The sequence below is a fragment of the Variovorax sp. SG517 genome (assembly GCF_013376045.1).
In the GTDB taxonomy this organism is placed as follows: domain Bacteria; phylum Pseudomonadota; class Gammaproteobacteria; order Burkholderiales; family Burkholderiaceae_C; genus Variovorax.
Map to the genome: position 1 here is coordinate 335,664 of NZ_JABMJG010000007.1, position 55,155 is coordinate 390,818.

Annotated in this window: 55 protein-coding genes and 2 riboswitches (2 of these 57 running past the window's edge); of the genes, 31 read left to right on the plus strand and 24 right to left on the minus strand. The window is 68.0% G+C overall.

The window, feature by feature from the left end; genetic code table 11:
* Positions 1-215 carry the start of a 5-methyltetrahydropteroyltriglutamate--homocysteine S-methyltransferase gene (gene metE, locus FHT32_RS22770; RefSeq protein ID WP_176666870.1) on the minus strand. It extends 2,131 nt beyond the left edge of the window, so the window shows 215 of its 2,346 coding nt (coding positions 1-215); it begins with the start codon at positions 213-215; its stop codon lies off the left edge, out of view.
* A 110-nt stretch (positions 216-325) separates the two neighbouring features.
* Between metE and FHT32_RS22775 the strand changes: the two genes are divergently transcribed.
* The 3 genes from FHT32_RS22775 to FHT32_RS22785 all read left to right on the plus strand — a co-directional run bounded on the left by FHT32_RS22775 (position 326) and on the right by FHT32_RS22785 (position 2,067).
* Positions 326-1,252 (plus strand): LysR family transcriptional regulator, encoded by a 927-nt coding sequence (locus FHT32_RS22775; protein WP_176666871.1) that lies wholly within the window; start codon positions 326-328, stop codon positions 1,250-1,252.
* A gap of 52 nt (positions 1,253-1,304) precedes the next feature.
* Complete coding sequence (locus FHT32_RS22780; protein WP_176666872.1) at positions 1,305-1,745, plus strand: hypothetical protein; 441 nt, start codon at positions 1,305-1,307, stop codon at positions 1,743-1,745.
* A gap of 157 nt (positions 1,746-1,902) precedes the next feature.
* Positions 1,903-2,067: a hypothetical protein gene (locus FHT32_RS22785; RefSeq protein WP_176666873.1), complete on the plus strand. Its 165-nt coding sequence runs from the start codon at positions 1,903-1,905 to the stop codon at positions 2,065-2,067.
* Between the two features lie 24 nt (positions 2,068-2,091).
* Here FHT32_RS22785 and mmsB read toward each other — a convergent pair whose 3' ends face one another.
* The 4 genes from mmsB to FHT32_RS22805 all read right to left on the minus strand — a co-directional run bounded on the left by mmsB (position 2,092) and on the right by FHT32_RS22805 (position 6,954).
* A complete protein-coding gene (mmsB, locus tag FHT32_RS22790; RefSeq protein ID WP_176666874.1) occupies positions 2,092-2,988 on the minus strand; it encodes a 3-hydroxyisobutyrate dehydrogenase in 897 nt (298 codons plus the stop codon).
* Between the two features lie 39 nt (positions 2,989-3,027).
* Entirely contained in the window at positions 3,028-4,143 is a 1,116-nt protein-coding gene (locus FHT32_RS22795) for an enoyl-CoA hydratase/isomerase family protein (protein ID WP_176666875.1), read from the minus strand.
* A 29-nt stretch (positions 4,144-4,172) separates the two neighbouring features.
* A complete protein-coding gene (locus FHT32_RS22800) occupies positions 4,173-5,327 on the minus strand; it encodes an acyl-CoA dehydrogenase family protein (RefSeq protein ID WP_176666876.1) in 1,155 nt (384 codons plus the stop codon).
* A gap of 103 nt (positions 5,328-5,430) precedes the next feature.
* Positions 5,431-6,954 (minus strand): CoA-acylating methylmalonate-semialdehyde dehydrogenase, encoded by a 1,524-nt coding sequence (locus FHT32_RS22805; RefSeq protein ID WP_176666877.1) that lies wholly within the window; start codon positions 6,952-6,954, stop codon positions 5,431-5,433.
* Between the two features lie 161 nt (positions 6,955-7,115).
* Between FHT32_RS22805 and FHT32_RS22810 the strand changes: the two genes are divergently transcribed.
* Positions 7,116-8,075: a LysR family transcriptional regulator gene (locus tag FHT32_RS22810; RefSeq protein WP_176666878.1), complete on the plus strand. Its 960-nt coding sequence runs from the start codon at positions 7,116-7,118 to the stop codon at positions 8,073-8,075.
* A gap of 42 nt (positions 8,076-8,117) precedes the next feature.
* Positions 8,118-9,287, plus strand: coding sequence for a pyridoxal phosphate-dependent aminotransferase (locus tag FHT32_RS22815; RefSeq protein WP_176666879.1), 1,170 nt, complete (start codon positions 8,118-8,120; stop codon positions 9,285-9,287).
* Between the two features lie 3 nt (positions 9,288-9,290).
* Here the strand turns inward: FHT32_RS22815 and FHT32_RS22820 are convergent, their stop codons facing one another.
* The 3 genes from FHT32_RS22820 to FHT32_RS22830 all read right to left on the minus strand — a co-directional run bounded on the left by FHT32_RS22820 (position 9,291) and on the right by FHT32_RS22830 (position 11,882).
* Positions 9,291-10,364, minus strand: coding sequence for a DUF4241 domain-containing protein (locus tag FHT32_RS22820; RefSeq protein WP_176666880.1), 1,074 nt, complete (start codon positions 10,362-10,364; stop codon positions 9,291-9,293).
* 74 nt (positions 10,365-10,438) lie between these two features.
* The gene (locus tag FHT32_RS22825) at positions 10,439-11,077 is read right to left on the minus strand and encodes a 3-oxoacid CoA-transferase subunit B (RefSeq protein WP_019652014.1); all 639 of its coding nucleotides are present in this window, start codon (positions 11,075-11,077) and stop codon (positions 10,439-10,441) included.
* Between the two features lies 1 nt (position 11,078).
* Entirely contained in the window at positions 11,079-11,882 is an 804-nt protein-coding gene (locus FHT32_RS22830) for a CoA transferase subunit A (protein ID WP_176666881.1), read from the minus strand.
* A 104-nt stretch (positions 11,883-11,986) separates the two neighbouring features.
* Between FHT32_RS22830 and FHT32_RS22835 the strand changes: the two genes are divergently transcribed.
* Both FHT32_RS22835 and FHT32_RS22840 read left to right on the plus strand, forming a co-directional pair.
* Positions 11,987-12,553, plus strand: a complete 567-nt coding sequence (locus FHT32_RS22835) for a LuxR C-terminal-related transcriptional regulator (RefSeq protein WP_176666882.1) — start codon at positions 11,987-11,989, stop codon at positions 12,551-12,553.
* 170 nt (positions 12,554-12,723) lie between these two features.
* The gene (locus FHT32_RS22840) at positions 12,724-12,870 is read left to right on the plus strand and encodes a hypothetical protein (RefSeq protein ID WP_176666883.1); all 147 of its coding nucleotides are present in this window, start codon (positions 12,724-12,726) and stop codon (positions 12,868-12,870) included.
* A gap of 16 nt (positions 12,871-12,886) precedes the next feature.
* On the opposite strand, the gene FHT32_RS22845 is transcribed toward FHT32_RS22840, so the two are convergent.
* The 4 genes from FHT32_RS22845 to FHT32_RS22860 are packed head-to-tail and all read right to left on the minus strand — an operon-like array spanning position 12,887 to position 16,445.
* Positions 12,887-13,855 (minus strand): tripartite tricarboxylate transporter substrate binding protein, encoded by a 969-nt coding sequence (locus FHT32_RS22845; RefSeq protein WP_176666884.1) that lies wholly within the window; start codon positions 13,853-13,855, stop codon positions 12,887-12,889.
* Between the two features lie 51 nt (positions 13,856-13,906).
* Positions 13,907-14,287 carry a VOC family protein gene (locus FHT32_RS22850; RefSeq protein ID WP_176666885.1) on the minus strand — a complete coding sequence of 127 codons (381 nt, stop codon included), beginning with the start codon at positions 14,285-14,287 and terminating at the stop codon, positions 13,907-13,909.
* Complete coding sequence (locus FHT32_RS22855) at positions 14,284-15,273, minus strand: hydroxymethylglutaryl-CoA lyase (protein ID WP_176666886.1); 990 nt, start codon at positions 15,271-15,273, stop codon at positions 14,284-14,286. Before FHT32_RS22855 ends, FHT32_RS22850 begins: the two co-directional genes overlap by 4 nt.
* Entirely contained in the window at positions 15,270-16,445 is a 1,176-nt protein-coding gene (locus FHT32_RS22860; protein WP_176666887.1) for a CaiB/BaiF CoA-transferase family protein, read from the minus strand. Before FHT32_RS22860 ends, FHT32_RS22855 begins: the two co-directional genes overlap by 4 nt.
* 131 nt (positions 16,446-16,576) lie before the next feature.
* On the opposite strand from FHT32_RS22860, the gene FHT32_RS22865 reads away from it, so the two are divergent.
* Positions 16,577-17,497: a LysR family transcriptional regulator gene (locus tag FHT32_RS22865; RefSeq protein ID WP_176666888.1), complete on the plus strand. Its 921-nt coding sequence runs from the start codon at positions 16,577-16,579 to the stop codon at positions 17,495-17,497.
* Positions 17,498-17,509: 12 nt separating this feature from the next.
* On the opposite strand, the gene FHT32_RS22870 is transcribed toward FHT32_RS22865, so the two are convergent.
* Both FHT32_RS22870 and adh read right to left on the minus strand, forming a co-directional pair.
* Positions 17,510-17,908 (minus strand): DUF779 domain-containing protein, encoded by a 399-nt coding sequence (locus FHT32_RS22870; RefSeq protein ID WP_176666889.1) that lies wholly within the window; start codon positions 17,906-17,908, stop codon positions 17,510-17,512.
* Positions 17,908-19,428 carry an aldehyde dehydrogenase gene (gene adh / locus FHT32_RS22875; RefSeq protein WP_176666890.1) on the minus strand — a complete coding sequence of 507 codons (1,521 nt, stop codon included), beginning with the start codon at positions 19,426-19,428 and terminating at the stop codon, positions 17,908-17,910. The genes FHT32_RS22870 and adh overlap by 1 nt, the downstream gene beginning before the upstream one ends.
* 215 nt (positions 19,429-19,643) lie before the next feature.
* On the opposite strand from adh, the gene FHT32_RS22880 reads away from it, so the two are divergent.
* From FHT32_RS22880 to FHT32_RS22895, 4 genes are all read left to right on the plus strand, one after another.
* Positions 19,644-21,533, plus strand: a complete 1,890-nt coding sequence (locus tag FHT32_RS22880) for a sigma-54-dependent Fis family transcriptional regulator (RefSeq protein ID WP_176666891.1) — start codon at positions 19,644-19,646, stop codon at positions 21,531-21,533.
* Positions 21,534-21,656: 123 nt separating this feature from the next.
* Positions 21,657-22,502 (plus strand): class I SAM-dependent methyltransferase, encoded by an 846-nt coding sequence (locus FHT32_RS22885; protein WP_176666892.1) that lies wholly within the window; start codon positions 21,657-21,659, stop codon positions 22,500-22,502.
* A 242-nt stretch (positions 22,503-22,744) separates the two neighbouring features.
* Positions 22,745-24,343: a glucan biosynthesis protein gene (locus tag FHT32_RS22890; RefSeq protein WP_176666893.1), complete on the plus strand. Its 1,599-nt coding sequence runs from the start codon at positions 22,745-22,747 to the stop codon at positions 24,341-24,343.
* Between the two features lie 220 nt (positions 24,344-24,563).
* The gene (locus tag FHT32_RS22895) at positions 24,564-25,316 is read left to right on the plus strand and encodes an SDR family NAD(P)-dependent oxidoreductase (RefSeq protein ID WP_176666894.1); all 753 of its coding nucleotides are present in this window, start codon (positions 24,564-24,566) and stop codon (positions 25,314-25,316) included.
* Between the two features lie 3 nt (positions 25,317-25,319).
* Here FHT32_RS22895 and FHT32_RS22900 read toward each other — a convergent pair whose 3' ends face one another.
* The gene (locus tag FHT32_RS22900; RefSeq protein WP_176666895.1) at positions 25,320-25,688 is read right to left on the minus strand and encodes an FKBP-type peptidyl-prolyl cis-trans isomerase; all 369 of its coding nucleotides are present in this window, start codon (positions 25,686-25,688) and stop codon (positions 25,320-25,322) included.
* A gap of 178 nt (positions 25,689-25,866) precedes the next feature.
* On the opposite strand from FHT32_RS22900, the gene eat reads away from it, so the two are divergent.
* The 5 genes from eat (at position 25,867) to FHT32_RS22925 (ending at position 31,553) form a co-directional block, all read left to right on the plus strand.
* Positions 25,867-27,294, plus strand: coding sequence for an ethanolamine permease (eat, locus tag FHT32_RS22905; RefSeq protein WP_176666896.1), 1,428 nt, complete (start codon positions 25,867-25,869; stop codon positions 27,292-27,294).
* Between the two features lie 19 nt (positions 27,295-27,313).
* A complete protein-coding gene (locus tag FHT32_RS22910; RefSeq protein WP_176666897.1) occupies positions 27,314-28,717 on the plus strand; it encodes an ethanolamine ammonia-lyase subunit EutB in 1,404 nt (467 codons plus the stop codon).
* Positions 28,714-29,505: an ethanolamine ammonia-lyase subunit EutC gene (gene eutC / locus FHT32_RS22915; protein WP_176666898.1), complete on the plus strand. Its 792-nt coding sequence runs from the start codon at positions 28,714-28,716 to the stop codon at positions 29,503-29,505. The genes FHT32_RS22910 and eutC overlap by 4 nt, the downstream gene beginning before the upstream one ends.
* Before the next feature lie 115 nt (positions 29,506-29,620).
* Positions 29,621-30,889, plus strand: coding sequence for an HAD family hydrolase (locus FHT32_RS22920; protein WP_176666899.1), 1,269 nt, complete (start codon positions 29,621-29,623; stop codon positions 30,887-30,889).
* 82 nt (positions 30,890-30,971) lie between these two features.
* On the plus strand, positions 30,972-31,553 hold the full coding sequence (locus FHT32_RS22925; protein ID WP_176666900.1) for a peroxidase-related enzyme: 582 nt from the start codon (positions 30,972-30,974) through the stop codon (positions 31,551-31,553).
* Positions 31,554-31,565: 12 nt separating this feature from the next.
* Here FHT32_RS22925 and FHT32_RS22930 read toward each other — a convergent pair whose 3' ends face one another.
* The 3 genes from FHT32_RS22930 to FHT32_RS22940 are packed head-to-tail and all read right to left on the minus strand — an operon-like array spanning position 31,566 to position 34,654.
* A complete protein-coding gene (locus FHT32_RS22930) occupies positions 31,566-33,317 on the minus strand; it encodes a phosphoethanolamine transferase (RefSeq protein WP_176666901.1) in 1,752 nt (583 codons plus the stop codon).
* A gap of 46 nt (positions 33,318-33,363) precedes the next feature.
* Complete coding sequence (locus FHT32_RS22935) at positions 33,364-33,963, minus strand: phosphatase PAP2 family protein (protein WP_176666902.1); 600 nt, start codon at positions 33,961-33,963, stop codon at positions 33,364-33,366.
* Positions 33,950-34,654 carry a phosphatase PAP2 family protein gene (locus tag FHT32_RS22940; protein WP_176666903.1) on the minus strand — a complete coding sequence of 235 codons (705 nt, stop codon included), beginning with the start codon at positions 34,652-34,654 and terminating at the stop codon, positions 33,950-33,952. The genes FHT32_RS22935 and FHT32_RS22940 overlap by 14 nt, the downstream gene beginning before the upstream one ends.
* 142 nt (positions 34,655-34,796) lie before the next feature.
* Between FHT32_RS22940 and FHT32_RS22945 the strand changes: the two genes are divergently transcribed.
* Complete coding sequence (locus FHT32_RS22945; protein WP_176666904.1) at positions 34,797-35,471, plus strand: response regulator transcription factor; 675 nt, start codon at positions 34,797-34,799, stop codon at positions 35,469-35,471.
* 58 nt (positions 35,472-35,529) lie between these two features.
* Positions 35,530-36,885, plus strand: a complete 1,356-nt coding sequence (locus tag FHT32_RS22950) for a HAMP domain-containing sensor histidine kinase (protein ID WP_176666905.1) — start codon at positions 35,530-35,532, stop codon at positions 36,883-36,885.
* A 19-nt stretch (positions 36,886-36,904) separates the two neighbouring features.
* On the opposite strand, the gene FHT32_RS22955 is transcribed toward FHT32_RS22950, so the two are convergent.
* The 4 genes from FHT32_RS22955 to FHT32_RS22970 are packed head-to-tail and all read right to left on the minus strand — an operon-like array spanning position 36,905 to position 39,721.
* Positions 36,905-37,609, minus strand: coding sequence for a M949_RS01915 family surface polysaccharide biosynthesis protein (locus tag FHT32_RS22955; RefSeq protein ID WP_176666906.1), 705 nt, complete (start codon positions 37,607-37,609; stop codon positions 36,905-36,907).
* Entirely contained in the window at positions 37,606-38,031 is a 426-nt protein-coding gene (locus tag FHT32_RS22960) for a thioesterase family protein (RefSeq protein WP_176666907.1), read from the minus strand. The genes FHT32_RS22955 and FHT32_RS22960 overlap by 4 nt, the downstream gene beginning before the upstream one ends.
* Complete coding sequence (locus FHT32_RS22965; protein WP_371132241.1) at positions 38,028-38,918, minus strand: DMT family transporter; 891 nt, start codon at positions 38,916-38,918, stop codon at positions 38,028-38,030. Before FHT32_RS22965 ends, FHT32_RS22960 begins: the two co-directional genes overlap by 4 nt.
* A gap of 20 nt (positions 38,919-38,938) precedes the next feature.
* Positions 38,939-39,721 (minus strand): SDR family oxidoreductase, encoded by a 783-nt coding sequence (locus FHT32_RS22970; RefSeq protein ID WP_176666908.1) that lies wholly within the window; start codon positions 39,719-39,721, stop codon positions 38,939-38,941.
* A 143-nt stretch (positions 39,722-39,864) separates the two neighbouring features.
* On the opposite strand from FHT32_RS22970, the gene FHT32_RS22975 reads away from it, so the two are divergent.
* A complete protein-coding gene (locus tag FHT32_RS22975; RefSeq protein WP_176666909.1) occupies positions 39,865-41,562 on the plus strand; it encodes an electron transfer flavoprotein-ubiquinone oxidoreductase in 1,698 nt (565 codons plus the stop codon).
* 63 nt (positions 41,563-41,625) lie between these two features.
* On the opposite strand, the gene FHT32_RS22980 is transcribed toward FHT32_RS22975, so the two are convergent.
* Positions 41,626-42,687 (minus strand): hypothetical protein, encoded by a 1,062-nt coding sequence (locus FHT32_RS22980; protein ID WP_176666910.1) that lies wholly within the window; start codon positions 42,685-42,687, stop codon positions 41,626-41,628.
* Positions 42,688-42,827: 140 nt separating this feature from the next.
* Between FHT32_RS22980 and denD the strand changes: the two genes are divergently transcribed.
* The 4 genes from denD to FHT32_RS23000 all read left to right on the plus strand — a co-directional run bounded on the left by denD (position 42,828) and on the right by FHT32_RS23000 (position 46,793).
* On the plus strand, positions 42,828-43,847 hold the full coding sequence (denD, locus tag FHT32_RS22985) for a D-erythronate dehydrogenase (protein WP_176666911.1): 1,020 nt from the start codon (positions 42,828-42,830) through the stop codon (positions 43,845-43,847).
* Positions 43,848-43,891: 44 nt separating this feature from the next.
* On the plus strand, positions 43,892-44,875 hold the full coding sequence (locus FHT32_RS22990; RefSeq protein WP_176666912.1) for a TRAP transporter substrate-binding protein: 984 nt from the start codon (positions 43,892-43,894) through the stop codon (positions 44,873-44,875).
* A 100-nt stretch (positions 44,876-44,975) separates the two neighbouring features.
* Positions 44,976-45,488 carry a TRAP transporter small permease gene (locus FHT32_RS22995; RefSeq protein ID WP_176666913.1) on the plus strand — a complete coding sequence of 171 codons (513 nt, stop codon included), beginning with the start codon at positions 44,976-44,978 and terminating at the stop codon, positions 45,486-45,488.
* 12 nt (positions 45,489-45,500) lie between these two features.
* Positions 45,501-46,793 (plus strand): TRAP transporter large permease, encoded by a 1,293-nt coding sequence (locus FHT32_RS23000; protein WP_176666914.1) that lies wholly within the window; start codon positions 45,501-45,503, stop codon positions 46,791-46,793.
* Between the two features lie 9 nt (positions 46,794-46,802).
* Here FHT32_RS23000 and FHT32_RS23005 read toward each other — a convergent pair whose 3' ends face one another.
* Entirely contained in the window at positions 46,803-47,585 is a 783-nt protein-coding gene (locus FHT32_RS23005) for a helix-turn-helix domain-containing protein (protein ID WP_176666915.1), read from the minus strand.
* 98 nt (positions 47,586-47,683) lie between these two features.
* Between FHT32_RS23005 and FHT32_RS23010 the strand changes: the two genes are divergently transcribed.
* From FHT32_RS23010 to gcvP, 7 genes are all read left to right on the plus strand, one after another.
* Positions 47,684-48,874, plus strand: coding sequence for an MFS transporter (locus FHT32_RS23010; RefSeq protein ID WP_176666916.1), 1,191 nt, complete (start codon positions 47,684-47,686; stop codon positions 48,872-48,874).
* An 84-nt stretch (positions 48,875-48,958) separates the two neighbouring features.
* Entirely contained in the window at positions 48,959-49,438 is a 480-nt protein-coding gene (locus tag FHT32_RS23015) for a DUF4440 domain-containing protein (protein ID WP_176666917.1), read from the plus strand.
* A 100-nt stretch (positions 49,439-49,538) separates the two neighbouring features.
* A complete protein-coding gene (locus FHT32_RS23020; RefSeq protein ID WP_176666918.1) occupies positions 49,539-50,087 on the plus strand; it encodes a hypothetical protein in 549 nt (182 codons plus the stop codon).
* Positions 50,088-50,166: 79 nt separating this feature from the next.
* The gene (locus FHT32_RS23025) at positions 50,167-50,547 is read left to right on the plus strand and encodes a YkvA family protein (protein WP_176666919.1); all 381 of its coding nucleotides are present in this window, start codon (positions 50,167-50,169) and stop codon (positions 50,545-50,547) included.
* Between the two features lie 46 nt (positions 50,548-50,593).
* A riboswitch (glycine riboswitch) is annotated at positions 50,594-50,690 on the plus strand.
* Positions 50,691-50,702: 12 nt separating this feature from the next.
* Positions 50,703-50,814, plus strand: a riboswitch (glycine riboswitch).
* Between the two features lie 45 nt (positions 50,815-50,859).
* Positions 50,860-52,032 carry a glycine cleavage system aminomethyltransferase GcvT gene (gene gcvT, locus FHT32_RS23030; RefSeq protein WP_176666920.1) on the plus strand — a complete coding sequence of 391 codons (1,173 nt, stop codon included), beginning with the start codon at positions 50,860-50,862 and terminating at the stop codon, positions 52,030-52,032.
* Positions 52,033-52,085: 53 nt separating this feature from the next.
* Complete coding sequence (gcvH, locus tag FHT32_RS23035) at positions 52,086-52,457, plus strand: glycine cleavage system protein GcvH (protein WP_093201071.1); 372 nt, start codon at positions 52,086-52,088, stop codon at positions 52,455-52,457.
* A gap of 104 nt (positions 52,458-52,561) precedes the next feature.
* A protein-coding gene (gene gcvP / locus FHT32_RS23040; RefSeq protein ID WP_176666921.1) for an aminomethyl-transferring glycine dehydrogenase crosses the window boundary here: on the plus strand, positions 52,562-55,155 show its 5' portion. 319 nt of this gene lie beyond the right edge of the window; only the first 2,594 of its 2,913 coding nucleotides appear in the window; its start codon is at positions 52,562-52,564; the stop codon falls past the right edge of the window.

Here is a 55,155-nt window from a genome sequence, read left to right on the forward strand (position 1 = left end):
TTGGCCACAAGGTCGTAGTAGGCGAAGTCGCCCACCGTCACGAAGTCGAGCCCCGCATCGCGCTGGGCCTGCCACTGGCGCGCGCGCAGTTCCTCGCCGACCGCTTCGAGCGCGGCCCGGTCGATCTCGCCGCGCCAGTGCTTCTCGAGGGCGAACTTGAGTTCCCGGTGCGCGCCCATGCGCGGAAAGCCGAGGGTGTGAATACGGGTAGTCATTTGCAGGTAGTCCGGTCGCTGATCTTGGAAATCTTGTGAGCCAGCGATGGTCGGCGTTTGAGGCATATGATTCAAACGAAACCTTTTGCTCTTTCGATTGAATATTTTTCATGCAGCAATCGATACTTGAAATCCGCCACCTGCGCACGCTCGTCGCGCTGCGCGACACCGGCAGCCTCGTGCGCGCGGCGCAGCTGCTCAACCTCACCCAGTCGGCCCTGTCGCACCAGGTCAAGCTGCTCGAAGACCGCTACGGCGCCCAGCTCTTCGAGCGCAAGTCGGTGCCGCCGCAGTTCAGCACCACTGGCCTGCGGCTGCTGCAACTGGCCGACACCGCCTTGCCGTTGATCGAGGAAGCCGAGCGCGACGTGGCACGGCTCGCGCTGGGGCGCAGCGGCCAATTGCGCATCGTGGTCGAGTGCCACACCTGCTTCGACTGGCTCATGCCGGCCATGGACGCCTTCCGCCAGCGCTGGCCCGAGATCGAGCTCGACATCGTCTCGGGCTTCCACCCCGACCCTATCGCGCTGGTGATGCAGAACCGCGCCGAAGTGGCCATCGTGTCCGAGCAGGACCCCGGCGAAACCGTGGACTACCACGCCCTCTTCCGCTTCGAGATCATGGCGCTGCTCGCCAACGACCATCCGCTGACAGCCAGGCCGAACCTCACGGCGCGCCACTTCGCCGACCAGACGCTCATCACCTATCCGGTGCCCGACGACATGCTCGACATCGTTCGCCAGGTGCTGGCCCCCGCCGGCGTCGAGCCCGCCCACAGGCGCACCACCGAGCTCACCGTCGCGATGCTGCAGCTGGTGGCCAGCGGGCGCGGCGTGGCGACGCTGCCGCTGTGGGCGGTGCAGAACTACCTCGACCGGGGCTATGTCACGGCGCGCCGCGTGGGCAGCAAGGGGCTGACCGGGCGGCTCTACATGGCGTGCGCGCAGGGCACCTCGGCACAGCCCTGGCTCGCCGACTTCGTGCGCGTCACGCGCGAGAGCTGCTTCAAGAGCCTGCCGGGGATCGAGCTGTTGTAGCGGCGCGCGGCAGAATCCCCCGAACACCAACCAGAGGAAAGAGGAAGACCCGATGGCTCTGAAGAAGAAAGGCCGCTACTGGTACGGCGACGGCCCCGAAGACACGCGGGCCGAGATGCAGCGCTACAGCAAGGCCAACGTCTATGCGGCAACGCGCTTCGCCGCATCGGCATGCGGCTGCGGCCACCGCGCGTTCAGGCTCGAAAGCGACGAGGAAGAAGGCGCGGCACGGCGCACCTGCACCGCCTGCGGCAGCGTGCATCTGATGGGCGACAGCGCCGAGTACGCGGACGAGGCAGAGTTCGAGGGCCACGAATGCGTCTGCGGCGAGGAGTCCTTCGAGCTGCTGTCGGGCGTGGCGCTCTACGCCGACAGCAACGACGTGCGCTGGTATTACCTCGGCTGCCGCTGCACCAGCTGCAGCCTGGTCGGCGTCTTCGCCGACTGGAAATGCGAAGGTGGCGACGCGGACGCCTTTCTCGCCGCCGTCTGATCGCGCCGCATCGCCCGACCGGTAGCAGCTACCTTCCGCCAATCCTCTTCAGCGTGGGAGCCAACATGGTGGCGGCCACCACCGTGCGGTCGATGTCGCGGATGGATGCCAATGCAAAGCCGGCCCCGGCCGGCAGACTGCGCTGTACAGTGGGGAAATGACACAACCGCAACCCGACGTAACCGCCAGCGCGCCCGCCGCGGCGGCCTCGCAGGCCGAACTCACCGAAACGCAGGCATTCACCCGCGCCTGGGTTCTGTTCGCCGTGCTACTCGTGGTCGTGCTCGGCCTGCTGTGGCTGCTGCAATCGCGCTACAGCTGAACCGGGTCGATCGACGCAGCGGGCTCAGGAAGCCTTCTGCACCAGCTTCAGCACGCTAGAGAAATCGAGCGCACCATGGCCCGCAAGACTGTGGGCCGCGTACAGGCTGCGCGCCAGCCCGCCCAGCGGCGTGGCGGCACGCACGGCGGTGGCGTTCTCCTGGGCCAGCCCCAGGTCCTTGAGCATCAAGTCGGTGCCGAAGCCGCCGGCGTAGTTCTTCGAGGCGGGTGCGGTCTCCATCACGCCGGGCATCGGGTTGTACTTCTCGAGGGCCCAGTTGCCGCCCGAGCTGCGGCGCATGATCTCCGACAGCACCTTCGGATCGAGCCCGTTGGCCACGCCCAGTGCCAGCGCCTCGGAGGTGCCGATCATCAGGATGCCCAGCAGCATGTTGTTGCAGATCTTCGCGGTCTGCCCCGCGCCGGCCGCGCCGGCATGGAAGATGTTGGCGCCCATCTTCTCGAGCACCGGGCGTGCGCGCTCCAGGTCCTGCGTCTCGCCGCCGACCATGAAGGTCAGCGTGCCCGCGATGGCGCCGCCCGTGCCGCCGGACACCGGCGCATCGATCATCGCGATGCCCTTCGCAGCCGCCGCCTCGGCCACCTTGCGCGAGGTCGCGGCCGCGATGGTGCTGCTGTCGATCACCAGCGAGCCTGCGCGAATGCTCTCCAGCAGCCCGGGCTTGCCCGCGCCGCCCAGGAACAGGCCTTCGACGTGCGCACTGGCCGGAAGCATGCTGATGACGACCTCGGCATCGGCCACTGCCTCGACTGCCGACCTGGCGATGGGCAGGCCATCGGCGCCGAACTTGGCGCAGGCTTCCTTCGAGAGGTCGAAGGCGGCGAGCGTGTGGCCGGCCTTGAGCAGGTTCATGGCCATCGGGCCACCCATGTTGCCGAGGCCGATGAATGCGATCTTCATTTGTCTTGTCTCCGTTGTTCTGTGCAGGAAAGGTGAAGCTCAGGCCAGCGACGCCAGCTCTGCGGGCATCTCGCCGCGCGGACGCAGGTGGTCTTCGATGAAGGCTGGCGTGATCTCTTCGAGCGTGGCCGGGTTCCAGCGCGGGTTGCGGTCCTTGTCGACCAGAACAGCACGGATGCCTTCGGCGAAGTCCTTGTGCGCGCAGAAACCGAGCGAGGCCCAGTATTCGAGGCGGAACACCTCGGCCAGCGACATGCGCAGAACGCGTTGCCACAGCTCGAAGCTCAGCGCGGCCGAGCTGGGCGCGCCCTTGGCGAAGGTCTTGGCCGCGGTCTGCAGCCATGCGTCGTCGCTTTGCAGCTCGCGCAGGCGCTTCGAGATGTCGAGCAGGTCGTCGCCCGCCATCAGCGCATTGATGGTGTCGTAGTGCTCGCGCACCTTCGATGCCGGCTTCTCGGCGCCCTCGCCCGCCTTGGCGAGGATGCGCGACAGCGTGGCGCGGTCGGCCTTGTCGTCGCCGGCCCATCGGGTGGCGGCGATGGCTTCGAGCACTTCACCCTTGCGCTCCTGCGGCACCAGCACGTCGGCAAGGCCGCAGAAGATGGTGTCGGCCGCGTTGATGTTCGCGGCAGTGAGTGCGAGGAACAGCCCGGTGCGGCCCGGCGTGCGGCGCAGGAACCAGCTGCCGCCCACGTCGGGGTACAGGCCAATATTGATCTCGGGCATGGCGATGCGGCTTTGCAGCGTCATCACGCGATGCGAAGCACCCGCCAGCAGGCCCACGCCGCCGCCCATCACGATGCCGTGGCCCCAGCACAGGAAGGGCTTGGGGAAGGTGTGGATCAGGTAATCGAGTTCGTACTCCTCGCGGAAGAAGTCCTCGGCGTAGGTGTTGCGTTCGGGGCCGCAGTCGAGCAGCGTCTGGTAGAGCTGGCGCAGGTCGCCGCCGGCGCAGAAGGCCTTCTCGCCCGCGGCCTGCAGCAGCACGCCAACGATGCCGGCGTCGCTCGCCCACTCGCGCAGCTTGGGCGTGAGCAGCCGCACCATGTCCACGGACAGCGCATTGAGCGAAGCCGGCGCGTTGAGCGTGGCAACGGCGAAGCGCTGGCCGCCGGCGGTCTTGATTTCGTCGAAGAGAACTACGTTGTCTGTCATTGTCTTGAGGGGTTCCGGATGCGGGGACTTCAGCGGATGTCGCTGTCCCCTTCCAGCAATTTTCGCGCAACGATCACGCGCATGATCTCGTTCGTGCCTTCGAGGATCTGGTGCACACGCGTATCGCGCACCAGGCGCTCCAGCGGAAATTCGCCGAGGTAGCCATAGCCGCCGTGCAGCTGCAGCGCATCGTTGCAGACATTGAAGCCCGCATCGGTCGCGAAGCGCTTGGCCATTGCGCAATAGGTGCTGGCGTCGGCATGGCCGGCATCGAGTTTCGATGCCGCGAGCCGCACCATCTGCCGCGCCGCGACCAGCTCTGTCGCCATGTCGGCCAGCTTGAACTGCAGCGCCTGGAAGCTCGCGAGCGGCTTGCCGAACTGCTGGCGCTCGTGCAGGTAGCGGCGCGCGGCGTCGAGCGCGCCCTGCGCCGCGCCCACTGAGCAGGTCGCGATGTTGATGCGCCCGCCGTCCAGCCCCTTCATGGCGATGCGGAATCCCTCGCCCTCCTTGCCCAGCAGGTTCTGCGCGGGAATGCGCACGTTGTCGAAGTTGATGGTGCGCGTGGGCTGGCTGTTCCAGCCCATCTTGTGCTCCTTCTTGCCGTAGCTGATGCCCGGCGCGTCGGCCGGCACCGCGAAGGCCGAAATGCCGCTCGCACCGGCGCCGCCCGTGCGCGCCATCAGCACCAGCACGTCGGTCGAGCCCGCGCCGGAGATGAAGGCCTTGCCGCCGTTGATGACGTACTCGGCACCCTGCAGTTCGGCGCGCGTCTTGAGCGAACCTGCGTCCGATCCGGCGCCCGGCTCGGTCAGGCAGTAAGAGGCCAGCTTGCGCCCGCCCGTCAGGTCCTCGCCCCACTGCTGCGCCACTTCGTCGGTCGCCCAGGTGCCCAGCATCCACGTCGCCATGTTGTGGATGGTGATGAAGGCCGTGGTCGAAGGGTCGACCGCCGCCATCTCCTCGAACACCAGCGCGGCGTCGAGGCGCGGAAGGCCGAGGCCGCCGATGCGCTCGGGCGCATAGAGGCCGCAGAAGCCCAGCTCGCCAGCCTTGGCGATCGCTTCCCTGGGGAAGATGGCTTGCGCGTCCCACTGCGCCGCATGCGGTGCGAATTCAGCCTGAGCGAAATCGCGCGCCGTCTCGGCGAAGGCGCGCTGCTCCTCGGAAAGTTCAAAGTCCAATTGGTGCCCCACAGCAGATCATTTCTCGAGTCCTCTTTCCGGGGACATCGCGCAGCCGGCCTTGCCGGATCGCAGATGTGGCCCCGGGAGCCTGGGGGCGAGCTTATTTCAGGCTGATGGTCGTGTTCACGCCGTGCGAGACGGTGCTGTCGTCGAACCAGCGCGCCGTCACCGTCTTGGTCTGCGTGTAGAACAGCACGACCTGCTTGCCGTACGGGCCCAGGTCGCCGAGCTTCGAAGCGCGCGAGCCGGTGAACGAGAACATCGGCACGGGCACCGGGATCGGCACGTTGATGCCCACCTGGCCCACGTCGATGTCTTCCTGGAAGCGGCGCGCCGCGGCGCCCGACTGCGTGAAGATCGCCGTGCCGTTGCCGTTGGGGTTGCTGTTGATCAGCTCGATGGCCTCGTCGATGTTCTCGGCGTCGGCAACGCACAGCACGGGGCCGAAGATTTCCTGGTCGTAGATCGTCATGCCGGGCTTCACGCCGGTGAAGATCGTCGGGCCGACGAAGTTGCCCTTCTCGTAGCCCGGCACCGTGGGCTTGCGGCCGTCGAGCACCAGCTTGGCGCCGTCGGCCTCGCCGCGTTCGATGAGGCTGTTCACGCGGTCGTAGGCGGCACACGAAACCAGCGGGCCCACGTCCACGCCCTTGTCGACGCCGGCGCCAACCTTCAGCGTCTTCGCCTTCTCGATGAGCTCGGGCACCCAGTTGCGCGCCTCGCCCACCAGCACCGCCACCGACACCGCCATGCAGCGCTGGCCCGCGGCGCCGAAGCTCGCGCCGGCCAGTGCGTTGAGCGTCTGCTCCTTGTTGGCGTCGGGCATCACGATGGCGTGGTTCTTCGCGCCCATCATGCATTGCACGCGCTTGCCGGCCAGCGTGGCGCGGTTGTAGACGTGCGTGCCGACCTTGGTGGAGCCGACGAAGCTGATCGCCTTGATGTCCTTGTGGTCGCAGATGCCGTTGACCACCGCTTCGCCGCCATGCACCACGTTCAGCACGCCCGGCGGCACGCCGGCTTCGAGCGCCAGCTCGCACAGGCGCATGGTGACCATCGGGTCCTGCTCGGAGGGCTTGAGCACGAAGGTGTTGCCGGTGACGATGGCCATCGGGAACATCCACAGCGGGATCATGGCCGGGAAGTTGAACGGCGTGATGCCGGCGCACACGCCCAGCGGCTGCAGCAGCGTGTAGGTGTCGACGCCGTTGGCCACGTTGTTGGCCAGTTCGCCCAGCTGCAGGTTGCCGATGTTCGAGGCGTGCTCGACCACTTCGAGGCCGCGGAACACGTCGCCTTCGGCATCGGGTAGCGTCTTGCCCTGCTCGGCCGTGAGGATCGCGGCGAGCTCGCCCATGTTCTCGCGGATGAGCTGCTGCAGCTTCAGGAAGATGCGCGCACGGGCGCCGATGGGCGTCTTGCGCCAGGTCTTGAAGGCTTCCTTGGCGGAAGCGACTGCCGCGTCGAGTTCGGCCTGCGTGGCGAAGGGAACGCGCGCCAGCACTTCCTGCGTGGCCGGGTTGACGACGTCGCGCCATTCGGTGGTCTTCGATTCGACCAGCTTGCCGCCGATCAGCAGCTTGACGGTGGCGACCTGGGTCGAGGGCGTGGTTGTGGCGTCCATGGGGTTTGTCTCCTGTGAATCCTGTGAAATCGGTGCCCGGAAGGCCGGGTCGGTCACGCATCCTAGCTTTGCAGATTTGCCATGACAATAGACAAAATTGCGCGACGACTTTGCAAAAATGCAGAGCCTTCCCCTCGATACGACCTGACGCACGAAAGCACATGGACTGGGACAACCTGCGGTACTTCCTGGAGCTGGCCCGCTCGGGCACGCTGATGAGCGCGGCGCGGCGGCTGGAGGTCGACCACACCACGGTGGCGCGGCGGATCCAGGCGCTCGAAAAGGAGGTCGGCGCCCCGCTCTTCTCGCGCGAATCCGGCGGCCACCGGCTCACCGAGGCGGGCCGGCGGCTGCAGCCGCAGGTCGAGGCGATGGAGAGCGCCTTCCAGGCGGTCGAGAGCACCGCGCCGGCCTCGCAGGAAGGCCTCTCGGGCCTGGTGCGCATCGGCGCGACCGAGGGCTTCGGCACGGTGGTGCTGGCGCCGCAGCTCGCATCGTTCGCCGTGCGGCACCCGAAGCTCACCATCGACCTGCTCGCGATGCCGCGCCTGGTGCACCTGTCGCGGCGCGAGGCCGACATCGTGATCTCGCTCGAACGCCCGGCGCGCGGGCCGGTGGTGGTGGCCAAGCTCACCGACTACACGCTGCGCCTGTACGCGTCGAAGCAATACCTGTCGGCGCACAAACCGATCCGCACCCGGGAGGACCTGCGCGGCCACACCTTCATCAGCTACGTGGACGACCTGCTCTTCAGCAAGGAGCTGCAGTACCTCGACGAGCTGCATCGCCCCGACGCCTTCGCGCTGCGCAGCACCAGCGTGCTCGCGCAGCACAGCGCGGTGGCGGCGGGCGCGGGCATCGCGGTGCTGCCGGCCTTCCTTGCCGAACACGACAGCGCGCTGCGCCCCGTCCTGCCCGGGCAGGCGAACTTCACGCGCACCTTCTGGATGTCGATGCCGGCGGAGACCAAGCACCTCGCGCGCATGCAGGCGGTGTGGAACTTCCTGCGCGAGACGGTGCAGGAGCGCCAATCGGTGTTGCTGCTGCTGCCGCCCGGCGAAGAGAATGAGGCGAGCGGCCCGCCGCAACGTCAGGCCCGCCCGCGCAAGCCGACCCCGTAACGAGCAACCGATTCCCCTGACACGGAGACAGGAGTCACGCCCATGCCACGCCACCGCCCCGCCCGACTCGAACACATCGCCGGCATCGGCGTCGACCGCATGGGCGCCATCGCCGACGACGCGAGCGGCCCGCCCTTCCTGCGGCTGGAGAACCTCGACGTCGACATCCCGCCCGACCCCGAGGCCGTCGCGCGCACCGTGCAGGCTGCATCGTTCGACCCGGACAACAGCTACCTGCCCTTCGTCGGCCAGTCGCGGCTGCGCGACGTGGCGGCGCGGCATGTGTCGGCGCTCTCGGGCGTGGCGTACAGCGGCGCGCGCGACTGCGTGATCTCGGCGGGCGGGCTCTCGGGCATCCTCAATGCGCTGCTCGCGACCGTCGAGGTCGGCGACGAGGTGCTGGTGACCGACCCGACCTACGCTGGCCTGCTCAACCGCATCCGCCTCGCCGGCGGCACGCCGAAGTACGTGCCCTTCAAGTTCACGCCGGGCGGCGAATGGAAGCTCGACCGCGAGGCGCTGCAGCGGGCAGTCGGCCCGCGCGTGCGCACCATGCTGCTGATGTCGCCCTCGATGCCCACGGGCGGCTGCTTCGACGAGGAAGACTGGCGCGCCATCGCCGCGCTGTGCGTGCAGCACGACATCACGCTGATCCTCGACACCGCGATGGAGCGCCTGCTGTACGACGGCCGCAAAGTCATCCATCCCGCCGGCCTGCCCGGCATGGCCGAGCGCACCATCACGGTGGGCTCATCGGCCAAGGAACTGCGCATGATCGGCTGGCGCGTGGGCTGGACCGTTGCGCCCGAGAGCTACATGCCCGACCTCGTTGCCGTGTCGCTCGCCAACGTGGTGGTGCCGGTCGGCATCGCGCAGGACGCGGTGGCCACCGCGCTGGAGCAATCGCCCCGCACGCTCGCGCCCTACGTGGCGGAACTGGAGCGGCGGCGCGACGCGGTGCTGGACGAACTCAAGGGCCTGCCGGTCGGCGTGCCGGGCGGCGGCTGGTCGCTGCTGCTGCGCACGAGCGATTTCGGCATCGACGGGCAGACGCTGTCGGAACGCCTGCTGGCACACCGCGTCTGCGCCACCGCGATGAAGGGATGGGGCGAGACGCATGGGGCGCAGTACCTGCGCTTCGTGTTTTCCAACGAACCGGTGGAGCGGCTGCGTGGGTTGGGAGACAAGGTGCGGGCGGCGCTTGGGGCCTAGCACTCACGAAAAGAGGCGCTTCCAGAGGCTCTTCTTTTCGGCGGGATCGGCGGCTGCAGCGGGCTCTGCGCCCTCGAGCAGTTCGATCAACCCCGGCACGCGCGGCTTTTTGAGCCATCGCGCAAAGGCCAGGTAGCTTTCCGCCTTGCCCTCGATGTGCAATTGCTCGGGCATGGCGGGACACGGTGCCGTACCCAACAGCACGCGCAAGGCTTCGAGCCGGTTCATCCGGATCGCGCTCAAGAGCGCGGTTTCGCCGAGTGACGGAATGATGTCGTTGGCTCCCGCCAGCCCGCCATCGAGCAGCGGCCGGATTGCCGCCGCGTCCCCGCTGATCGCCGCCGCGCCGAGGGCTTCGAGCGCGGCGAGCCTTTCGGGCGAGAGGCTCGCCAGATAGGCATCGTCGCGCTTGTCGTCCTCGCTGCGCGCATCGCCGCCCTGCATCGTCATGAAGTCGGTCACCAGCGCCACGGGCTCGCCGGCGGCATCGAGCGCCCAGAAGCTCGGATAGCTGCCGTCGCCCCAGCCCGAACTGAAGATCAGCACGTTGTTGGCGCTGCCCTCGCCCAGCGGATAGTGGTCCGCCATGTCCTTGGAGCCCAGTTCCTCGTCGAGCACGTCGTCGTAGTAGCTGCCGTAGTCGGGATTGGCCGAGGTTTCGCGCGCCTCGCGCTCGGCGATGGCGGCCGCGCAGTCCGCGTCCATGAAGCAGCCGACGCCTGCGTCGACCGGGTAGCCGTAGAACTCGTCGTCGCCCAGCTCGCCCTGCGACTGGCCATCGAGCAGCGCGGGCTCCCAATGCAGGTCTGCAGGCTGCAGTACGCCGCGATCGCGCAGCCAGAGCACTGCCAGCGCATGCCGGCCTTCATGCTGAAGCACCTCCGCGGAGAAAGCGCCTCGGCCGGAGACGCTGCGCACGAACGGCGGGCGTTCGGGCTGCACCAGCGGATCGCAAGCCACGATGCGGCCGCTCGTGATCTGGAGCAAACCGCAGGACTGCCGCTGCAGGCGCCGCACGCGCAGCGCCTCGTCGTCGAGAAAAATGGTGCGCAGATTTTCGAGGTCGAGGTAAGCCATGCGCCCAGTGTCTCACCCCTCATGACAAAGGGCCGCGAAAGCGGCCCTTGCGTACTGCAGTGTCGATGCTGCCCTTACTGGATCAGCTTGGCGCCCGTCTTCGCCTGCAGCGCATCGAAGGTGACGCCCGGCGCCAGCTCGACCACCTTCAGCCCCTCAGGCACCACATCCATCACGGCCAGGTCGGTGATGATGCGGTCGACCACGCCCACGCCGGTCAGCGGCAGGGTGCACTTCTCGAGAATCTTCAGATCCTCGGTGCCGTCCTTCTTCTTGGCGACGTGCTCCATCAGCACGATCACGCGCTTCACGCCGGCCACGAGGTCCATGGCGCCGCCCATGCCCTTGACCATCTTGCCGGGGATCATCCAGTTGGCGAGGTCGCCCTTGGTGCTGACCTGCATGGCGCCGAGGATCGACAGGTTGATCTTGCCGCCGCGGATCATCGCAAAGCTGTCGTGGCTGCCGAAGATCGCCGAGCCCGGCAGCGTGGTCACGGTCTGCTTGCCGGCGTTGATGAGGTCGGCGTCGACCTGATCTTCAGTAGGGAACGGGCCGATGCCGAGCATGCCGTTCTCGCTTTGCAGCCACACTTCCTTGTCGCCGGTGTGGTTGGCCACCAGCGTCGGGATGCCGATGCCGAGGTTGACGTAGAAGCCGTCCTCGAGTTCCTGGGCGGCGCGGGCCGCCATCTGGTCTTGGGTCCAGGGCATCTCAGGCTCCTTCTTTCTTGTTGACGACCTTGGCAGGCACTTCGCTGCCGGCTGCTGCCGCGGCGGCGATGGCGGTCTGCGCCTCGACCTTGGCGGCGGCGGCATCGACCGATGCGCTCACGGTGCGCTTCTCGATGCGCTTCTCGGGGTTGGCGTTGAGCACGATGCGGTGCACGTAGATGCCCGGCAGGTGGATGTCGTCGGGAGCCAGCTCGCCCACTTCCACGATCTTCTCGACCTCGACGATGCAGATCTTGCCGGCCATGGCGGCGGCCGGGTTGAAGTTGCGCGCCGTCAGGCGGAAGCGCAGGTTGCCCGACTTGTCGGCCACGTCGGCCTTCACCAGCGCCACGTCGGGCACCAGCGAGCGTTCCATCACGTAGGTTTCGCCGTCGAACTCGCGCAGCTCCTTGCCTTCGGCAACCTGGGTGCCCACGCCGGTCTTGGTGAAGAAGGCCGGAATGCCGGCGCCGCCGGCGCGCAGCTTCTCGGCCAGCGTGCCCTGGGGCGTGAACTCCAGGGCCAACTCGCCCGCGAGGTACTGGCGCTCGAACTCCTTGTTCTCGCCGACGTAGGACGCGATCATCTTCTTGATCTGGCGCGTCTCCAGCAGCTTGCCGAGGCCGAAGCCGTCGACGCCCGCGTTGTTGGAGATGACGGTGAGGTTCTGCACGCCGGAGTCCTTGAGCGCGTCGATCAGCGCTTCCGGAATGCCGCAGAGGCCGAAGCCGCCGACCGCGAGCATCTGCCCGTCGGCGACGATCCCCTTGAGTGCCGCGTCAGCGGTGGGAAAAATCTTGTTCACTCGAGCTCCTCGATGGATGAATGAAAGTGGGTGAGAAAGGGTGGGGAAACCCCTGAACGATACTACCTACTCGCATACGTAGTATTTCGTAATGGAGACCCCCGATGCCCGAGATCGATTACCGGCTGGCGTTTGAACACGCCCCCGTCGGCATGGTGGTGTCGAGCAACCGCACCATCGTGGCGTGCAACGTGCGCGTTTGCGAGATTTTTGGAGCAACGCCCTCCGCGCTGGTCGGGCATTCGTTCAGCATCCTCTACCCCAGCGTGGCCGAGTTCGAGCGCATCGGCAAGCGCATGGAGCCGTTTCTCAACGCCAGCGGGCACTACGCCGACAACCGCATGATGAAGCGGCTGGGCAACCTGCACGGCGCCATCGCCGACGAGACCTTCTGGTGCCACGTCACCGGCCACGCCATGAACCGCGACGCCCCCCACGAGGCCGGCATCTGGACCTTCGAGGACCTGGGCTCGCGCCGAGCCGTCAAGGCCGAGCTCACGCCGCGCGAGCGCGAAGTGGCGGCGCAGGTGATGCGAGGGCTGACCTCGAAGGAGATCGGCAAGGCGCTGGGCATCAGCCACCGCACGGTGGAACTGCACCGGGCACGGCTGATGCGCAAGTACTCGGCCGCGACCACGGCGGAGCTGGTTCAGAAGCTGATCGCCGGCTGACCAGCGAGCTCGCCGACTCGAAAGCCCCGGCCGAAGTTCCGTCCGGCGGCCATCCCATCGTTGCGAAAACGGAAACGCCGTGTCGACGAAACGCCTGTGCCGCGGCGCGCCACGAGGCCTATCGTGGAGGCCATCCGGGGCAAGAAGCCCGCAACACACAGGAGTCCGAAATGTCCACACCCATCCATTCCGAACGCAGCCTCCTGCTGCAGACCCAGGCCTCGGTCGCCCGCGCCCACGCGCTCGCGGTGCGGCAGCTGCCGGTTGCGATGACGCTGTCCGCGATCATCCTGTCGATCATCAACGTCAGGCTGTAGCCAGCCGCGCCCGGAATCAATCGGGCTTGATGTCCGCCGACTTGATCACCTTCGACCACGTCGCCAGTTCCTGGTCGACGAATTTCGCGAGCGTCGGCGAGTCCATGTAGGTCGCGAAGGCGCCCTGCTCGTCCACCTTCTTGCGGAAGGCCTCGCTCTCGACGATCTTGCGCAGCTCGGCGCCGAGCCTGTTGACGACTTCCGGCGGCGTCTTCGCAGGCGCGAACACCGCGAACCACGACTCGACCTCGTAGCCCGGCAGCCCCGCCTCGGCCGAGGTCGGCACGTCGGGCATCGACGGATGACGCTTGCTGCCCGTGTACGCCAGCGGCTTGATGCGCCCGCCCGCGAAGTGGCCGATGACGGAGGGCGGCGTGGTGATGAACATGTCCACGTTGCCCGAGATCAGGTCGTTGATCGCCGGCCCCGAGCCCTTGTAGGGCACGTGCGTCATCGCCTGCTTCGCCTGCCGCGACAGCAACTCGCCCGCGATGTGCTGGATCGAGCCGTTGCCCGAGGAGGCATAGAACAGCCCACCCTCCTTCTTCCTGCCGTACTCGATGAGCTCCTTCATCGACTTCACCGGCAGCTTGCCGCTCACCGCGACCACGTGCGGCGCGCGCATCACCATCGCCACCGGCACGAAGTCCTTGGTGGGGCTCCACTTGATGTTCGGGTAGAGCGACGGGTTGCCCACGTGGTAGCCCGAGTACTGCATCAGCAGCGTGTAGCCGTCGGGCGCGGCGCGCGCCACGAACTCAGTGCCGATGTTGCCGCTCGCGCCGGGCTTGTTGTCGACCACGACGGGCTGGCCCAGCGCGCGCTGCAGGGGCTCACCGACGAGGCGCGCCATGATGTCGGTCGAGCCCGCCGGCGCGGTCGGCACGACCATCGTGATCGGTTTCGAGGGCCAGGCGTCGGCAGCGCCCGCAGCCGAAGCGGACAGCGCGAGGCCGACCGCGATCAGGCGGTGGATGGGTTTCATGGTTTGTCTCCGGTGGTTTTGTATTTGCTGGCTGTCTTCGGCGCCTCGCCCTCAGGGCGACAGCTCCGAGATCTCGATCAGGTTGAGATCGGGGTCGCGCGCATAGACCGAGCGGATGCGCGAGGTCGCGCCCGTGCGCATCACCGGCCCTTCGAGGATCGGCACGCCCTGCTCGGCAAGACGGGCAATGACTTCGTCGAGCGGCACGCTGGCGATGAAGCACAGGTCCAGCGAGCCGGGCGTGGGCAGCTGCGCCTTGGGCTCGAACTCGTGGCCCTTCACATGCAGGTTGATCTTCTGGTTGCCGAAGCGGAAGGCCTTGCGCCCGGCGCCGAAGCTTTCCAGAGACATGCCCATCACGTCGACGTAGAAGCGGATGCAGGCTTCTTCGTGCGCGGTGGTCAGCACGAGGTGGTCCAGGTGGTCGATCATGGCTGCAGCTCCTTCGGTGCGTGCCCGCGCTCCCGTGCGCGAGCCACGATGTCGTTGAAATCCAGCGGCGGCGCATGCCGCTTCAGCCGATGGCCGGCGCGCGAAACCTGGGCGGGCAGATCGTGCTGCAGCAGCGCCTCCAGCGCCACCGCGGTGCCGATAAGGCCCGCGAGATCCATGCCGGTGTCGTAGCCCATGCACTGCAGCATGTGGACCACGTCCTCGGTCGCCACGTTGCCGGTCGCGCCGGGCGCGTAGGGACAGCCGCCGATGCCGCCGAGCGACATGTCGAGCCGGCGGATGCCGGCCTCCACCGCCGCCACCGTGTTCACCAGCCCCATGCCGCGCGTGTTGTGGAAGTGGGCCGTCCATTGCAGCGCCGGATGACTCGCCATCACCGCTTCGCAGATCTCGCCCACCTGCGTGGGATAGGCCATGCCCGTGGTGTCGCACAGCGTGATGCCCTGCACCTCCAGCGCGGCGAAGCGGTCGATCCAGTCCTGCACGGAAGCCAGCGGCACCTCGCCCTCCATCGGGCAGCCGAACACGCATGAGAGCGACACGTTCACCGGCACGCCAGCCTGCTTCGCCAGCCCGATCACGCCGGCCAGCTGCGCGAACGACTGCTCCCGCGTCATCCGCAGGTTGGCGAGGTTGTGCGTTTCGCTCGCGGACATGACGATGTTGAACTCGTCGATGCGGCTTTCCAGCGCGCGCTCCGCACCGCGCACATTGGGCACCAGCGCTGTGTAGACCACGCCGGGGCGGCGGGCGATGCGATTCATCACCTCCTCGCCGTCGCGCAGCGCGGGAATCGCCTTCGCCGAGGTGAACGACGTGACTTCGATCTTCGCGTAGCCCAGGCCGCTGAGCCGGTCGATCAGCGCGATCTTGTCCTCCGTGGGGATGAAGCGGCTCTCCATCTGGAAGCCGTCGCGCGTGGCGACCTCGTTGATGAAAAGCCGCGTGCCGTTGCCCGCCTTCATGCCGCCACTCCTTCGCTGCGGCGCACGGGCCATCCGCCGCCGCGCAGATCGCCATCGTGCTCGCCCAGCCGCGGCGCGGGGTGCGCAATGCGGCCCGGCGTGGCGCTGAGCTTGGGCACCACGCCCGGCACCTTGAGCGTGGAGCCGTCGGAAGTCGGTGCTTCCACGATCATTCCGCGCGCCAGGTATTGCGGGTCGCTCGCGATGTCGGCCACCGTGTAGATGCGACCGACCGGCACGCCCGCCGCATCGAGCGCGGCCAGCACCTCGTCGCGGCTGCGCTGCAGCGTCCACGCCTCGATGGCGGCGTCGATCTCCTCCACGCGCAGCACGCGGCCGTCGTTATGAAGCAACCCGGGGTCGTTTTCCAGGTCTTCGCGGCCGATGGCGCGCATCAGGCGCCGGAAGATGCTGTCGCCGTTGCCGGCCACCAGCACGTAGTGGCCGTCTGCGCAGCGGTAGGCGTTGGTCGGCGCGATGCCGGGCAGCGCGCTGCCGGCGCGCTCGCGCACGGCTCCGAACGCGTCGTACTCCGGCAGCAGGCTTTCCATCACGTTGAACACCGACTCGTAGAGCGCCACGTCGATGAACTGCCCTTCGCCGCCATGGACGGTGCGGTGGTGCAGCGCAGTCAGCACGCCGATCACGCCATGCAGCGCCGCCAGCGTGTCACCCAGCGACACACCCACGCGCACCGGCACCCGCCCCGGCTCGCCGCTCAGGTAGCGCAGGCCGCCCATCGATTCGCCGAGCACGCCGAAGCCGGGCTTGTCGCGATAGGGCCCTGTCTGCCCGTAGCCCGAGATGCGCAGCATGATGAGACGCGGGTTCAGCGCATGCAGCTCTTCCCAGCCCAGGCCCCAGCCTTCGAGCGTGCCGGGCTTGAAGTTCTCGATCAGCACGTCGGCCTCGACCGCCAGTGCGCGCACGGCCTCCTGACCTTCGGTGCTGCGCAGGTCCAGGCACACCGAGCGCTTGTTGCGCGACTGCACCTCCCACCACGCCGAGGTGCCGTTGTCGCGCAGCAGCCGCCACTTGCGCAGCGGATCGCCGACGCCGGCCGACTCGACCTTGATCACGTCGGCGCCGAACTCCGCCAGCGTCTTGCCGGCGAAGGGTCCGGCGATGAGCTGGCCGAGCTCCAGCACCTTCAGGCCTTCGAGTGCATTCATGTCCGCGTCCGTCTCCTTGGTTGGGCTGGCCCCGACTCTAGGAACGGATCGCGGAATGCGGAATTGCTTTGGCGGCAGCACCTCTTCGCGAAATGCGAAGGGGCGCCCTCGGCTCTCCCTAGAATCCGCCGATGGCCAGCACCATCAATCCCGCGCGTGTCGATTTCGTGACGCTTCGCCTGTTCTGCGCTGTCGCGCAATCCGGCAGCATCACCAAGGGCGCGGAGGCATGCCACCTCGCGCTCTCGGCGGCGAGCAGGCGGCTCTCCGATTTCGAAGCGGCCACCGGATCGAAGCTGCTAGAGCGCAGTTCGCAAGGCATAGCCCTCACGCCCGCGGGCCATGTGGCGATGCAGCATGCGATGCGGCTTTTCCAGGGCTTCGAGCAGTTCAGCAGCGAGCTCGGCGACTACTCGAGCGGCGTGCGCGGCCATGTTCGGCTGTGGGCCAACATGTCGGCGCTGACGGAGTTCCTGCCCACCACGCTCGCGGCCTTCCTCGCGCAGCACCCCGACATCCGCGTCGAGGTCGAGGAGCAGCTCAGCGGCGACATCGTGCGCGCGCTCGTCGACGGGCTGGCAGACGTCGGCGTGTTCGCCGAGAACACCCCTGCCTACGGTCTCGACGTGCAGCCCTTCCAGACCGACGAGCTCGTGGTGCTGTGCGCAAGGCAGCATCCGCTGGCGCGAAGCCGCGTGAAGCAGACGGATTTCAGGAGCTGCCTCGCGCACGAGTTCGTGGGGCTGAACCGCAGCAGCTCGCTGCTCGAACTCACTTCGCGCGCGGCCGAGCAGGCCGGCATCCCGATGCGCCTGCGCGTGCAAGTGCGCAGCTTCGACGCGATGTGCCACATGATCGCCGCCAACCTGGGCATCGGCGTGGTGCCGCTGGCGGCGTGCAAGGCGCAGGTGGAGGCGCTCGACCTGAAGGTCGTGCGGCTCAGGGATGTGTGGGCCACGCGGCGGCTGCTGATGGCGACGAAGACGGGGGCCGACCTGTCCCCTGCTGCGAAGCTGCTGGTGCGACAGCTCCTGCACCCGGCCGGAGCCTGAGACCCCACCCGATCAGGCTCGACGAGTCCGGCTCGCCTCCCCGGCCTCCAGCACCGCCCACTCCTCGTCGGTGAAGAGCCGCGAGCGCGTCAAGAACCGCACGCCCTGCGGCCCCTCCAGCGAGAACATGCCGCCGCGCCCCGGCACCACGTCGATGATCAGCTGCGTGTGCTGCCAATACTCGAACTGCGGCCCGCTGATGTAGAACGGCATGCCGCCGATGTGCCCCAGCAGCCGGTCGTAGTCGCCCACGATGAACTCGCCCAGGGCGTAGCACATTGGCGCGCTGCCGTCGCAGCAGCCGCCCGACTGATGGAACATCAGCGGGCCGTGCCTGGCGGCGAGCCTGTCGGTCAGCGCGAGCGCGGCATCGGTCGCGGTGACGCGCAGGACTTCGCCGTTGCCGCTCATCAGAAGAAGCCCAGCTTGTTCTCGCTGTAGCTCACCAGCAGGTTCTTGGTCTGCTGGTAGTGGTCGAGCATCATCTTGTGGTTCTCGCGGCCGATGCCCGACTGCTTGTAGCCGCCGAAGGCCGCGTGCGCCGGATAGTGGTGGTAGCAGTTGGTCCACACTCGGCCGGCCTGGATGCCGCGGCCCATGCGGAAGGCGCGGTTCATGTCGCGGCTCCACACGCCGGCGCCGAGGCCGTAGAGGGTGTCGTTGGCAATCGCCAGCGCCTCTTCCTCGTCCTTGAAGGTGGTGACCGAGACCACCGGGCCGAAGATTTCTTCCTGGAAGATGCGCATCCTGTTGTTGCCCCTGAACACGGTCGGCTTCACGTAGTAGCCGCCGGCGAGGTCGCCTTCGAACTGCTGGCGCTCGCCGCCGATCAGCACCCTCGCGCCCTCCTGCCTGCCGATGTCGAGGTACGACAGGATCTTCTCCAGCTGCTCGCTGGAGGCCTGCGCGCCGATCATGGTGGCCATGTCCAGCGGGCTGCCCTGCTTGATGGCGGCCACGCGCTTGAGTGCGCGCTCCATGAAGCGGTCGTAGATCGACTCCTGGATCAGCGCGCGCGACGGGCAGGTGCAGACCTCGCCCTGGTTCAGCGCGAACATCGCGAAGCCTTCGAGCGCCTTGTCGAAGAAGGCGTCGTCCTTGTCCATCACGTCGGCGAAGAAGATGTTGGGCGACTTGCCGCCCAGCTCCAGCGTGACCGGAATCAGGTTCTGGCTCGCGTACTGCGAGATCAGCCGGCCGGTGGTGGTCTCGCCGGTGAAAGCGATCTTGCCGATGCGGTTGCTCGACGCCAGCGGCTTACCCGCCTCCACGCCGAAGCCGTTGACCACGTTCAGCACGCCCGGCGGCAGCAGGTCGCCGATCACTTCCATCAGCACCAGGATCGACACCGGCGTCTGCTCGGCTGGCTTGATCACCACGCAGTTGCCGGCCGCGAGCGCGGGCGCCAGCTTCCACACCGCCATCAGGATCGGGAAGTTCCACGGAATGATCTGACCGACCACGCCGATGGGCTCATGGAAGTGGTACGCGAAGGTTTCATGGTCGATCTCGCTGATGCCGCCTTCCTGCGAGCGCACGCACGAGGCGAAGTAGCGGAAGTGGTCGATGGCCAGCGGCAGGTCGGCGGCGGTGGTCTCTCGGATGGGCTTGCCGTTGTCCCAGGTCTCGGCCGCCGCGAGGATGGCCAGGTTCTCCTGCATGCGATCGGCGATCCTGTTGAGGATGTTCGCGCGCTCGGTGGTCGAGGTGCGGCCCCAGGCAGTCTTGGCCTTGTGCGCGGCGTCCAGCGCACGTTCGATGTCGGCCGCGGTGGAGCGAGGCACCTCGCAGAAGACCTTGCCGGTGACGGGCGTGATGTTCTCGAAATACTGGTTCTCCGCCGGTGCGACCCATTCGCCGCCGATGTAGTTGCCGTAGCGCTTCTTGAAAGGCACCGCGGTACCGAATTTGCCCGGTTCGAGCATGTCCATGACGTTGTCTCCATGTGCAGAGTGATGGCACCGCGACATGCGGCGGCCGCACGCTCAAGCGCAAGCCGCGTACCCGGCCGGATCGGTAGATTCCCGGAGCGCCGTGCCGGAGGAAGCCGGCCCCGGCAGCGGGTTTTCATTCGCAATCTGCGACATGTTCCGGCGAACATGGCGACTACGATGTCGCACAAGGCGAAACACCATCGGAGACACGCATGAGTGCACAGGCGCAGTTGCCGTCGATCGCAGTGGCACAGGCCCGGGAGCTCTTCTTCGGCCAGGGCGCCGACCCTGCGCCCTGGATCGCGCCGCACATCTCGCGCTCCTGGCAGCGCAGCCGCCCGGTCGACCACCATGCCGTCGACCCCGAGCCGATGGCGCTCGCCCTGCTGAGCGAAAGGCGCGAGCAGGCCGTGCGCCTCTTGAACTGCGCGCAGCCCGAGCTCGACGGCCTGGCCGAGCATGCGATAGGCAACGGCTGCGTGGTGATCCTGTCGGACGCCAGCGGGCTCATCCTCGAGGAGATCGGCAGCCCCGACTTCCTGCCCAAGGCCCAGCGCATTGCGCTGCAGCCGGGCGTGGAATGGTCGGAGCACCATCGGGGCACCAACGCCATCGGCACCGCGCTGGCCGAGCGCGAGGCGCTGATGGTGCTGGGCGGCGAGCACTACCTGGAGCAGAACGGCGGGCTCGGCTGCGCGGCGGCGCCGATCTTCACCGGGCGCGGCGAGCTCGCGGGCGCGCTCGACATCTCGGGTGAAACCGTGCGCGTGAACACGCACGCGCTCGGACTGGTGCGCATGGCGGCGCAGCAGGTCGAGCACCGCATGTTGCTGGCCGAGGCCGGCGGCCACGTGCTGCGCTTCCATGCGCGGCCGGCGCTGATCGGCACGGCGCGCGAGGGGCTGATGGTGATCGAGGGAGGCCGCATCGTCGCGGCCAACCGCGTGGCGCTCGAGCTGTTCGGCCGCTCCTGGAAAGACCTGCTCGACCTGGACGCCGACGACTTCCTCGGCCCGAACTGGCCGCGCATGGAGTACCGGCGCGGCCTGCTCACACTGCCGGGCGGGCGGCAGATCGCGACGGTGATGGAGCGCTCGAGCACGCCGGGCAGCACACGTGCGACGCAGCGGCGCAGCGTGTCATCAGTGCCATCGCAGGGCGCAGCCGAGACCGACGACGTGCAGCCGCTGCTGCACAAGGCCGTGCGGGTGCTCAACGAAGGCGTCTCGGTGCTGGTCAACGGCGAGACCGGCAGCGGCAAGGAGGTGTTCTCGCGCCGGCTGCATGCCGCCAGCCGGCGCAGCGCAGGTCCCTTCGTCGCGGTGGATTGCGCCTCGCTGCCCGAGACGCTGATCGAGTCGGAACTCTTCGGCTACGAGCAAGGCGCCTTCACCGGTGCCAGGCGCAAGGGCATGGCCGGCCGCATCCGCGAAGCCGACGGCGGCGTGCTGTTTCTCGACGAGATCGCGGAGATACCGCTGGCCCTGCAGACCCGCCTGCTGCGCGTGCTGGAGGAACGCGTGGTCACCCCTCTGGGCGGCGGCCAGGGCGTGCCGGTGGACTTCGACCTGGTCTGCGCCACGCACGGCCATCTGCCCTCGCTGGTGGAGGCCGGCCGCTTTCGTGCGGACCTGATGTACCGGGTGGCCGGCTTCACCGTCACGCTGCCGGCGCTGAGGCAGCGCGACGACAGGCATGCGCTGATCTCGCGGCTGTTCCTCGAAGCGGGCGGCGCGGCGAAGCATCTGCAGCTGGAGGCCGACGCGCTGGAAGCCTTGGCTGCATACCGCTGGCCCGGCAATGTGCGCGAACTGCGCAGCACGCTGCGCTCCATCGTGGCGCTGGCCGATGCGGGTGATGCGGTGACGGCGGCCATGCTTCCGCCGCATCTGTTGAGCGGTCACGTGGCACATGCCGGGCAGGCGCCGATGTCGGAACCGCCGCAGGCGGCTCCCCTGCAGGCGATGACGCGCCACGCCCTCGACGAAGCGCTGAAGGCCTGCGACCACGACGTCGCGAAAGCCGCGCGCAGGCTGGGCATTCATCGCAGCACGATCTACCGGCATCTCGCGCGCCAGCGCGGCAAGCCAGCCGCCGACTGACGTCGAACGTACGCGCCCGGGCCCATATCACGCCCGGCACGCACCGCCGACCGCTACCAAAGACTGACTTGCCCCGGGGTGCCGGAGCGGCCAGACTTTGCGCGAAGCGCAGCTTCAGCATTCATGACCACCCGCAAATCCGTCCGCCGCCTGTCCGCCGTTCCCTCCACCCTGCGGATTCCCCTGGCCGCGCGCGCCTCGGGCGACACGATGTTCCCGCAGGTGGCCGTGCGCGACGCATATGCCGCGGGCATCCTCGAACAGATCCGCGACGAGGGCGACCCGCTGCCGGAAGACCGGGCCACCATCTACGGCATCCTCTCGCGCACCCGGCGCTTCCGCAGCCTGGCACAGGACTTCCTCAAGCTGCACCCCGGCGCACGCATCGTGAACATGGGCTGCGGCCTGAGCCACTACTTCCAGTGGCTCGACGACGGCAAGTCGCGCATGACCGATGCCGACCTGCCAGAGGTGCTCGAACTGCGCCGCGAATTGCTTCCCGAGCCCGGCGAGCGCCACGACCTGCGCGAACTCGACCTCACCGCCTCCGATTGGTGGGAGCAACTGGGCCTGCCGGGCAAGCGCGACGCGCAGCCGGTGTTCCTCTTCACCGAAGGCGTGCTGATGTACCTGGAGCCCGAGCAGGTCCAGGCGGTGCTCGCCACCTTCGGCGAGCGCGCCCCTGCGGGCTCGGTGCTGGCCTTCGACGCGATGTGCTGGCTGGCGGTGGGGCGCGGCAGGCAGCATCCGTCGGTGCGCGTGACCGGGGCCGAATTCAAGTGGGGCATCCGCCGCTCGGCCGAACTGACGCAGCCCCATCCGCGCCTGGGCCTCGACGGCACCTACCGGGTGCTCGAAGGCTTCGGCCTGCCCTACACGCTGTTCGCGCCGATGGTCATGCTGTTCTTGGGCGTGCCGCTCTACGCGCTCTACGCGCTGACGGCAACGGACCAAACCGCCGATACATGAAGGCACAATTTTCCGGAGACGGGGCGGATTGCCGGCTTTGTCCGGCCTGCGCTGCGCGGATTGGCTGACGCGGCAAGCCGCCTGGCCGTGCCAAGCTCGGGGGTGTTCCCGGTCATCGAGCGGGGCATCGGGCGGGATGAGGCGGAGAATGCTCTATCGTTCCCGCCTTCCACCCGACCTCGACGGCCTTTTTCTTCCTCTCATCTCCCTCTTCCCCAAGATTCGCAACCCTCAAGAACCACATGCTTGATCGCCGATCCTTCCTTGCCGCCGGTGGTGCCGCTGCCGCACTCGCCGCCCTCGGACTGCCCGAAGAGGCACTGGCCGCCAACGGCCTGCAACTGAGCCAGCCCACCCCCTTCTCCTTCGACGCGCTGGTCGCGCAGGCGAAGGCGCTGGCCGCCAAGCCCTATGCCGCACCCGCGCCGCTGGCACCCGAGGTGCTCGAGCGCATCGACTACGACGCGCACGGCAAGATCAAGTTCGACCCGGCCAACGCCCTCTTCCGCGACGGCCCGGGCGCCTTCCCGGTCACCTTCTTTCATCTGGGGCGCTTCTTCCAGACCCCGGTACGCATGAACGTTCTGGAGAACACCGACGGCGACGCCTTCGCGCGCGAGGTGCTCTACAGCCCCTCCTACTTCTCGATGCCGCCCGACAGCCCCGCGCGCTCGCTGCCGCCCGGCGCAGGCTTCGCCGGCTTCCGCCTTCAGGAAAGCCGCCTGGGCGACCAGGGCAAGCTCGACTGGCAGAAGAACGACTGGGTGGCCTTCCTCGGCGCCTCTTACTTCCGCGCCATCGGCGAGCTCTACCAATACGGCCTCTCGGCGCGCGGCATCGCGCTCGACGTGGCGGTGCCCGACCGGCCCGAGGAGTTCCCGAACTTCACGCGCTTCTACTTCGAGACACCGGCCGCCAGCAACACGACCTCGATGACGGTCTACGCGCTGCTCGAAGGGCCGAGCGTGACGGGCGTGTTCAAGTTCGTCATGCAGCGCACCAAGGCCGTCATCATGGACATCGATGCGCGCCTGTTCATGCGCAAGGACGTGGCCCGCCTGGGACTGGTGCCGCTCACGTCGATGTACTGGTACTCCGAAACCATCAAGCCCACCGCCATCGACTGGCGCCCCGAGGTGCACGACTCCGACGGCCTGGCCATCTGGAACGGCGCGGGCGAGCGCATCTGGCGCCCGCTCAACAACCCGACGCAAACGCGCGCATCGGCCTTCGCCGACACCAGGCCGCGCGGCTTCGGCCTGCTGCAGCGCGACCGCGCCTTCGACCACTACCAGGACGGCGTGAACTACGAGAAGCGCCCGAGCCTGTGGATCGAACCGCTGGGCGACTGGGGCGAGGGTTCGGTGCAACTCATCGAGATCCCGACCGACGACGAGATCCACGACAACATCGTCGCCTTCTGGGTGCCCAAGGCCGACGCGAAGGCCGGCTCCAGCTACAGCCTGCAGTACCGGCTGCACTGGACCGACCAGGAGCCCTTCCCGTCGCCGCTGGCGCGCTGCGTGGCCACGCGCATCGGCCGCGGCGGCCAGCCGGGCCAGCCGAGGCCGCAGGGCGTGCGCAAGTTCATGGTGGAGTTCATCGGCCAGCCGCTGACGACCGTGCCCTTCGGCGTGAAGCCCGAGGTGGTGCTGACGGCGGCAAAGGGCAAGTTCTCGTACGTATTCGCCGAGGCCGTGCCCAACGGCGTGCCGGGCCACTGGCGCGCGCAGTTCGACTTCACGCCCGAAGGCAACGAACCGATCGACATGCGCCTGTACCTGAAGAACGGCGACCAGACGCTCACCGAAACCTGGCTGTACCAGTACCAGCCAAGTTGAAACCAAGCTCGGCGCTCAGGTGCCGGGCGGTCGGAAAGGCCATGGGCAAACACGCCCATGGCCTTTCCGGCCTGCCGCCGGATTTCCGATTCCGAACTCCGGATTGTTGGCGATTCGTGAATAGACAAATCCCGCGCGCCGTCTTGGTCCGCGTGGGGGTCGCGCCCAAACTTCTTCCAACCGACAACGCTGCACTGCGGCAACAACCAAGGAAGTAGTCATGACCCTCAAGCTCGACAACAAGGTCGCCCTCGTCACCGGCGGCACCAGCGGCATCGGCCTGGCCACCGCTCAACGCTTCGTGGCCGAAGGCGCGCACGTGTTCATCACCGGCCGCCGCCAGGCCGAACTCGACGCGGCCGTGAAAACCATCGGCCGCAACGTGACAGGCGTGCTCGGCGACGTGTCGAAGCTCGACGACCTCGACCGGCTCTACGCCACCATCAAGCAGGAAAAAGGCCGCCTCGACGTGCTGTTCGCCAACGCGGGCGGCGGCAGCCTTGTGCCGCTGGGTCAGATTACCGAGGAGCACTTCGACAAGATCTTCGGCACCAATGTCCGCGGCCTGCTCTTCACCGTACAGAAGGCGCTGCCGCTGATGCCCAAGGGCTCATCGATTGTTCTGAACGCCTCCATCACCAGCATCAAGGGCAATCCGGCCTTCAGCGTCTACAGCGCCACCAAGGCGGCTGTGCGGAGCTTTGCACGCAGTTGGACGGTGGACCTGAAGGACGCCGGCATCCGCGTGAACGCCGTGAGCCCCGGCGTGGTGCCGACCCCCGCCCATGAACTGCTGGGCCTCACGCCGGAGCAGGTGCAGGGCTTCATCGAGGGCCAGGCCCAGAACATCCCGCTGGGCCGGGTCGGCACGCCTGACGAAATCGCCAAGGCCGTGGTTTTTCTGGCCTCCGACGACAGTAGCTTCGTGAATGGCATCGAGCTGTTCGTCGACGGCGGCATGGCGCAGATCTGACGATCAGCGCTTCGTGACCGAGATCAGCTCGACCTCGAAGTTGAGCGTGGCGTTCGGCGGGATCACGCCGCCGGCGCCGCGCGAGCCGTATGCGATGGAAGGCGGGCAGGTCAGCTTGGCCTTGCCGCCGGGCTTCATCTTCTGCACGCCTTCGGTCCAGCACGGGATCACGCCGTTGAGCGGGAACTCGGTGGGTTCGCCGCGCTTGTAGGAGCTGTCGAATTCCTTGCCGCTGTCGGGGAAGGTGCCGCGGTAGTGCACCTTGACCACGTCGGTGGCCGCCGGCGATGCACCGGTGCCTTCCTTGAGCGACTGGTAGACCAGGCCGCTGGACGTGGTCACGGGCGCGGACTGCGCGAACGCGGCGGGCATGGCAAGGACGGACACGAGAGCGGCACAGAAAAGAGACTTCACAGAACACCTCGAAGGTTGGGAGACCCCGATTATGGCCAGCGGTCCATACCGGTCTCCTCATGCGCGGCCGCATTGGTGGAACGGCCCTTGCTTTGGCGAATGTGCACTGTCAACATTCACGAAGAGAGGAAGTCGCATGAACTCCACCACCGCCGCCGGCACGGCCGCATCGCCTGCCCCCGCAGGCACAGGCCATCTCAAGAAGGTGCTCGGCCCCGTCCAGCTCTGGGGCATCGCGGTGGGCCTCGTCATATCGGGTGAGTACTTTGGTTGGAGCTACGGCTGGAACACGGCCGGCACGCTGGGCTTCCTGGTCGCCACGGTGCTGGTGGCGACCATGTACACCACCTTCATCTTCAGCTTCACCGAGCTTTCCACCGCCATTCCGCACGCGGGCGGTCCTTTCGCCTACGCGCGCCGCGCCTTCGGGCCCAACGGCGGCTTCGTCGCAGGCTTCGCGACGCTGATCGAATTCGTGTTCGCGCCGCCGGCCATCGCGCTGGCCATCGGCGCATACCTCAACGTGCAGTTCCCGGGCATCAACCCGAAGTGGTTCGCGCTCGGCGCGTACGTGATCTTCATCGGGCTGAACTGGATCGGCGTGGGCATCGCCGCGGCCTTCGAGCTCTTCGTGACGGTGCTGGCCATCGTCGAGCTGTTGGTGTTCATGGGCGTGGTCACGCCGGGCTGGACCATGGCGAACTTCGTGGCCAACGGCTGGGCCGGCGGCAGCGTGCTGAACGGCGCGGCCATCGCGGGCATCTTCGCGTCGATCCCGTTCGCGATCTGGTTCTTCCTGGCCATCGAGGGCGCGGCCATGGCGGCCGAGGAGGCGCGCGACCCGCACCGCACCATTCCCATCGCCTACACAACGGGCATCGTCACGCTGGTAGTGCTGGCCTTCGGCGTGATGATCTTCGCGGGCGGCGTGGGCGACTGGCGCAAGCTCGCCAACATCAACGATCCGCTGCCGCAGGCCATGAAGGCCGTGGTGGGCGAGAGCAGCGGCTGGCTGCACATGCTGGTGTGGATCGGCCTCTTCGGGCTGATCGCATCGTTCCACGGGATCATCATGGGCTACTCGCGCCAGATCTTCGCGCTGGCGCGCGCGGGCTACCTGCCGCGCTACTTCGCCGGCCTGAGCCCGCGCTTCGACACGCCGCACCGCGCGCTGCTGGCCGGCGGCGTGATCGGCGTCATCGCCATCTTCAGCGACGAGTGGGTGCAGTTCGGCGGCCAGACGCTCACGGCAAACATCGTGACCATGGCTGTGCTCGGCGCCATCGTGATGTACCTGATCTCGATGGCCGCGCTCTTCAAGCTGCGCCGCAGCGAGCCGGACCTGCTGCGCACCTACCGCGCGCCCTTCTACCCCGTGTTCCCGGCCATCGCCCTGGGCCTCGGCGTGGTGTGCCTGGGCGCGATGGTGTCGTTCAACGGCATGCTCACGCTGCTGTTCATCGTGCTGATGGCCGCCGCCTACGGCTACTTCCTGCTGACATCGGGGCAGCGCGATGCGGCAGCGCCCGACGAGATGCTGTCTTCCCGGACCACCGGCTCCTGACACCGGGCCCCTCCAGAAGATGCTCTATCGCACCACCATCGCCGGCCAGGTCTTCGCCTTCGATGACCTGCGCCAGGTCATGGCCTTCGCAAGCCCGGCCCGCTCTGGCGACTACCTCGCGGGCATCGGTGCGGCCACCGCACAGCAGCGCATGGCCGCGCGGCACGTGCTGGCCGAAACGCCGCTCAGGCAGTTCCTCACCGAAGCGCTCATTCCCTACGAGAGCGACAACATCACGCGCCTCATCATCGACAGCCACGACGCGCAGGCCTTCGCGCCGGTGTCGCATCTCACGGTGGGCGACTTCCGCAACTGGCTGCTGTCCGACGCGGCCACCACCGCCACGCTCACAGCGCTCGCACCGGGCCTCACGCCGGAGATGGCCGCGGCAGTTTCGAAGCTCATGCGCAACCAGGACCTGGTGTCGGTCGCCAAGAAGTGCAGCGTGGTCACGCGCTTTCGCGACACCATCGGCCTGCCCGGCCATCTCTCGGTGCGCCTACAGCCCAACCACCCGACCGACGACCTGCGCGGCGTGGCCGCCTCCACGCTCGACGGCCTGCTCTATGGCGCGGGCGACGCGGTGATCGGCCTCAACCCCGCCTCCGACAGCATGCCCGTGCTCGGCCGCCTGCTGCACATGCTCGACGAGGTCATCCAGCGCTTCGAGATTCCCACGCAGAGCTGCGTGCTCACGCACGTGACCAACACGCTCAAGCTCGCCGAAGCCGGCGCGCCGGTCGACCTGGTGTTCCAGTCGATCGCGGGCACCGAGAAGGCGAACCTCTCCTTCGGCGTGACGCCCGAGCTGCTCGACGAGGCCTACGCCGCCGCGCTGTCGCTCAAGCGCGGCACCGTGGGCGACAACGTCATGTACTTCGAGACCGGCCAGGGCAGCGCGCTGTCGGCCAACGCCAACTTCGGCGTCGACCAGCAGACCTGCGAGGCGCGCGCCTATGCGCTGGCGCGGCGCTACAAGCCCTTTCTCATCAACACCGTGGTCGGCTTCATCGGGCCGGAGTACCTGTACGACGGCAAACAGATCATCCGCGCCGGGCTGGAAGACCACTTCTGCGGCAAGCTGCTGGGCCTGCCCATCGGCTGCGACGTCTGCTACACCAACCACGCCGAGGCCGACCAGGACGACATGGACACGCTGCTCGTGCTGCTGGGCACGGCGGGCATCAACTTCATCATGGGCATCCCGGGCGCGGACGACGTGATGCTCAACTACCAGAGCACTTCCTTCCACGACGCGCTCTTCCTGCGCGACACGCTGGGCCTCAAGCGCGCGCCCGAATTCGAGGCATGGCTGCAGCGCATGCAGATCACCGACGGGGCCGGCAGGCTGGCGCCGCCCTCGCCCTCTTCCTCCAACCGGCTGCTGGCCGACATGAGCGGGCTGTCCGCACTCGCGTCATGAGCAGCCCCGAATCGCCCGTCACCCTCAACCCGTGGGCGCAATGGCGCTCGGCCACGCCCGCGCGGCTCGCGCTGGGCCGTGCCGGCTCGGGCATGCCCACCGACGAGACGCTGCGCTTCGGCTGGGCCCATGCGATGGCGCGCGACGCGATCCATGCCGCGCTCGACGCGGATGCGCTCGAGGCAGCGCTCGCCGCACAGCACTGGGAAGTGGCCCGCGCGCGCAGCCGCGCCGCGGACCGCACCGAATACCTGCGCCGCCCCGACCTCGGCCGCCAGCTCGACGAGGACTGCGCCACCCGCCTGCTCGGCGAGCGGCGCTACGGCTGCGATGTCTGCGTGGTGATCGGCGACGGGCTCTCCTCGCTGGCTGTCGCGCGCCACGCGGTGCCCCTCCTGGCCGCGCTGCGCGCCCACCTGCCGCCCGACATCCGCTTCGCCCCGGTGGTCATCGCCACGCAGGCGCGCGTGGCGCTGGCCGACGAGGTGGGCGAGCTGTTCGGCGCGGCACTCTCCGTCATGCTGATCGGCGAGCGCCCGGGCCTGAGCTCGCCGGACAGCCTCGGCATCTACCTGACCCACACGCCCAAGCGCGGCCGGCACGACGCCGAGCGCAACTGCATCTCCAACGTGCGCCCCGAAGGCCTGCCCTACGAGGCGGCCGCGTTCAAGCTGGCATGGCTGATGCGAGAGTCCCTGCGCAGGGGCCTGACGGGCGTCGGGCTCAAGGACGAGAGCGACCTCGCGGTGCTCGACGAGCCGGGCCGGCCTCCTTCCATCTCGCGCTGAACGCCGCCGGCAAGGCCGGAACTGTCACAGGCGCTTCGTACGCTCGCGGCTCTCTTTCGCACGACTTCGAATACGACTTTTCGCACACCGCATTCACTCAAAAAGGAAAAACGCAATGCAACGCCGCCTCCTCCTTCTCACGCCGCTGGCCGCGGCACTCGCAGCCACCGGCTGCGCCAGCCTGACGGCCACCAAGGGCCCGGTACTCGCACCCGCCAACTGGGACGCCTTCAACCGCGCGCAGATCGAGGGCCTGATCGCCAGCCTCGGCAAGGGCAGCCCGGGCTATGACGCCGCGAAGCCGCCGTACGTGGTGTTCGACTGGGACAACACCAGCGTCTTCCTCGACATCGAGGAAGCCGCGCTCATCTACCAGCTCGAGAACCTGGTCTTCGGCGCGACGCCCGCGCAGCTCGAGGTGGCGCTGCGCCGGAACATCCCGAAGAAGGACTTCCTGCCCGCGTACAACAACGCGGCCGGCCAGCCGGTGAACATCGACGCCGTGGTGCCCGACATCGTTGCGAGCTACACGTGGCTCTACCAGAACTACAAGGGGCTGAAGGGCGAGCAATCGTTGGCCGTGGTGGCGTTGAGCCCGCACTACGGCGCGTTCACCACCAAGGTGCGCTACCTCTACGAGGCCATCGGCGACACCTTCGACCACGACACGGCCTACCCGTGGGTCACCTACCTCTTCGCCGGCATGACCGAGGCGCAGGTGCGCAAGCTCACGGTCGACACCGTGGCCTGGCAGCTGAAGGAGCCGGTGGCCAAGGTCAAGTGGACTTCGCCCGCCGCGCTGCCGGGACGTGCGGGCGTGGTCTCGGTGAGCTGGAAGAACGGCCTGCGCCTGCAGCCGGAGATGCAGCAGCTCTACGCCGCCTTCCGCAACGCTGGCTTCGACGTGTGGGTGTGCTCGGCCTCCTTCGTCGACGTGATCAAGGAGATCTCGTCGAACCCCGCCTTCGGCTACAACAACCCGCCCGAGCGCGTGCTCGCGATGGAGCTGGAACGCGACGCAAATGGTGTGATCCAGCCCGAGTTCCGCCGCGGCTACGACCAGACGCAGGGCCCGGGCAAGACCAAGAACATCCGGCGCTTCCTGGTCAGCAAGTACGGCTACGGCCCGAGCTTCGTGGCCGGCGACAGCGAAGGCGACCAGAACATGATGGCCGACTTCGCCGACACGAAGAAGGTGCTGATCGTCAACCGCCTGCGCGACCCGAAGACCGACATCGGCAAGTTCTCGGCCATGGCCGTGCAGAACTACGGCAAGGCCGACACGCGCTACCTGCTGCAGGGGCGCGACGACAACACCGGCTCGTGGGTGAGCTCGCAGCTGCACACGCCGCTGGGCGCGACCCAAGGCAAGGCGCTCAAGTAGCAAGAGAACGGGAGCGGCTGCACGGTCTTCGGCGCGGCTTGCCTATGATGGCTCCATCAAGGCAACCCGAACCGGAGACAACATGGCCGCAGAGCGCTACCCCCTCGCCGAACTCAAAGACCTGCCCGAAGACATCCGCACCGCGATCCTCGCCGTGCAAGAGAAAGCCGGCTTCGTGCCCAACGTGTTCCTGGGCCTGGCGCGACGCCCCGCCGAGTGGCGCGCCTTCTTCGCGTACCACGACGCGCTCATGCTCAAGGAGGAAGGCTCGCTCACCAAGGGCGACCGCGAGATGATCGTCACCACCACCAGCGCGGCCAACAAGTGCCTCTACTGCGTGGTGGCGCACGGCGCGCTGCTGCGCATCTACGAGAAGAAACCGCTGGTGGCGGACCAGGTGGCGGTGAACTACCGCAAGGCCGACATCACGCCGCGCCAGCGCGCGATGCTCGACTTCGCGATGAAGGTCTGCGAACGCTCGCACGAGATCGACGAGAGCGACTTCCCCCCGCTGCACGCCCACGGATTCGACGACGAGGACATCTGGGACATCGCCGCCATCACCGCCTTCTTCGGCCTGAGCAACCGGCTGGCCAGCTTCAGCGGCATGCAGCCGAACAGCGAGTTCTTCCTGATGGGGCGGGTGCCTCGCGAAAAGAAGTGAGCTGAGGCTGCTTCAGCCCTTGCCGCGGCAGGAAGCCAGCGCGTCCAGCGCGGGCTTGTAGGTCGGCGTGGTCACGTCCATCACGCCCAGCACCGTGTGGTACAGGTTGTCGTGCGTGAGCGGTGCGTCCAGCCCCGCTTCCATGCACGAGCGCGAGAGCTTGCGCCGCTCGCTCATGCCTTCGCCGAACCAGGTGACCATGGGCACGTGCTTCTGCGCATCGGGCGCGAAGCTGTACGGCACGCCATGCAGGAACAGGCCGAACTCGCCGAGCGATTCGCCGTGGTCGCTGACGTAGAGCATCGCCGGGTCGTACTGCTTCGACTGCGCCTTGAGCCAGTCGATGGTCTGGCCGAGGAAGCGGTCGGTCTGCACGATCGAGTTGTCGTACACGTTCATGAGCTCGGCATGGCCGCAGTCGGCGAGCGCGTTGGTCTTGCACTCGGGCAGGAAGCGCTTCACGTCGGGTGCCGAGCGCTTGTAGTAGGCCGGGCCGTGGCTACCCATCTGGTGCATCACCAGCACCACGCCCTTGGCGCGGCGCTCTGCCGGCAGCGCGGCGATGCGCTCGTCCAGGCCCTTGAGCATCACGTCGTCGAGGCACTCGTCGCCATCGCACAGCGCCTTCTTGGTGGCGGGGTCGAGCCCGGCGAAGGCCGACGCATTGGGAATGCGCTCGCATACGCCCTTGCAGCCGGCCTGGTTGTCGAGCCAGAACACGGCCAGGCCGGCGGCCTGCAGCACGTCGACCAGGGTTTCGTAGTCGTCCTTGCGCGATTCGTAGCCTTCCTTGCCCAGCGGCGAGAACATGCAGGGCACCGAAGCCAGGGTGTTGGTGCCGCAGGAGCGCACCTCGCGGTAGCTCAGCACGCCGCGCTTGGCGAGCTCCGGCGTGGTGTCGCGTGCGTAGCCGTTGAGCGCGAAGTGGTCGGCCCGCGCCGTCTCGCCCACCACCACCACGAAGAGCGGCGGCTTGGTCTGGGCGGCATAGCTCGCGCCCAGCGCCGTTCCGGCGGTGATGGAGACCAGCTTGCCGCTGCGCTTGAAAAGAGGCTTGATGAAGAGCGATCCGGTCGAATAGATCGACGCGATCGGGTTCATCATGTAGCGCAGGTGCACGTTGTTGCGCATCAGCGGCGCCAGCTCGCGGTTCATGGCCACCGCCGTGCCCACGGCCACGGCAACGGACAGCAGCAGCAGCCCCACGTTGCGCGCGAGCTTGGGCAGGAAGCGCATGGGCACGACGCGCACCCGCCAGATCAGCCAGGCCGCCGGCAGCACCACCACCGCCACGTTGAAGGCCATGCGCCAGCTCAGCAGGTCGCGCGCCTCGTTGGGGTCGGTCTGCAGCGCGTTGGCGATCATGGTGGGGTCCATCACCACGCGGTACTCGAGCATGTAGTGCTGCACCACCGCGGCCAGCACCACCACCACGAGCCACAGCGGCTTCATCCAGCGCGACCAGGCCGTGAACGACAGGATGGCCGCCGAGCCGCACAGCGTGAGCAGGCTCATCGACACGACCGTGGACATGTAACTGCTGGGCGCACCACCGATGCGGGCCAGCTCGTTCCACAGCGGCCAGTTCGTGGTCAGTACGAGGTAGAGGCTGAGCCAGAGGACGACCGCGGCGGCCGAGCGCGGACGCTGCAGCCAGAGGTCGAACCGTGTCCACGGGGCGCCGGAGGGGGGCAACTGTGGTGTTTGGGACTCAGAAGTACCCGCCTGTTGCACGGGAACAGGCGAAATTCGCGAAACAGACATCACGCGAATGTAACTAGCCCGCCTGAAGCGAGGCTGAATTGCCCCTTCAGTCCATGTTCAGACTCGCCGCCCTGCGCAGCCGCAATCTCGCCGAGCGCCGCCGCCGCGCCACCAGGGCGCCCGATGCAGCCTGGCTCAGCGGCCGGCTGACGCCGCGCTCCACCACGATCGCCACCAGCGCGCCGAGCATGGTCGCCGCCATGATGTCGGACGGGAAATGCAGGCCCAGGTACATCCGGCTCCACGCCACCAGGGCCGCCACCACCAGCGCTGCCAGCATGGGCACGCGCGACGGCAGGCACCACAGCGCGAAGGCCGCGGCAAAGGTGCCGGCCGCATGCATGCTCGGGAAGCCCGGCCGCACGCCCTGCGGCACCCACTGGATGCCCAGGCCGTAGAAGGCGGGCCGGGGGATCGGCGCGAGCGTGCGGATCACGGTCACGGCGATCCACGCGGCCAGCACGCTCAGCAGCACGGTGAACAGCGCATAGCGCCAGCGGCGGCTGAACAAGGCGCAGACGCCGATCGCCAGCGTCAGCATGGCCGGCAGCAGATCGGAGCAGAACTCGGCAAAGCCCAGGCTCCACGGCTGCACCGTGGAGCCGGCGTTGATCAGCCCGAAGAGCGCGAAATCAAGGGCCTGCATGCGCGGGAACCGCCCTGCCCGAGGCGCGCGAGCCGAAGCGCGCGACAGCCATCTCGATGACGAAGCCCACCGTCCAGCAGACCCAGGCGGTCCAGAGGGTGTGGCTCATGTAGTGCGCGCCGCGCAGTTGCTGGGCCACGCCCAGCACGAGGCCCGCCGCCATGGCCGTCCACAGCCAGATCGCCGCCGCGCGGGCCGACGCCCGCCGCAGCACGAAATACCCGCCAAGGTAGGCGAAGGCCGCCGAGGCATGGCCGGCCGGGAAGCACCCGCCGGGGCCGCCGTCGCCCACGCCCCACGACCAATGCGACACATAACGCGCCACGCCGCCGAACTCCTGCAGGTCCCAGGGGCAGCTGGTGTGACTCGCGTGCTTGAGGATGCTGACCGCGATCACCGAGCCCAGCACGGTCAGGGCCAGTTGCACGCGGGAGCCGGTGTCGAGCCGGCGCAGCACGCCGAAGGGCCAGCGGATCGCCGCGAACAGCAGGAACACCAGGGCCCAGCTGAGGTTGCGGGCGCCTTCATGCATGACGTGGACCATGAAGGGGTTCTCTCGCAGGGGAAACCCGAGGTGGGAGCCCGCCATGCGCGCCAGCAGCAGGTCGGCGCCGGTCGCGTCCCACGCCATCAATGCAATCAGTGCGGCGAGGGTCAGTATCCCCAGGCGGAGATCGGGAAAGCGTGTCATGAACGAAGGCAGGACTGGAAACCAGCCGCGAGCCTACGTTTGCGGAATGAACCGAGCCTGAAGCAAGATGAACCGAACCTGACTCAAAGGGCCCGTGCAACTGGGTGGCGCTAGACTTCAATTTTTCCTGGAAGGACATGGCGTGCGCATATTGCTGGTCGAAGATGACACTGCGTTGGCAGATGCCGTCTGCAGCTACCTTCTGGCCAAGGCCTTCGTGGTCGACGTGGCGCCGAGCCTGGCCGACGCCCGCGCCGCCCTGCTCTCGGTGCAGTACGCGGCCGTGCTGCTCGACCTGCACCTGGGTGACGGCGACGGCCTTTCCCTGCTGCCGCAGATTCGCGCCCTGCCCGAGCGCCCCATCGTCATCGTGCTGACCGCGCGCGACCAGGTCACCGACCGCATCCGCGGGCTGGACGCCGGCGCCGACGACTACCTCATCAAGCCATACGACCCCGCCGAGCTGCTGGCGCGCCTGCGCGCGGTCGAGCGCCGGCGCAGCTCGAACAGCTCGCCGGTGCTGCAACTGGGCAACCTGGAGATCGACCTGGCGCACGACATGGTGCGCAAGAGCGGCTCTCCGATCACCCTCACCCAGAAGGAGTGGGCGCTGCTGCGCGTGATGGCGACCCGGCCCGAGCGCATACACACGCGCGAGAACCTGGCCGACGCGCTCTACGGCTTCGGCGACGAGGCCGACAGCAACACGCTGGAGGTCTTCATCAGCCGCCTGCGGCGCAAGCTCGGCCGCAGCCACATCCAGACACTGCGCGGGCTCGGCTACCGGCTGTCGTTCTCCACGGACGACGACGAATGAGCGCCGCCCGGCCGCTCGAAGGTGCCCGCGCCGAGGCGCAAGGCGCGGAGGCTGCCCGTTGAATTCCGCAAGCTTTGCCGCCGGACGCAATTCGCTCGCCGGGCGGCTGACCCGCACGCTGATCCTGTGGGTCGGCGGCGTATGGCTTCTGTGCGTGCTCGCGGTGGTCTGGTATGTGGACCGCGAGATCAACCACAACTTCGACAACGAACTCGTCGAGGTCTCGCACCGCATGTTCGCGATGGCCGTGCAGGAGCTTGAGCGGCTGCAGCATTCGGGCACCCAGCAGCCGCGCGAGCCGCTGATCGCGCCCAAGCAGCTGTTCTCGGAAGACGCGGTGATCTACCAGATCGTCGACCCGCACGAGCACGTGCTGCTGCGCTCCGCCGAGGCTCCCGCCGACACCTTCGACGTGCCGCTGGCCTCCGGCTTCGCGAACAACTCGAACTGGCGCATCTACACCGTGCGCCACCCCACGCTGGGCCTGTTCTTCCAGGTGGCCGATCCGCTCGACGAGCGGCGCCACGCGCTCAACCGCACGCTCTTCGGGCTGATCATTCCGCTCGGCGCGGTACTGCCGCTGCTCGCGCTGGTGCTGCGCAACGTGGCGCGCGCCGAGCTGCGGGTGCTGCAGGAAGTTGCCGCCGAGATCGAAAAGCGCAGCGGCGCCGACCTGCGGCCGATCGCGCTGCCCTCCGAGCTGCCCAGGGAGCTGCGCACCGTCGGCGACCACCTCAACCGGCTGCTGGAGCGGCTGTCGCACTCGCTGGACGTGGAACGCGCCCTCGCGGCCAACGCCGCGCACGAGCTGCGCACGCCGCTCGCCGCCGCCCGCCTGCGGCTGCAGACCGCCCTCGACCACGACCTGCGCCGCGATGACGTGCAGGGCGCACTCGATGCGCTGCGCACCCTGAGCCATCGCACCGAAAAGCTGCTGCAGCTCTCGCGCGCGGAATCGGGCGCCTCGCTTGCGCGCAGCCGGGTCGACCTGGTGCAGCTCGCAGGCGCCGTGGCGCAGGACTTCTGGCAGGACCCGCAGAACATCGAGCGCCTGGCGCTCAAGGTGCCGGACATGGGCGCGCCGACTGCCCTCGGCGACGTCGACGCCCTCGCCATTGCGCTGCGCAACCTGGTGGAGAACGCGCTGCGCTACGGCGGCAGCCGCGTCGTCATCGAGGTGATGGATCCCTCCACCCTGGCCGTGCGCGATTCCGGCAAGGGCGTCACCGCGGAACAGCTCGCCACCTTGCGCGGGCGCCACGTGCGCCACAGCTCCGACCGCGCAGGCTACGGGCTGGGCATCTCGATCGTGGGCACCATCGTCGAGAAGCACGGTGCGAAGCTGGAGCTTTCTTCGCCGCCGGAAGGTGCTGCGCAGGGCTTCGAGGCGCGGATCGTTCTGCAGCAGGCCTGACCCGCTCGCCGACCCGGCTTCAGCGCCGGGCGGCTTCCTTCCTCGGCACGAAGCCGTAGGAGTTGTCGAAGCCGAAATGATGGGCGTCGTACATCGCCGCCATCTTCTTCACGAGATGCTGCTGCACGGGCTTCGGCAAGGCGAAGTAGCCGGTGTTGGCGGTGGTTTTGCGGTCGCCGTCCAACTCTCCGGTGATCGCCTGGATCGTCGCCTTGCGGCCCTGGTGGAACGTGACGATCTTGATGCGCCCGGAGTAATCGTCGTCGACGATGCGGCCGGCACCGTCGCGCTCGAAGAAGCGATAGACGAGGACCGGGTCGACCAGCCCGTCACCATCGATGTCGGCGAGCTCGATGAGCTTCGTGCGGAAATTGAGCCCTGCCTCGTACTTGCCCGCGAAGTCGCGGATCGACCACTCGGGCGTCAGGCTGGCGCCGTCGGCACCGACCTTGTAGAGCGCGGCCTGGATGGCCGAGGAAAGCTTCTCTTCAGCGAACGACAGGTCCTGCTTCTCGCCGAGCAGCAGAACGTGGCTGCCGGCCTTGTCGGAATAGCAATAGCACTTGAAAACCGGGAGTTCGAAGCCGGTCTTCTTCAGCGTGTCCGCGCTCAGGTACGAAGCGCCGGGAACGCACTCGACCGTGCTCTTTGCGGGCGATCTCTGTGCGTGGCCTGCGGCAGCGAGCGATGCTAGCAAGGCCGCTGCCAGAAGCGCCCTTCTCATTCGGCACTCACCAGCGCGCGCAGCCAGTCGGGCAAGGTCAGCGCCTTCTGCTTGGGAAAGTCGACCCAGATCGTGGTTGCGCCGCCGGCCGCGCAGATCACGTCGGGCTCTTCCTCACGGGCCATCGTGGCCCAGCTCTCGAAGGTGGTGCGGCCCGGGTCGCTCACGTACATCTTGAGCAGCACGTTGCCGGGGTACTCGATCTGACGGTAGAAGTTGCAGAAGGCGTTGACGATCACCATGCCCTCGCCGTTGGGCTGCGGCTCGAAGCCGATGGAGTGCATCCAGTCGATGCGCGCCGTCTCTAGGTAGCGGAAGTAGGTGCCGTTGTTGAGGTGGCCCATGGCGTCCATGTCGCCCCAGCGGATGGGAATGGACGTTTCGTACACCAGCTTCTTCTTTTCGGGAATTTCGATTCTCATCGGTGCGCCTTGATGGATGCGAGGATGCCCAGCACGAACAGCGCCGCCGCGGCCCACTCGGTGGCCTGCGGCCAGCGGCCGTCCCAGACGAAGGAATAGAGCAGCGCGAACAGCGTCTCGCTGACGATCAGCTGCCCGCAGAGGCTGGCCGACAGCCGCTGGCTGGCGATGTTCCAGAGAATGGTCGCGAGCCAAGAAGAGCCGAAGCCGCTGGCCAGCGCGATCCAGACGAAGAGCATGCCGTCGGGCTGAGCCTTCAGCGTGGCCGCGTCGCTGCCCGCGACGAGCCAAAGCAGCAAGGCGCCAAGGCCGGTCGCCACGCCCAGCCAGTTGGCCCAGTCGGTCGCGTTGAGCTCCGTGTGGCGCTGCAGCCAGGCGGCGTTGAGCAGGCCGTACACCGTCCAGCTCACCATCGATGCGACTGCCAGCGCGATGCCCCAGCCGAAGCGGCTGCCGGTCTCCGAGCCAGTGCCGTGCTGCGCCGACCATGCGCCGTAGATCATCAGCGCGATGCCCGCTCCGGTGAGCAGCAGGCCCGGCAGCAGCGCACTCATGCGCAGGCCGGCGGGACGGCCGAGCAGCATCATCCAGACGGGGATCGTGCCGATGATGAGGCTGGGCACCTCCGTGCCCGCCGCCTGGATGCCGAAGGCCAGAAGCAGGTAGTAGCCGCTGAAGCCCAGCACGCTGAGCCCCAGCGCCGCGAGCGCCTGCCGCCCATTCGGCCAGCGCGATGCGGCAGGCCGCGCGAACACCGCGAGCCCCGAGACGGCGCCGAACACCAGGAAGCGCGCGGCGGTGATGTCGACCATGCCGAAGTGGCCCACCATGCGCGGCGCCACGAACACCAGCCCCCACAGCGCACCCGCCCCCAGGCCGGCGGCAATGCCGATCCAGGCCCGCGGGCTCAGAGCGCGAACCCGTCGTCGGCCGCGATGACGGCGCCGTTCACGAAGTGGCTCTGGCCGCTGGCCAGCAGCACGATCAGGCCGTCCAGGTCCTCGGGCTTGCCTACGCGCTTGCGCGGCAGCATGTTGACCAGCTTGGCGCCGCCTTCGGTGTTCCAGTGCTCCTCGTTGAGCTCGGTGGTGATGTAGCCCGGGCACAGCGCGTTCACGTTGATGCCGAAGCGGCCCCATTCGAGCGCCATGGCCTTGGTCATCTGCACCACTGCCGCCTTGCTCATGCAGTAGGTGCCAATCTGCGGCATGACCTTCAGCGCCGCGGCCGATGCGATGTTGATGATGCGCCCGCCGATGTAGGTGCCCGGCGCCGTGCCGCGGGCGCGCGCCAGCATGCGCTTGCCGACTTCCTGCGCCACGAAGAAGGAGCCCTTCACGTTGGTGTCGAAGATGTAGTCGTAGTCGTCGGGCGTGACGTCCTGCAGGCGCTGGGTGGTGCTCACGCCCGAGTTGTTGACGAGGATGTCGATGGGGCCCACCTCGGTCTCGGCGCGCGCCACGGCCGCCTTGATGCTGCCGATGTCGGTCACGTCGAGCTCGACCACGTGGGCGTCGTGGCCCTCGCCTTCGATGCGCGCGCGCAGTTCCTTGAGCTTCTCGACGCGGCGGCTCGCGAGCACCACGGCGGCGCCGGCGCGCGCCAGCGTTTTGGCGAACTGGGCGCCGAGCCCGCTGGAGGCGCCGGTGACGAAGGCCACGCGGCCGGAGAGATCGATGCTGTAAGCCATGAACTGGATCCTGTGGAGTCGCGCAGGTGACGCGGGGAAGCCCCGCTCGCGGGCGACAGGGAGCATGCCTGGACGCCGCATAAAATGCCCCGCAGTCCTGGGCTGCCACCGCGCCCCGAAAAATCATTATCGATCCAACCCACATGACGCACGACGAAATCCTCGCCCAGTTCGGCCCTCGCGAAGCCATGGAATACGACGTGGTCGTGGTCGGCGGCGGCCCCGCCGGCCTGTCGACCGCGATCCGGCTCAAGCAACTGGCCGCGCAGCAGGAAAAGGAGATTTCGGTCGTGGTGCTCGAGAAGGGCTCGGAGCCCGGCGCGCACATCCTCTCGGGCGCCATCATGGACCCGCGCGCGCTCAACGAACTGCTGCCCGACTGGAAAGAACTCGGCGCGCCGCTGAACCAGCCGGTCACCGACGACGCGATGGTGTTCCTGGGCGAGAAGTCGGGCCTGCGCACCCCCAACCTCTTCCTGCCGGCCTGCTTCCAGAACCACGGCAACTACATCATCAGCCTCGGCGCCTTCACCAAGTGGCTGGCCCAGCAGGCGGAGAACCTGGGCGTGGAGATCTTCCCGGGCTTCCCCGCCGCCGAGGTTCTCTACAACGAAGACGGCTCCGTGCGTGGCGTGGCCACCGGCAATATGGGCGTCGGCAAGGACGGCGAGCCCACCGAGAACTTCCAGCTCGGCATGGAGCTGCTGGGCAAGTACACCGTGTTCGCCGAAGGCGCACGCGGCCACCTCGGCCGCCAGCTCATCGCCAAGTACAAGCTCGACGCCGGCAAGGACCCGCAGACCTACGGCCTCGGCGTGAAGGAAGTGTGGGAGATCGATCCCAAGCGCCACCAGCCCGGCTTTGTGCTGCACACCGCCGGCTGGCCGATGAAGAGCGACACCTACGGCGGCGCCTTCCTCTATCACATGGAGGACAACAAGGTCACCATGGGCTTCATCACGGGCCTGGACTACAGCAACCCCTACCTGAGCCCCTTCGAGGAAATGCAGCGCTGGAAGCTGCACCCCAACATCCGCTGGTACCTGGAGGGCGACGAGTCCAAGGGCATCAAGCCCGCCAAGCGCATCGGCTACGGCGCGCGCGCCATCACGGCCGGCGGCCTGATGTCGCTGCCCAAGACCGTGTTCCCGGGCGGCGCGCTGGTCGGCTGCGAGGCCGGCTACCTCAACGTGAGCCGCATCAAGGGCAGCCATGCCGCCATCAAGACCGGCATGCTGTGCGCCGAAGCCGCCTTCGACGCGGTCATGGCCGGCCGCCAGCACGACGAACTCGCCGCATACCCGGCCGCCTTCGAGAAGAGCTGGCTGCACACCGAACTGAACAAGGCCCGCAACTTCAAGGCCTGGTTCAAGAAGGGCCTGGGTATCGCCACCTTCATGAACGGCGTCGAGCAATGGCTGCTCAAGGGCCATATTCCTTGGACGCTGCGCCGCAACAAGGCCGACCACCTGTACCTGAAGCCCGCTGCCGAGTGCAAGCCCATCGTCTACCCCAAGCCCGACGGCAAGCTCACCTTCGACCGCCTCTCCAGCGTGTTCATCAGCAACACCAACCATGAAGAGCAGCAGCCGGCCCACCTGACGCTCAAGGACGCGACAGTGCCCGTGAACGTCAACCTCGCCAAGTTCGCGGGCCCCGAGAGCCGCTACTGCCCCGCTGGCGTGTACGAGTTCGTCGGCACCGAGGACGGCAAGCAGCGCCTGCAGATCAACGCGCAGAACTGCGTGCACTGCAAGACCTGCGACATCAAGGACCCGACGCAGAACATCGTGTGGGTCACGCCCGAAGGCGGTGGCGGGCCGAACTACGTGGGGATGTAAGGCCCCCGGCCGCTTCTTCCCGCTCGAGGCCCTCTTCGGAGGGCTTTTTCTTTGCCTGCCGCCTCAGGCAAGGTACGAGGCAACCTCCTCGGGCGTGAGCATCCGCACGAGCGACACACGCGACTTCTGCTCCGAATGGAGCACGCGGTCGAACCCGTTCCAGCTGCGGCTGGGCTTGTCCTGCGTGTCCAGCGCCACGAGCACCAGCCGGCCCTGCCTGCGCGCGTTCTCGCGCAGCGAACCTTCGCCCCATGACCACGCCATGGGATCGACCAGCTCGCCGTTCCTGAAGGCGTGGGCCTGCAGCCACAGGTACTCGGCGCAGTCGGTGTCGCGGCTTGCGTTCGCGCCCGACTCGCGCGCGGGCGGCTGGATGCCGAGGGCCTTGGCGTGCTTGCGCATCAGCTTCTGCAGAAGCGAGAACGCGTGGAAGTTGTTGTTGATGGCGTGGGCCTTCACCACCATGCCGGTGCCGGAGGCCGGGAGCACCACCACCAGTTCGTCCTCGTAGGCCAGTTCGGCGGCACCCTGCAGGAAGTGCAGACCGTCGATCGGCAGCGAATCGTTGACAGCCAACGCATCGACGCGCGCCACCAGTTCGCCGTCGGCCAGCAGGGCGCGATGGTTGCGCACGTCGCGCATGAGCATGGTCATCAGCGGAAGCACCAGCAGGCCGGCTGCGGCCTGCCGTGCCTCGACCTCGAAACGTTCCTGCGCCGACAGCGCACCGAGCGCGGCATTGGCCGCCTGCCATTCGGCGAGATCGTCGGGATCCGCGTCATCGTCGTCCTCCTGCGGCTGCGTCGCGCAGAAGGGCTCGAGAGAGACGAGCAGGCCGGACATGAGCTCCAGCGCCGCGCCGAAGAGCAGATGCGGATCGGCGCCCTCCTCCACGAGTGCGCCGCAGAACAGGGCCAGCAGCGCGGCCCGATGAGGATGCAGAACGGGCAACTCGGCAGCGGCGAGTTGCAGCACGTCGTTCTTCTCTGGGCTTTTCATCACCGAGACGTAGAAATCCATCACCTCCTTGCGCGAGAAGAACGAGGACTTGGTTTCGAGATCGGCCTCGCGCAGCACGGGCTGCCGCAGCGTGGCGAGGAAGTCGGGAGGAAGTGTCGTGGTCATGGGCGGCATAAGCGGCATAGGCGGCATGGGCGGCTCGAATCGGGCCGGAAGCTATCCGGGGCAACTTGTGGGCTCTTGGCGGCGGTTCGCTTGCGATTTGCTTATTCTCCAGGCTCACCAGGAAACAGGAGAGAGACTTCATGCAGATCGTCATCACCGGCGGCGCCGGCTTTCTCGGCGCGCGCCTCGCACGCACGCTGCTCGCGCAAGGCAGCCTTTCACTGGCCGGCGCCGCGGCCCGCCCCATCGAGCGCATCACGCTGGTCGACCGCGCCGCTCCGCCGGCGGACCTGGCAGCCGACGGCCGCATCGAGGCCATCACCGGCGACCTCAACGACCAGCTCTCGGCGCAGGCCGATGCCACGCCCTGGCGCGAGGCCGACGCCATCTTCCACCTGGCCGCAGCAGTGAGCGGCGAATGCGAGGCCGACTTCGACCTCGGCATGCGCAGCAACTTCGCCGCCACGCATGCGCTGCTCGAACGGGTTCGCGCTCTCGGCACGAAGCCGGTGCTGGTCTTCGCCAGCTCGCTCGCGGTGTTCGGCGATTCGCCCGAGCAGCCGCTGCCGAAGGTGATCGAAGACCACACGCTGCCCACGCCGCAGACCAGCTACGGCATCCAGAAATTCATAGGTGAACAGCTGGTGGCCGACTTCACGCGCAAGGGTTTCGTGCGCGGGCGCAGCGTGCGGCTCATGACGGTGAGCGTGCGGCCGGGCAAGCCCAACGGCGCGGCCTCGGGCTTCTTCAGCGGAATGATCCGCGAGCCGCTGGCGGGGCTGCGCGCGGCCTGCCCGGTGCCCGACGAGACGCCTGTGGCCGTTGCGTCACCGGCGCGCACTGTCGAAGGCATCATCCGCGCCGCCGAGGCGACCGACGCGCAATGGGGCCCGCGCACCGCGCTGAACCTGCCCTCGCTGCCGACCACGGTGGGCGAGATGGCCGCGGCGCTGGAGCGCGTGGCCGGCAAGGCCGCCACCGCCCTGCTCGACCGCACGCCCGACCCGACGATCATGCGGATCGTGAAGACCTGGCCCGGCCACATCGAAACCGCACGGGCGAAGGCGCTGGGCCTGACCGCCGACGACAGTTTCGAGGCGGTCATCCGCGAGTACGTCCGTGAAAATCCCGACGCGGTGAAGCTCCCCGGTGTTGCATAGTCCGGTGCGCCTGACGCGCACCTGACCCCAACCCCGGAGACATCATGAAACTCGGCCACATCGCCGCCGCCTGCCTTTCGCTCGCCCTGGGCACCCTCGCCGCTTCCGCCTTCGCCCAGGCCCCCACCGTTCTCAAGATCGGCTACGCGACTTCCAAGGAGTCGCACTACGGCGTGGGCTCCACGGTGTTCTGCGAAGAGATCGAGAAGGGCACGCAAGGCCGCTACAAGTGCCAGCACTTCGCCAACTCGGCGCTGGGCGGCGAGCGCGAGCAGATCGAGGCCATCCAGCTGGGCACGCAGGACCTGGTCAACACCTCGACCGGCCCGGTGGGCAACTTCGTACCCGAGGTGAAGATTGTTGACATTCCGTTCCTCTTTCGCGACTACGACCATGCGCGCAAGGTGATGGACGGCCCGATCGGCCAGGACATCCTGACCAAGTTCCCGAGCAAGGGCATCATCGCGCTGGCCTGGACGGAGAACGGCTTTCGCCACATGACGAACAGCAAGCGCGACATCGTCAAGCCCACCGACGCGGCCGGCCTGAAGATGCGCACCATGGAAAACAAGGTGCACATGGACGGCTACCGCACCTTCGGCATCCTGCCCACGCCGATGGCCTTCCCCGAGCTCTTCGGCGCGCTGCAGCAGGGCACGGTCGACGGGCAGGAGAACCCCATTCCGGTGATCCTGGCCTCGAAGTTCTCGCAGGTGCAGAAGCACCTCTCGCTCACGGGCCACGTGTACTCGCCGGCGCTCCTGCTGCTGTCGCCGAAGGTGTGGAACAAGCTCTCGGACGCCGACAAGAAGGTGTTCACCGAAGCCGCGAAGAAGGCCGCCATTGCCCAGCGCAAGAAGGTGAACGACGACGAGAACAACGGCATCGCCCAGCTCGAGAAAGACGGCATGAAGGTCACGCGCACGGTCGACGGCGCCGCCTTCCGCGAGGCGCTGAAGCCGGCGTACGTGAGCTACGCCAAGGAATTCGGCGCGGACAACATCAAGAAGATCACGGACGTCAAGTAACGCACGCTCCGCCGGTCTTCCGGCAACGCGCCCGGTCCGCCACAGTGCGCCGGGCGCTTCGTTTTTTCTTCTCTCCCGAAACAACAGAGAACAACTCAAAGTGCAAGCCTTCGAGCGCTACTTTCTCGCCGCCAACCGCTGGGCGCTGATTCTTCTGCTGGCCGCCATGTCGGTCATCATCTTCACCAACGTCGTGCTGCGCTACACCACCAGCCAATCGCTCGAATGGGCCGAGGAGGTGTCGCGCCACATGATGATCTGGCTCACTTTCCTGGGCGCCGGCCCGGTGCTGCGCTACGGCGGGCACATCGCGGTCGAGAACCTTCAGGACGCGCTGCCCCGCTCCGCCGCGGTGGCGCTGCGCATCGTGGTGGCCGGGCTGCTCTTCGCCTTCTTCGGCTTCATGGTGTGGTACGGCTGGCTCTACATGCAGCGCACGATGTTCCAGCTCACGGCCGTCACGCAGATTCCGTTCGCCTACATCTACAGCGCGATGCTGTTCGGCGGCGTGCTGCTCGTCGTGCACTGGCTGCTGGTGGTGCGCGGCTACGTGCTGAACCGCGAGTTCGCGTCCGACGCGCACTTCGACGCCAACGCCTCGGCGTCGCTGTAAGGAGGAACGACCATGGATGCCAGCATCGTTCTGATCGTCTCCGCCTGCATTTTCCTGGCCATCGGCGTGCCCGTGGCCTTCGCGCTGGGCTTGTCCACCGTCACCACGCTGATCCTCGCGGAAAACTATCCGCTGATGGTGCTGCTGAAGGAAACCTTCACCGGCATCGACAGCTTTCCGCTGATGGCGGTGCCCTTCTTCATCCTGGCGGCCGAGCTAATGAGCGGCGGCTCGCTCACCGAGGTGCTGCTGCGCTTCGCGGGCCAATTCGTGGGCCACCGGCGCGGCGGGCTCGGCTACACCAACGTGGTGTCGCTGACCTTCTTCTCGGGCATCTCGGGCTCGGCGCTGGCCGACGCGGCGGGGCCGGGGTCGATGCTCATCAGGATGATGGACAAGGCCGGCTACGACCGCTCGTACGCGGCGGCGCTCACCGCCTCGACCGCGATCGTGGGGCCGATCATCCCGCCCTCGATCATCATGATCATCTACGCGCTGCAGGACGAGACGGTCTCGGTCGGCACGCTGTTCGCGGCGGGCATCCTCCCGGGCATCCTGATCGCGGTGGCGATGTGCCTGGTGAACTACCACGTCTCGAAGAAGCGCAACTACAAGGGCGATGGGCAGACGCCGCCGCTGCGCGAGATCCTGGTGACGACGTGGAAGGCGATTCCCGCGATCCTGCTGCCGGTGGTCATCCTGGGCGGCATGCGCGCGGGCTGGTTCACGCCCACAGAAGCCTCGGTGGTGGCGGTGTTCTACGCGCTGGTGTGCGGCAAGTTCGTCTACCGCACGCTCGAATGGAAGGCGCTGCCGGACATTCTTTCGCGCTCCGCCCTGCTCTCGGCCTCGGTGCTGATCATCATCGGCCTGTCGGCGTCGTTCGCGTGGGTCCTGACCATCGAGGGCATTCCGCAGCAGATGGCCGAGTGGCTGATCGGCATGAACCTCTCGCCGTGGATGTTCCTGATCATCGTCAACATCTTCCTGCTGCTCTTCGGCATCTTCATCGAGCCGCTGCCGGGCGTGATGGTGCTGGCGCCGATCCTCGCGCCGGTGGCGGTGAAGCTGGGCGTGGACCCGGTGCACTTCGCGATGATCGTGATCTTCAACCTCACGCTCGGCATGATCACGCCGCCGGTGGGCGGGCTGCTCTTCGTGACATGCAACGTGTCGAAGGTGCCGATGACGGCGCTGGTGAAGGAGCTGGTGCCCTTCCTGTGGGCACACGGCGCGGTACTGCTGATTTTGACTTTCGTGCCGGCGCTGAGCACCTGGCTGCCGCACACGCTAGGGTTCAAGTAGCGAAGCCGTTCATCCGGGCCGGTGCAGGTACTGGCTCGGCGGCACGCCCAAGGTGCGCCGGAACATCGCGGTGAAGGCGCTCGGGCTCTCGTAGCCGTGGGCCAGCGCCACCTCCAGGATCGACGCGCCCGCTGCCAGCCGGGGCAGGCTCAGCAGCAGCCTCGCCTGCCGGCACCACGCACCGAAGTTCATGCCCGTCTCGCGCTGGAACAGGCGCGCGAGCGTGCGGGTGTTCATGTGCAGGCGCTGCGCCCAGTCGTCCAGCGCGGCGGGCAGCGAAGGATCGCGCACCAGTTCCTCGCACAGCGCGGCCAGCCGGGCGTGGCGTGGCATCGGCACGTGCAGCGAAAGCGCGGGTGCGGCCTCGATCTCGTCGAGGATCAGCTCCATCACGCGCTCGTCGCGGCCGCCCGGCGCGTAGTCCAGCGGCAGCGACACGGCCGTGACGATCAGCTCCCGCAGCAGCGCGCCGACGTGGATCACGCGGCACTCGCTGCCCAGGTCGGCACGTGTGCCGGGCTCGACGAACACGGTGCGCATGCGCACCTCGCCGGCCATGCGGATCTCGTGCTCCATGCCGCCGGGCACCCACACGCCGCGACCGGTCGGCACCACCCAGCTTCCGGCCGCCGCGCTCACCAGCATCACGCCCGAGATCGCGTGGATGAGCTGCCCGCGCCGGTGCGTGTGCGGCGGAATGAAGGCGTCGCCGGCAGGGTCGGTCGCGAGCACCGCGACGGCGCGCGGGGTCGATTCGCCCTGCTCCGGGCGGAGGTTGATCGCTTTGTCCATTTCTCGACGATGCTTGCCAATTCGTAGCAGGAACATCTTCTCACGGCTTCCTACGATGCTTTTTTCCACTCCTACAGCAAACGAAAGAAGCATCCGTCATGAACAAGCGCCGACTCGGGCTGCTCACCGGCACCCATGCCGTCAACGACCTCTACCAGGGCCTCGTGCCCGCCCTGCTGCCCTTCATGGTGCTGGAGCGCGGCTATAGCTACACGGCAGTCAGCGGCCTGATGCTGGCGGCCACGGGTCTGTCGAGCGTGGTGCAGCCGCTGTTCGGCCTGTACGCCGACCGGCATCCGCGCAGCTGGCTGGTGCCCACGGGCTTCCTGGTGGCCGCGCTGGGCGTGGTGCTGGCGGGGCTGAGCCAGAGCTACCTGCTGACCTGGATCGCGATGGCGCTGTGCGGCCTGGGCATCGCGGCCTACCACCCGCCGGCCACGGTGGCTGCGCGCGCGGCTGGCGGCGGCTCGCAGAAAGCGATGAGCGTGTTCTCGGTGGGCGGCACCATCGGCGCCTCGTTCGCGCCGGTGCTGGCGGCCACGGCCGTGGGCGGCGGCAGCCTGTCGCGCAGCTACCTGCTGGGCGCGCCGGCGCTGGCGATGGGCGTGGTGTGGTTCGTCGTGAGCGCGCGGCGCGGTGCGGCCTCGGGCAGCGCGGCCGCGGCGGCACGCAAGGCCGGCGACCACCTGATGAAGCCGCACAACGACTGGCACGCCTTCGGGCTGCTGGTGGCAACCATCGTGGGCTGGTCGATTCCGTACGTCACGGTGATGTCGATGCTGTCGCTGCGCATCACGCGCGACCTGCACGGCTCGGCCTTCCAGGGCGCGGCGGCGCTTACCGCGTTCACGGCGGCGGGCGCGGTCGGCACGCTGCTCGGTGGGTGGCTGGGCGATCGCATCGGGCGCATGGGCACGATCCGCGCGGGCTACCTCTTCGCGCTGCCCTCGCTCGCGGGCATCGTGCTCGCGCCGAGCGCCGGCTGGGCGCTGGCCTGCACCGGGCTCTTCGGCCTGTGCATGTTCCTGCCCTTCGCGGCACAGGTGACGCTCGCGCAGGACTACCTTCCGCGCAACCCGGCCACCGCCAGCGGCATCGCGCTGGGGCTGGCGCTGTCGGTGGGCGGGCTGGTGTCGCCGCTCTTCGGCATGCTGTCGGACGCGCGCGGCCTCGGCGTGACGCTGACGGCGGTGCTCTGCGTGCTGTGCGCCGCGGCGGTGATGGCGCTGCGCCTGCGCAACCGGACGCCGCAGGCCTTGCCGGCCGAAGCCGAGGGGGCTGCCGCCTGAACACGGGTTCCCCGGGGGGCCAGTCGGCTTCACGCATGTTCGCTGCCAGAATCGGGCGAGAACCGACAAGGAGGGGACTGCGCCATGAATCGATTCCGGAGTTGCCTGATGGGAGGCGCCATGGGCGGCGCATTGCTGGCACCGGCCGCCTTCGGCGCCCCGCCCGCGGCGCCGGCCACACAGGCAGCCCCCGCACCGGTGGCGCCCGCGCCGGCAGATCCCGCCGCCGGCATCCGCGAAGTCGAAGCCGCCGTGCGCGCCTGGGCAGCAGCCTGGTCCGCTCGGGACGTGGCGCGCTACCTGGCGGCCTACGCACCCGACTTCGCCCCGCCGCGCGGCCAGGACCGCAAGGCCTGGGAGGCCGACCGCCGCGCGCGCATCGAGGACAAGGCCGTCATCAACGTGGGCATCGAAAGCCTCGTCATCAGTGTCCAGGGGCAATCGGCCAGCGCCACCTTCGAGCAGACCTACAGCGCCGACAAATTCCGCGAGAAAGGCCGCAAGACGCTGGAGCTGCAGCGCGTTGGCAACCGCTGGCTCATACGCAAGGAAAGCGCCGGCTGAAGGGCCGCCACGCAATTGCCCCTGTAAGGCGAACGGTTCATGGAGATGTCACTACTTGCAACGATGCTGCAGCCTTCGTTTCCCCAAAGCTGTGGCTGCCATGTTTCCCACCAAGACCGACAAGGCGCGCAACGAACTCCAGGGCGGACAGCGCACGCTCACCCAGCGCGAACGCGCCCTGCTGCTGATGGCCGACGGCCGGCGCTCCCTGACCGACTTCAGTCCCCTCTTCCCCAACCGCGACGAAGCCGAGCGGACGATCCAGGCGCTGATCGACAAGGGCTACCTGCAGGGCACGAAGGCCGCGGCGGCGGAAGCCGAGCCCCCCGCGCAGCCCGCGCCCTCGCCCATTCCCGCCGCCGAGCCGATCCAGGTCGCCACCTCCGCCGACACCTTCGACGGCAAGCGTTCGCTGGCGACAACGCGCATGTTCCTCTTCGACATCTGCGAGCGCATGTTCGTGCGCCGCGACCCGAAGTTCGCGCTGCAGATGCGCGACGCCCTGCGCGAGGCGCGCGACCGCGAGGCCATGCTGACCATCGCCGCGCTGATGCTCACCGAGATCGAGAAGACCGCCGGCGTGGAGCGCGCCGAGTCGCTGCGAGAGCGCATCGACCGGCTGCTGCCGCCGGCCGAAGTGATTCACTGAGGACCTCGATGGGGGCGGCCGTCGCCCCAGCCTGTGACACCATCGCCGGGTGAATTCCCCGCCTCCCGTCTCCACCTCGTTGTCCGCACGCCTTCGCGGCTGGGCCAGGCGCCTCAAGCGCGATGGCGTCACGCTCTGGTTCGCCTGCCGGCACGCCGCCACGCCGTGGTACGCCAAGGCGCTCGGCATGTTCGTGGTGGCCTATGCGCTCAGCCCGATCGACCTGATTCCCGACTTCGTTCCAGTGCTCGGCTACGTCGACGACGTGCTGCTGCTGCCGGGGCTGATCTGGCTCACGATCCGGCTGATTCCGGCGCCGGTGCTCGCCGAATGCCGCGAGCGGGCCGATGCCTGGATGCAAAGCTCGGGCTCCAGGCCGACCAGCCGCTGGGGCGCCGCACTGGTCGTGGCCGTGTGGATCGCCGCGGTCGCGGGGGCGTGGTACCTGTGGGCACGTTGAGGGCGGCAGGACAAATCCGCCGGCCGGGCTGCCCGATCAACTACACTCGCCCGGGTCAGGAGAGAGCCCCGCAAGCCGGGGCCGCCGAAGGCGCAGGGGGCTATTTCCCCCGAACGCTCAGGCAAAAGGACTGACGAGGCGCCGGTGAAAACCGGCGTTTCCTTGCTGGAGAGAGGCCGCCGCCACCAACCGAGGCAGCGGCCCACCGAAGGAGCAAACCCCGATCGTGGGGCGAATCTCTCAGGTAAAGCGGACAGCAGGGGTGGCCCATGGCTTGCGTCATGGATTTCGACTGCCCCTTTGGAGTGCCCCGTGGCCGCTTCCTCCGCATCCGCTACCGAACTTCTCAAGACGCCGCTGTACGACCTCCACCTGGAGTTGGGCGCCCGCATGGTGCCCTTCGCCGGCTATTCGATGCCGGTCCAGTACCCCGCCGGCCTGATGGCCGAACACAAGCACACGCGCGACGCAGCCGGCCTGTTCGACATCTCACACATGGGCCAGCTGCGCCTGGTCGGCCCCGACGCCGCTGCCGCCTTCGAGACCCTGATGCCCGTCGACGTGATCGACCTGCCCGCCGGCAAGCAGCGCTACGGCCTGCTGCTGAACGACGAGGGCGGCATCCTCGACGACCTGATGTTCTTCAACGAGGGCAACGGCTCGATCTTCGTGATCGTCAACGGCGCCTGCAAGGTGGCCGACATCGCCCACATCCAGCAGAAGATCGGCTCGCGCTGCGAGGTGCGCCCCCTGCCCGACCACGCGCTGCTCGCGCTGCAGGGCCCGCAGGCCGCGGCCACGCTGGCGCGGCTGTCGCCCGGCATCGAGCGCTTCGTGTTCATGACCGGCGGCTCGGTGCAGATCGGCGGCATCCCGGCCTTCGTCACCCGCAGCGGCTACACCGGCGAAGACGGCTTCGAGATCTCGGTGGCCGCATCCGACGCCGAACGCCTCGCCCGCCTGCTGCTGGCCCAGCCCGAGGTCAAGCCCATCGGCCTGGGCGCGCGCAATTCGCTGCGGCTCGAAGCGGGCCTTTGCCTCTACGGCAACGACATCGACACCACCACCACGCCCGTCGAGGCCTCGCTCAACTGGGCGATGCAGAAGGTGCGCCGTACCGGTGGCGCGCGCGAAGGCGGCTTTCCGGGCGCCGCGAAGATCCTCGCGCAGCTCGCCGCAGCCACCGCAGGCGCGGCCGGCCACACCGACCACGACACGCTGAAGCGCAAGCGCGTGGGCCTCGTGGCGCTGGAGCGCATTCCGGTGCGCGACGGCACGGTGCTGCAGTCCTTCGAAGGCCAGGACATCGGCCTCGTCACCAGCGGCCTGCTCGGCCCCACGGCCGACCGCTGCATCGCCATGGGCTACGTGGCCACCGCCTTCGCCGAGCCCGGCACGCGCGTGCAGGCCATCGTGCGCGGCAAGCCGGTGCCGATGGAAGTGTCGACCATGCCCTTCGTGCCCACCCGCTACTACCGCGGCTGACCGGCTAGGCTCTGCACCCCCGATCCATTTTTTCCACGAGGAGTTTTTCCACCATGAGCATCAAGTACACCAAGGACCACGAATGGGTGTCGGCCGAAGGCGACGCGGCCACCGTCGGCATCACCGTGCACGCGCAGGACGCGCTGGGCGACGTGGTGTTCGTCGACCTGCCCGAAGTCGGCAAGACCTTCGCCCAGGGCGAAGTCGCCGGTGTCGTCGAATCGGTGAAGGCCGCCGCCGACGTGTTCATGCCCGTCTCGGGCGAGATCACCGAAGTGAACGAAGCGCTGCGCGCCGACCCGTCGCTGGCCAACAGCGACCCGCTGGCCGCCGGCTGGTTCTTCAAGGTCAAGCTGAGCGATCCGGCGCAGCTCGACGCGCTGCTGGACGCGGCCAGCTACGACAAGTTCGCCGCCGAATCCTGATGCGCTGCTGAAAGCCGGCGACCGGGTACGGGTGACGCGAGGGTTTCTCGTCATCCGGATCCGGCTCCCGCTCCCGTACTCCTCTCTTGCCCCATCCCATCGCCATGTCAAGCCACGCCCTCCCCACCCTGCAAGAACTCGAGAACGCCGAAGAATTCATTGCCCGCCACATCGGCATCGATGCGGCGGACGAGGCGCGCATGCTGCCGGCGATCGGGTCGGAAACGCGCGCGGAGCTCATCGACGGCATCGTGCCCGCCGCCATCCGCCGCTCGAAGCCGATGCGCCTGCCCGCGCCGGTGACTGAAGCCGATGCGCTGGCCGAGCTGAAGGCAATGGCGTCGAAGAACAAGGTGTTCCGCAACTTCATCGGCCAGGGCTACTACGGCAACCACACGCCGGGCGTGATCCTGCGCAACATCCTCGAGAACCCCGCCTGGTACACCGCCTACACGCCCTACCAGGCCGAGATCTCGCAGGGCCGCATGGAAGCCCTGCTCAACTTCCAGACGATGGTGTGCGACCTCACGGGCATGGCCATCGCCAACGCCTCGATGCTCGACGAAGCCACGGCCGCCGCCGAGGCCATGACGCTCGCCAAGCGCAGCGTGAAGAGCAAGAGCAACGTGTTCCTCGTCTCGGGCGACTGCCACCCGCAGACCATCGAAGTGATCAAGACCCGCGCCGCGCCGCTGGGCATCGAGGTCAAGGTGAGCACCGTGTCTGAAACGCTGCCCCACCTGATGGTCAGCGGCGCCTTCTTCGGCGTGCTCGCGCAGTACCCCGCCACCACCGGCCACGTGCACGACCTGCGCCCGCTCGCGGGCCATGCGCACCAGTGCGACGCGGCCTTCATCGTCGCGGCCGACCTGCTGGCGCTGACGCTGCTGGCGCCTCCGGGCGAATGGGGCGCCGACATCGTCTGCGGCACCACGCAGCGTTTCGGCATGCCACTTTGCAACGGCGGCCCGCACGCCGCCTACCTGGCCTGCCGCGACGAGTTCAAGCGCTCGCTGCCGGGCCGCCTCGTGGGCGTGAGCGTCGACACGCACGGCCAGCCGGCCTACCGCCTCGCGCTGCAGACGCGCGAGCAGCACATCCGCCGCGAGAAGGCCACTTCCAACATCTGTACCGCGCAGGTGCTGCCGGCCGTGGTGGCCAGCATGTACGCCGTGTACCACGGGCCCGACGGCCTCACGCGCATCGCGCAGCGCGTGGCCGCGCTCACCGCGGTGCTGGCCAAGGGGCTCTCGCAGATGGGCCGCGAGCCGGTGAACGCCACCGCATTCGACTCGCTGACCATCCGCACCGGCGAAGACACGCAGGCGATCATCGAACGCGCGCAGGCCGCCGGCGTCAACCTGCGCCAGCGCCTGCAGCAGCACCTGGGCATCTCGCTGGACGAGACCAGCACGCGCGCCGACGTCGAAACGCTGTGGGCCCTGTTCGCGCCCGCCGGCACGCAGGCGCCGCGCTTCGACGACCTCTCGGGCAGCACCGTGCCGCTGATCCCCGAAGACCTGCGCCGCACCAGCGCATTCCTCACGCACCCGGTGTTCAACACCCACAAGAGCGAGACGGCGATGCTGCGCTACATCCGCAGCCTGTCGGACAAGGATCTGGCGCTCGACCGCAGCATGATCCCGCTGGGCAGCTGCACCATGAAGCTCAACGCGACCAGCGAGATGATCCCCATCACCTGGCCCGAGTTCGCCAACATCCACCCCTTCGCGCCGGCCGACCAGCTGCAGGGCTACGCCCAGCTCGACGCCCAGCTGCGCGCCTGGCTGTGCGAGGCGACCGGCTACGCGGGCATCAGCCTGCAGCCCAATGCGGGCTCGCAGGGCGAGTACGCGGGCCTGCTGGCCATCAAGTCCTTCCATGAGGCCAAGGGCCAGGGCCATCGCAACATCTGCTTGATCCCCTCTTCCGCGCACGGCACCAACCCGGCCAGCGCGCAGATGGTGGGCCTGCAGGTGGTGGTGACGGCCTGCGACGCGCAGGGCAACGTCGACATCGACGACCTCAAGCGCGCCTGCGAGAAGCACAGCGCCAACTTGGCCGCGGTGATGATCACCTACCCCAGCACCCACGGCGTGTTCGAGACCCGCGTGAAGGAGCTGTGCGAGCTGGTGCATGCGCACGGCGGTCGCGTGTACGTGGACGGCGCCAACATGAACGCGCTGGTCGGCGTGGCCGCGCCGGGCGAGTTCGGCGGCGACGTGAGCCACCTGAACCTGCACAAGACCTTCTGCATCCCGCACGGCGGCGGCGGGCCGGGCGTCGGCCCCGTCTGCGTGGTCGAAGACCTCGTGCCCTACCTGCCGGGCCATGCCACGGCCGGCGTACCTTCCAACGGCGTGGGCGCGGTGTCGGCCGCGCCGCTGGGCAATGCGGCGGTGCTGCCGATCAGCTGGATGTACTGCCGCATGATGGGCGCCAAGGGCCTGCAGGCCGCGACGGAGACGGCCATCCTGAGCGCCAACTACATCAGCGCGCGCCTGAAGGACCACTACCCCACGCTGTACGCCAGCCCCAACGGACACGTCGCGCACGAGTGCATCCTGGACCTGCGCCCTCTGAAGGACACCAGCGGCGTCACCGCCGAGGACGTGGCCAAGCGCCTGATCGACTACGGCTTCCACGCGCCCACGCTGAGCTTCCCCGTGCCCGGCACGCTGATGGTGGAACCCACCGA

Bases quoted from the DNA above. Each gene is read 5' to 3' on its own strand.
- FHT32_RS22935 (WP_176666902.1), bottom strand. From the start codon at position 33,963: ATGCAGGCCCTTGATTTCGCGCTCTTCGGGCTGATCAACGCCGGCTCC.
- FHT32_RS22785 (WP_176666873.1), top strand. From the start codon at position 1,903: ATGACACAACCGCAACCCGACGTAACCGCCAGCGCGCCCGCCGCGGCG.
- FHT32_RS22865 (WP_176666888.1), top strand. From the start codon at position 16,577: ATGGCCAGCACCATCAATCCCGCGCGTGTCGATTTCGTGACGCTTCGC.
- FHT32_RS22815 (WP_176666879.1), top strand. From the start codon at position 8,118: ATGCCACGCCACCGCCCCGCCCGACTCGAACACATCGCCGGCATCGGC.
- FHT32_RS22810 (WP_176666878.1), top strand. From the start codon at position 7,116: ATGGACTGGGACAACCTGCGGTACTTCCTGGAGCTGGCCCGCTCGGGC.
- FHT32_RS22990 (WP_176666912.1), top strand. From the start codon at position 43,892: ATGAAACTCGGCCACATCGCCGCCGCCTGCCTTTCGCTCGCCCTGGGC.
- FHT32_RS22775 (WP_176666871.1), top strand. From the start codon at position 326: ATGCAGCAATCGATACTTGAAATCCGCCACCTGCGCACGCTCGTCGCG.
- FHT32_RS22940 (WP_176666903.1), bottom strand. From the start codon at position 34,654: ATGACACGCTTTCCCGATCTCCGCCTGGGGATACTGACCCTCGCCGCA.
- FHT32_RS22825 (WP_019652014.1), bottom strand. From the start codon at position 11,077: ATGCCCTGGACCCAAGACCAGATGGCGGCCCGCGCCGCCCAGGAACTC.
- FHT32_RS22895 (WP_176666894.1), top strand. From the start codon at position 24,564: ATGACCCTCAAGCTCGACAACAAGGTCGCCCTCGTCACCGGCGGCACC.
- FHT32_RS22890 (WP_176666893.1), top strand. From the start codon at position 22,745: ATGCTTGATCGCCGATCCTTCCTTGCCGCCGGTGGTGCCGCTGCCGCA.
- FHT32_RS22975 (WP_176666909.1), top strand. From the start codon at position 39,865: ATGACGCACGACGAAATCCTCGCCCAGTTCGGCCCTCGCGAAGCCATG.
- FHT32_RS22835 (WP_176666882.1), top strand. From the start codon at position 11,987: ATGCCCGAGATCGATTACCGGCTGGCGTTTGAACACGCCCCCGTCGGC.
- FHT32_RS22960 (WP_176666907.1), bottom strand. From the start codon at position 38,031: ATGAGAATCGAAATTCCCGAAAAGAAGAAGCTGGTGTACGAAACGTCC.
- FHT32_RS22910 (WP_176666897.1), top strand. From the start codon at position 27,314: ATGCTCTATCGCACCACCATCGCCGGCCAGGTCTTCGCCTTCGATGAC.
- FHT32_RS23000 (WP_176666914.1), top strand. From the start codon at position 45,501: ATGGATGCCAGCATCGTTCTGATCGTCTCCGCCTGCATTTTCCTGGCC.
- FHT32_RS23015 (WP_176666917.1), top strand. From the start codon at position 48,959: ATGAATCGATTCCGGAGTTGCCTGATGGGAGGCGCCATGGGCGGCGCA.
- FHT32_RS22980 (WP_176666910.1), bottom strand. From the start codon at position 42,687: ATGACCACGACACTTCCTCCCGACTTCCTCGCCACGCTGCGGCAGCCC.
- eutC (WP_176666898.1), top strand. From the start codon at position 28,714: ATGAGCAGCCCCGAATCGCCCGTCACCCTCAACCCGTGGGCGCAATGG.
- FHT32_RS22970 (WP_176666908.1), bottom strand. From the start codon at position 39,721: ATGGCTTACAGCATCGATCTCTCCGGCCGCGTGGCCTTCGTCACCGGC.
- FHT32_RS22795 (WP_176666875.1), bottom strand. From the start codon at position 4,143: ATGACAGACAACGTAGTTCTCTTCGACGAAATCAAGACCGCCGGCGGC.
- FHT32_RS22855 (WP_176666886.1), bottom strand. From the start codon at position 15,273: ATGAAGGCGGGCAACGGCACGCGGCTTTTCATCAACGAGGTCGCCACG.
- FHT32_RS22955 (WP_176666906.1), bottom strand. From the start codon at position 37,609: ATGAGAAGGGCGCTTCTGGCAGCGGCCTTGCTAGCATCGCTCGCTGCC.
- denD (WP_176666911.1), top strand. From the start codon at position 42,828: ATGCAGATCGTCATCACCGGCGGCGCCGGCTTTCTCGGCGCGCGCCTC.
- FHT32_RS22885 (WP_176666892.1), top strand. From the start codon at position 21,657: ATGACCACCCGCAAATCCGTCCGCCGCCTGTCCGCCGTTCCCTCCACC.
- FHT32_RS23010 (WP_176666916.1), top strand. From the start codon at position 47,684: ATGAACAAGCGCCGACTCGGGCTGCTCACCGGCACCCATGCCGTCAAC.
- FHT32_RS22900 (WP_176666895.1), bottom strand. From the start codon at position 25,688: ATGCCCGCCGCGTTCGCGCAGTCCGCGCCCGTGACCACGTCCAGCGGC.
- gcvH (WP_093201071.1), top strand. From the start codon at position 52,086: ATGAGCATCAAGTACACCAAGGACCACGAATGGGTGTCGGCCGAAGGC.
- FHT32_RS22840 (WP_176666883.1), top strand. From the start codon at position 12,724: ATGTCCACACCCATCCATTCCGAACGCAGCCTCCTGCTGCAGACCCAG.
- mmsB (WP_176666874.1), bottom strand. From the start codon at position 2,988: ATGAAGATCGCATTCATCGGCCTCGGCAACATGGGTGGCCCGATGGCC.
- FHT32_RS23005 (WP_176666915.1), bottom strand. From the start codon at position 47,585: ATGGACAAAGCGATCAACCTCCGCCCGGAGCAGGGCGAATCGACCCCG.
- FHT32_RS22845 (WP_176666884.1), bottom strand. From the start codon at position 13,855: ATGAAACCCATCCACCGCCTGATCGCGGTCGGCCTCGCGCTGTCCGCT.
- adh (WP_176666890.1), bottom strand. From the start codon at position 19,428: ATGGACATGCTCGAACCGGGCAAATTCGGTACCGCGGTGCCTTTCAAG.
- FHT32_RS22925 (WP_176666900.1), top strand. From the start codon at position 30,972: ATGGCCGCAGAGCGCTACCCCCTCGCCGAACTCAAAGACCTGCCCGAA.
- FHT32_RS22930 (WP_176666901.1), bottom strand. From the start codon at position 33,317: ATGTCTGTTTCGCGAATTTCGCCTGTTCCCGTGCAACAGGCGGGTACT.
- FHT32_RS22805 (WP_176666877.1), bottom strand. From the start codon at position 6,954: ATGGACGCCACAACCACGCCCTCGACCCAGGTCGCCACCGTCAAGCTG.
- FHT32_RS22820 (WP_176666880.1), bottom strand. From the start codon at position 10,364: ATGGCTTACCTCGACCTCGAAAATCTGCGCACCATTTTTCTCGACGAC.
- FHT32_RS22860 (WP_176666887.1), bottom strand. From the start codon at position 16,445: ATGAATGCACTCGAAGGCCTGAAGGTGCTGGAGCTCGGCCAGCTCATC.
- FHT32_RS22880 (WP_176666891.1), top strand. From the start codon at position 19,644: ATGAGTGCACAGGCGCAGTTGCCGTCGATCGCAGTGGCACAGGCCCGG.
- FHT32_RS22920 (WP_176666899.1), top strand. From the start codon at position 29,621: ATGCAACGCCGCCTCCTCCTTCTCACGCCGCTGGCCGCGGCACTCGCA.
- FHT32_RS22870 (WP_176666889.1), bottom strand. From the start codon at position 17,908: ATGAGCGGCAACGGCGAAGTCCTGCGCGTCACCGCGACCGATGCCGCG.
- FHT32_RS22850 (WP_176666885.1), bottom strand. From the start codon at position 14,287: ATGATCGACCACCTGGACCACCTCGTGCTGACCACCGCGCACGAAGAA.
- eat (WP_176666896.1), top strand. From the start codon at position 25,867: ATGAACTCCACCACCGCCGCCGGCACGGCCGCATCGCCTGCCCCCGCA.
- FHT32_RS23020 (WP_176666918.1), top strand. From the start codon at position 49,539: ATGTTTCCCACCAAGACCGACAAGGCGCGCAACGAACTCCAGGGCGGA.
- FHT32_RS22780 (WP_176666872.1), top strand. From the start codon at position 1,305: ATGGCTCTGAAGAAGAAAGGCCGCTACTGGTACGGCGACGGCCCCGAA.